The following is a 56,129-nucleotide window of genomic DNA, read 5'->3' as shown; positions in this document are numbered from 1 at the left end:
CTCCAGCCGGGGGGCCAGCTCGTCATCCGTCCAGCCGGAGAACCAGCGCCACTCAATCATCGGCGTCGTCTCCTCGCGCGAGGAAGGTGGGCCCGGACATCACGTCTCCACCTTGGGGCTCCTCGGCCAGCTCCTGCGTGTCCGCGTGGATGCCGCCCACCACGCCCTCGCCCGCGGAGAGGGCCACGCGCAGGACGAACTCCGTCCAGGTGTTGGTCTGCATCGCCTCGCCCCCGGTGACGAAGCCCCAGTGGTGCATGTGCGAGCCGGAGCGCGCGCGGCTGCGGATGTGGAAGAGCACGTCGCCGTACTCGTTGCGGTACGCGCCGAAGGTGATGCGCCCCGCCTCCGGATGGCCGGGGAGGGTGGCGAGCGTCAGGCTCTGCCGGTCCTTGTGGATGACGCGCACGCCGAACGTCCCCGCGCCGACGATGTGCACGGTGAGCACCTCACCCTCCTCCAGCGGCTGGTCCTGACGGGACGGGGACTCACGCGTGAAGACACACAGCTCGTCGGGCGCGAACTCGGAGAACCTCCGCGCCACCCAGTCCAGGATGACGGCGGGCCGGTAGCGACAGTGCCGGATGAGGGCCCAGTAGTCGCGTTGCAGGAGCGGGCCCGCGCCCGCCTCGGGAAGCTGGAGTCCTCCCGCTTCTCCGCCCGCCGTGTCCGGTGTGGTGTGGTGGTTCACCCTCTCGCCCTTCGCGTGGTTCGGTCCCACCATGATGGGGACCGCGACGCCGGGAGGCATGGGGCTTTCCCACGAGCGCGCGGGGCGAGCGGCCGAACCGCCTGGCTGCTCGGGGAGGAAGCACGATGAGCCTGGACGTCAACCCCGCGAGTGCCGCGTCGAAGCACGAATACGAGCTGCCCCCCGTGTTGCGCGCGGAGCACACGGACAGCTCGTTCACCCGCCTGCTGGAGCAGCAGGCGGCCAAGATTCCCTCTCACTGGTTCCTCTTCGTCAGCCTGTGCTCGATGGGCGTGTCGCTGAGCCTGGAGCTGATGGGCCGCCAGCAGCCGGCCCGCTTCATCGGCTCCTGGGTGTCGCCACTCCTGGTGATGGGCGTCTACAACAAGCTGGTGAAGCTGCTCGGGCCGCGCTGAGGCGGCCTCACTCCACCACGTCGACTTCGCCCAGCGGCAGGTCCACGCCATTCACCCGCGCCTCGAAGCGGTGCGGGCCCGGGTAGTGGCGGCGCGTGGTGAGCCGCGCCAGTGACACGCGCTTGCCCAGGGTCTCCTCCTGGCCGGGCGAAAGCGTCAGCGCGCGCACCTTGAAGACCTTGGGCTTGGGCGCCTCGCCGCGCGCCTTGAAGAAGTGCACGGCCAGGTCCACCACGAGCGACTGGGTGCGCTTGGAGCGATTGGCCACCACGAAGCGCACGTCCACCGCGCCGCCCAGCTTCGCGCGGCGGGGCAGCTCCGTGGCCCGGGCTTCGATTCCGGTGGGCTTTCCCGCGCCCAGCACCTCCAGCGCGGCGGGCTCGCCTCGCTTGACGGCGGAGCGCAGCGCGTGGCGCACCAGCCACTCCCGCTCTGGTGAGGCGTCCTTCAGCCACGCCTTCGCCACCTTCACCAGCACGGCCGGGTGGTCCTTGCCGATGTCGTTGAGGTTGTTGGCCACCGAGCGACGCACGTACAGGTCCACGTCGTCCTTGAGCAGCTCCAACAGCTCCAGCACCGGACGCGGGTCCTCCTGGAAGGCGCGCAGGCGCGAGGCCCACGGCAGGCGCGGACGCGTGCCCTCCGACACGAGCCTGCGCACATGGACGCTCTCGTCCTTCGTCCATTCGCGCAGGCGCTTCAGCGTCTTCTCCGGGTGCCGCTCCAGGAAGGGGCGGATGGAGAACTCCGCCGTGAAGCGCTGGGTGAGCGCGTGCTGGGCCCGCATGGACTCCTCGAAGTGCTCCAGGCCGTGCTCGGACACGAACATCGTGTGGGGGAGGTAGAAGAAGACCTCCATGCCCACCCGGTCCGTGTCCCGCAGCGGGCCCAGTGAGCGCACCACCACCTCCACCGCCTTCGGGTAGTCGGAGGGGAGGGCCCGGTGCATGGCCTGGGAGATGTGCCGCGCGCGGCCGATGAGCTCGTGCCCCTCCAATCCCTGACGTGCCTCCTCGAGGAAGGTGTCGAGGGGGAATGAGGACCGGGCCTTGTGCAGCGCGGTGCCCAGCCGCTCCACCAGCCGGGCGTCGAAGAAGGTCTTGAGTGGCTCCGCCATGGGCCGGACCAAAGCCTTTCGTGAAGGGGTCCACAAGCCATGTCCAACCCATGTCCTACCTTTCAGCGCTGCCAGTGAAGTCTGTCTTCTGCTACGCCTGCGGGTCGTGGCGACGCGCAAGGGCCAGGGCCCTCGGGGTGGGAAGTCAGACGTCGAGGCAGACCGAGGTTCCGGTGGGGGACGCGGCGCGCGCGCGTCCTCGGCCCAGGCCCTCCCGCTGCGCGAGCAATTGGCCTCCGTGACGACGGACCCGCTGGTGTTGCTGGAGGGGTTGTTCCTCCACTCGCCGGTGCCGTACGCCATCTTCGATGCGCGGGGGCACTGCCGGCTGTACAACCCGGCCTACGAGGCGATGTTCGGCTCCATGCCGCCGCCGGAGTACAGCCTCTTTCGCGACGAGCTGGTGGCGAAGATGGGGCTGGACGTGCTGCTGCGCCGGGCCTTCGCGGGCGAGACGGTGCAGACGCCGGTCATCTGGTACGACGTGAAGGAGCTGCGGCACGTCGAGGTGAAGGAGGCGCACCGCATCGCCATCGCCTGCACCTGCTTCCCGCTCGCGTCCTCCGAGGGCGAGGTGAGCCACATCGCCCTGGCCTACAAGGACGTGACGGCGGAGCTGGCCGCGCGCGAGGCGGAGCAACTGGAGCGGCGCAGGCTCTATCAACTGCTCACCCAGGCGCCGGTGGCCATCAACCTGCTGCGCGGTCCGGACCTGCGCTTCGAGTTCGCCAACCCGCTGCTGCTGACGCTGATGGGCGGCCGGGAGCTGGTGGGGCGCACGCTCGTGGAGGCGATTCCAGACATCTCTCCGGAGCTGGTGAGCCTGTACCGAGGGGTGCTGGAGACGGGCGAGCGGGTGGTGGCCCACGAGTATCCGATGGCGCTCGACTACGCGGGCCGGGGGCAGGTGGAGACGCGGTACTGGAACCTGCTCTACGAGCCGCTGCGCGACGAGCGGGGTCGGGTGGACGGGCTGGTGACGTTCGCCTTCGAGGTGACGGAGCAGGTGCTCGCGCGCCAGGCGGTGGAGAGCCAGCACCGGTGGTTGGAGGCGGTGCTGGACTTGATGCCCATGCCGGTGGTGATGGCGGACCCGGGCACCGGGGACCTCACGTTCTCCAACGCGGCGGCGGACCGGCTGCATGGACAGCACATCCCCATGCGGACCCCCGCGTCGGAGTACGGCGAGCTGTTCCACATCACGGACCTGGCGGGCCGGCGGCTGGGCGCGGAGGACATCCCCTCCTCCCGCGCGGCGCGGGGCGAGAAGCTGGAGGGCCTGGAGGTCGTCTGGCACACGCGCGGCGGCGAGTTCGTGCTCAGCATCTCCTCGGAGATGTTGCCCGCGATGCATGGGCATCCCGCGGTGACGGTGCTGCCCTTCCTGGACATCACCCGCCTGAAGACGGTGGAGCAGCGGCTGCAGGAGGCCATCCGCGTGCGCGATGAGTTCCTGTCCGTGGCGAGCCACGAGCTGAAGACACCGCTGACGGTGCTGGGGCTGAGGCTGCAGGCCTTCGCGCGCGCGACGCTGGCGGACCCGGACTCCGCCTGGGCGAAGCGCCATGGCCGCGAGGTGCAGGGGATGTTGCGGCAGGTGATGCGGCTGGCGGACCTGGTGAACGGGCTCTTGGACGTGTCGCGCATCGGCACGGGGCGGCTGCGGTTGGAGTACGAGCCGGTGGACCTGCGCGCGTTGGTGCAGGAGGTGGTGGCGCGCTTCCAGCCGGAGGCGGAGCGGGCGGAGTGCGAGGTGGACGTCTCCGGCGTGGAGTCCGCGATGGGCGCGTGGGACAGGATGCGGCTGGAGCAGGTGGTGACGAACCTGGTGTCCAACGCGCTCAAGTACGGCGCGGGTCGGCCCGTGCGGGTGTCCGTGGAGCTGGAGGCGGAGCGGGCGCTCCTGCGCGTGCGCGACGAGGGCATCGGCATCAGCCCCGAGGCCCAGGTGCGCATCTTCCACAAGTTCGAGCGCGCGGTGTCCGAGCGCAACTACGGAGGCCTGGGCCTGGGCCTGTATGTCGCGCGCACGCTCGTGGAGGCGATGGAGGGCGTCATCCGCGTGGACAGCAAGCCGGGCGAGGGGGCCATCTTCACCGTGGAGCTGCCGCTGCGGCCCTCGGAGCCCGCTGTCGCCGGGAAGAGCCTGGCGTCCTGAAGGACTCCTGCGCGAGCGTGTCTGTGTTTCGCCCGGCCCCTCGGTGAGTGGAGCGCGAGATAACCTCCCCGCACCGGCGCGGAGGCGGATATACGGTGGGGGCCGTGCGCCTCCTCGCACTCCACGTCCAAGACTTCCGCAATCTCGCGCAGGTGACGCTCACGCCCAGCGCCCATGCCACCATCGCCGTGGGGCAGAACGGGCAGGGCAAGACGAACCTGCTCGAGGGGCTCTACTTCCTCGCCACGCTCAAGCCGCTGCGCGCCGGGCGGCTGTCGGAGCTGGTGCGCTGGGGCACCCAGACGGCGCGCGTGTCCGGCCGCTTCCTCCTCAAGGGAGCCGAGCGCGAAATCGCCGTGGAAGTCGGCGGAGGCACCCGGCAGGCCTTCGTGGACGGAAAGAAGGCGGCCAGCCTGGAGGAGTACTTCGGCGGTGTCTCCGTCGTGGCCTTCACCCCGGATGACCTGGAGGTGGTGAAGGGCGGTCCGGACTCACGTCGCGGCTTCCTGGACCGGGCGGTGTTCAACCGCTTCCCCGCGTACCTCCGGGAGAGCCGCGAATACGCGCGCGCGCTGAAGAACCGCAACCGGCTCCTGCGCGAGGGTGGCGCCGCGGACCCGGCCTACCTGGCCGCCTACGACGAGACGCTGGCCAAGGCCGGAGCGCGCATCTACGCGCGGCGGCGGGCATTGATGGCGGAGCTGGCGCCGCGCGCCCAGGCGACCTTCGCCTCGATTGGTCGCACGGTGGATCCGGCCTCGTATGGCTACCACCCGGCGCACCTGGGCGGCGACTTCGCCACGACGGACGAGGCCTCGCTGGCCCTGGCGCTGCGCGAGTCGCTGGGCGAGCGTCTGCGCAGGGATTTGGACCGGGGCTTCACCTCGGTGGGGCCGCACTCGGACGACGTGACGGTGACGCTGGGCGGGCGCAGCGCGCGGGCCTATGCGAGCCAGGGGCAGCAGCGGGCGCTGGTGCTCGGCTGGAAGATCGCTGAAATCGAAAACCTGGAGACGAGCATGGGCTTCCTGCCGCTGCTCATGCTGGACGACGTGTCGAGCGAGCTGGACCCCGAGCGCAATGCCTACCTGATGGACTACCTGGCGAAGAGTGGCGCGCAGGTGTTCCTGTCCACCACGGATGGCTCGCTGGTGCGCGGGGCCGCGGCGGAGGACACGCTGTGGCTCTCCGTGCATGGCGGGCAGGTGACGACGCGGGACGCGGACGCCCCCGTCGCGGGCTGACGACTCACGGCGCCGAGCGGCGCCGGTGCCAGGGCCAGTGCACGTTCATCCGCCGGGCGTGGTGCTGGTGCTTGGGCGGCAGGTCTTCCTGTCGGACGTGCTCGAAGAAGGCGAAGCGGTACTCGGCCCAGAGCACTCCGAAGGCCACCGCGAACAAGAAGGTCCCCAGGCTCAGCCACCACACGGTGCCGGTGGCCACGGCGATGGTCGCCAGCGCCAGCAGCCCCAGGCTCAGGCCGAGGGAGATTTCGCGCAGCTTCTTCGACTCGCTGAAGGCCATACCCATGGACACGAGCGCCATGGCCAGCAGCCCTACCGCCACGCCATAGGCCGTGCGCGCGTACAGGCTGGCAATCGACAAGAGGAAGAGGCCGAAGCCGAACACCGCGAGTCCGCCATCCATGTGTCGCCTCCTCGTGTGGGGACTTCTCCCGGATGCGGGAGGAGGGGACGGGCAAGGTCGCCGTGTCCCGGTGGAGTGCTGGTTGGAACATGCGGACGCGAGGGGCGCCAAGGGACTCCCCCTGTGCGCCCGCCCGGTGAAATTGATTGTCGACGGGGCGGACGACCTGCCCTTTTCGTGGCGGGAATGCGCGGCGACAAGGCGATATCGGGTGGCTCGCTCGTGAAACCTGGAAGGTTCAGTGTCGAGCATCCGCCGTCCTGGGGTGGAGCGAGGGGTGGATAGTGGACGTTTTATCGCGCGGAATTTCTTGCGGCGCCGCCCCCGGTGTCGCATGACTCGCCCGCAGGGCCGGAAGTGCTGACGCGAAGAAACGGTGCCATGTCGAGGATGACGCTGCTGCTCGTGTTGCTTGCATCCCTGATGGGCTGCCGCCGCGTGAGCTTCGAGGACTCCGTGTTGTCCAAGCCGGAAGTGCGCTACCGCGTGGGCGAGCTGCCCAAGCACTGGCGCCGGGTCTGGCTGGAGGGCAATGACCTGGCCTTCTCCGAGGAGGGCACGGGCCGCGCGCTCTCCATCAACGCGACGTGCAAGGGGCACGACGACCCGCCGCTCCCGGTGCTCACGCGCCATTTGCTCATGGGCTTCACGGAGCGCCAGGAGCTGACCAGCTTCCTCATCGCGATGGACGGACGCGAAGCGCTGCGCAGCCGCTACCTGGCGAAGATGGACGGGGTGCCCGTGGAGCTGGAGCTGGTGGTGTTGAAGAAGGACAACTGCGTCTTCGACTTCTCCTACGTGGCGCCGCCGGGGCTCGCGGCCGAGCGCATGCCGGACTTCGACGCGCTGCTGGCGGGCTTCGAGTCGGAGCACATCGGATGAGTCCCTCGGCGGAAGTGGAGACGCCGGAGGTGGTGGATGTCGCGGCGCCGGAGCGCCCCGGGGTGGTGGAGCGCGCGAAACAGCGGCTGGAGTCGCTGGGCGCGATGACGCAGATGACGGGGCAGGTGCTCAGCCGCGCGGTGCGGCCGCCCTTCGACCTGGGCTCGCTCATCTTCCAGGTGGAGTCGCTGGGGGTGCGCTCGCTGCCGATTGCATTGCTCACGGCGACGTTCGCCGGGCTCGTCATCTCGTTGCAGTTCGGCTACTTCCTGGCGCGCTTCGGGGTGCAGTACACGGTGGGGCGCGTGGTCATCCTCACGCTGTTCCGGGAGCTGGCGCCAGTGCTGACGGCGCTCACGGTGGGCGCGCGCCTGGGCAGCGGCATGGCGGCGGAGCTGGGGGCGATGACGGTGACGGAGCAGGTGGACGCCATCCGCGCGCTGGGGGCGGATCCGCTGCGCAAGCTGGTGGTGCCGCGGGTGCTCGCGTGCCTGCTGGTGATGCCGGTGCTCACGGTGTTCGCGGACGTGGTGGGTCTGGTGGCGGGCGCGCTGGTGGTGAACGCGCAGTACGCCATCTCGTTGGACCTGTTCTTCAAGGGCGCGCTGGACGCGGTGTTCATGATGGACTTCGCGTCCGGCGTGTTCAAAGGCGCGGTGTTCGGCTTCATCATCGGGCTGGTGGGCTGCTTCAAGGGCCTGACGGTGGAGGGCGGCACCGAGGGCGTGGGGCGCGCGACGACGCAGACGGTGGCGATCACCTCCGTGGCGGTGTGCCTGGCGGACTTCTTCATCACCAAGGTGACGTTGTACCTGTGACGTGACATGCCCTTCGGCCACCACAAGGAAGCGCCCACCTTCGAGTTCCACCGGCCCACGCCGGGTGAGCAGCTCATCCACTTCGAGCACCTCCAGAAGTCGTTCGGCGCCAAGCGCGTCTATGACGACCTGGAGCTGGACGTGCGGGCGGGGGAGACGCTGGTGGTGCTGGGGGGCTCGGGGACGGGCAAGAGCGTGTTGCTCAAGTGCCTCATCGGGTTGCAGCGGCCGGACGCGGGACGCATCCTCTTCCAGGGCCACGAGGTGACGGGCTTCACGGAAGAGCAGTTCATTCCGGTGCGACGCAACGTGGCGATGGTGTTCCAGGGCGCGGCGTTGTTCGACTCGCTGAGCGTGGGGGAGAACGTGGCGTATCCGCTGCGGGAGCACTTCCCGGACATGCCGATGGACGAGGTGCGGCAGCGGGTGGCGGAGAAGCTGGCGTTGGTGAACCTGCCGGGGACGGAGCGGCTGATGCCGTCGGACCTGTCGGGTGGCATGAAGAAGCGCGTGGGGTTGGCCAGGGCCATCGCCACCAACCCGGAGGTCATCCTCTGGGACGAGCCCACGACGGGGTTGGACCCGGTGACGACGCAGTCCATCAACGCGATGATCAACTCGATGAAGAAGAAGCTCGGCAGCACCTCCATCGTCGTGACGCATGACCTGGTGAGCGCGTTCGCGGTGGGGGACCGGATGGCGATGCTGGCCAACCGGCGCATCGTCCAGGTGGGGACGCCGGGCGAGTTCCGGCGCTCCAAGGTTCCGGAGGTGCGGGCGTTCCTGGATGCGCGCCGGGTCGAGCTGGAGCCCGGAGGCATGTCATGAGCCTGTTCACGTCCGCGGCGGGCGAGAAGCGGCTGGCGTTGCGCGCGGGGCTGTTCGTGGCCATCGGCCTGGCGGTGGCCGGCGTGGTGGTGTTCTTCATCGGCCAGGAGTCGAGGCTGTTCCAGCGCCATCACTTGTACCGGGCGTACTTCGTCAACGTGCAGGGGTTGAGTGACCAGTCCCCGGTGTGGCTGGGGGGCCTGGAGGTGGGGAAGGTGACGGGCATCTACTTCTCCGAGGACCCGAAGGACCCCAAGCTGGAGGTGCGGCTGCAGGTGTCGGCGAAGTACGCGGACCGCGTGAAGGAGGACTCGCTGGCGCAGCTCACGAGCATGGGCGTGCTGGGGGACAAGGCGGTGGACATCTCGCTGGGCAGTCCCGCGTCGCCGCCGGTGGAGCCGGGCGGGGTGTTGTCGTCCTCCACGAGCGGGGATTTGACCAACCTGCTCAAGAGCGCCAGCGAGGTGATGGACAACTCGGTGGCCATCAGCAAGTCGTTGCTCAAGACGGTGGACGCATACGGAGACCCTCAGCTCGCCACTGACGTGCAGCGGAGCATGGCGGCGCTGCGGGGGGTGTTGGAGCAGGTGCAGAGCGGGGACGGGGTGCTGCATGCGCTCATCTACGACAAGGAGGCGGGGCGCGAGGTGCGCACGCTGATGGCGAGCGCGTCGAGCGCGGCGCAGCGGGTGGACGGCGCGGTGGGGCACGTGGAGGCGCTGTTGCGCGAGGTGCGCACGGGTGACGGCACGGCGCACGCGCTCATCTACGGAGACGAGGGTGCGATTGCGCTGCGCGAGCTGGGCTCGGCGGCGGGGCAATTGGCGGGGTTGATTGAGGACGCGAAGAAGAGCCCGAACGGGGCGGTGCACCAGTTGGTGTACGGCGATGCGAGCGGGATGTTCGCGGACCTGGGCGCCGCGGCGGCGGACCTGAAGAAAATCACGGCGACGGTGGCGAAGGGTGACGGCACGGTGGGCGGGCTCATCAGCGACCCCACCGTCTACGAGGACCTGCGCGAGGTGCTGGGCAACGTGAAGCGCAACCGCATCCTTCGCGCGCTGGTGCGCTTCTCGTTGGACAACAGGAAGGACCTGGACCAGATGGGCAAGGTGCAGCGCGTGGAGCCCAAGGCCGAGGCGCCGAAGCCGGCGGAGCCCATGCAGCCCGTGGTGGCTCCCGTGCCCGTGGATGCCGCGCCCGCCGTGGTGCCCGCGGCGGAGTAGGGCGAATCCCGCGGCGGCAACGGAGACCACGGACGCGTCAGTCCGGGTTCCTAGTCTTCATGGCCCGAGAGGTCATGAATGCGAAAATGGTCGTTCTTGCTGTGTGGGTGGTTGTTCGCGGCCTGTGCCTCGACGAGCGTCGCATCGCGGCGCTGGGAGGCAGCGGAAGCTCCAGGAGCGGAGTGCGAGGACCCCAGCGCGGACCGGTGCACGACCCTCATCTGTGGCGTAGGGGCCTGCGCCCTCTACTTCTGCGAAGAGGTCCATCCTGGGCGCATCGTGCCGGCGCAGGCAGTGATGCCTGTCCGTCCGCCGGTACGGCCGCCCCCATTGCCACGGACGGGTCGCGGGGCTCCGACGACCTCCCATCCCCAGCGCTACTGGGGAAGCATGCAGGGACTCCCCGAAGGCGCGGAGCCCATCTTCATCATTCCCTGGAATGAGACGAGCGCCGAGTACGCGGCCCGGCTCAGGAAGGAGAACGAAGACGAGCCGACGCGCACGTGGGTCAAGCACCACGTCTTTCCCCAGGCGTTCAAGGAGTGGTTCATCTCCAGGGGAGTCAATATCCATGAATGGACGCTGGTGCTCGACAAGCAGGTTCATCAGAACATCCACCGTGGAGAGCTTGGTGGGCCCTGGAATGCGGAGTGGCGGTACTCCATCCGGAACAATCCGCTGGCGAACCGACAGGCCATCCATCTCTTCGCGGTGCAGATGATCTTCCGATTTGACCTGTCGGGCCCCGTGGTCCCGTACTACAGCAGGAAGTCCATCCCCCTGTTCCCTGTCATAGAAGAGGACATCTACTGACCATGCGGTGGTTCCAGCTCGGTGACGCTCGTCCTTCGCGCTACGCCTGGGAGATTCAGGCGCGGCACCCGTGGCTCCTGCCTGGCATCCACTGCCCCGACTGCGATGAAGTCTGGAGCGGAATCGGCGAGTCGTATCCGAGCGTGGACCTGTCTGATGTGTCGGACCCGGCGCGATTCAGGGCCCGTGTCGAGGAGCGTTTCGAGGAGTTCACGAGACTGCGGGAGTCTGTGCGGCCCCTGGTTCCCGACGGCGCGACACTGACCCCTGGAACGACCTTTGGCACCCTGGTGGGAGGTGGGCGCGGCTCGTTTCCACAGCTCGTGCTGCTGTACCCATGGACGCTGCTCGTGCGTGCCGAGGCGCTAGAGAGGTTGCGTTCCGAAGGCGTACAGGGGCTCCATGGCTGTCGCACGGAGTTGAGGCTCCAGGGCAAGAATCCTCCGGAGTTGTTGGAGCTTCAGGTGGAGCCTCGTGGACTGCTCCATCCGAGCTGTTTTCCCAAGGGGTTGGCTCCTCCGTGTCGGACGTGCGGCAGACTCGCGTTCAGCTTTCCCTCGCGGCCTGTCCTGGATGAAGCCTCGCTGCCGCGGGACCGGGATGTCTTCAGGCTCGCGAACTTCCAGACCATCATCGTGGCGACGGAGCGCTTCATGTCCACGGTGAGCCAGCTTGGCTTGGAGGAAGTGGCGTTCACCGAGGTGCCTACGCGCTGAGCCTTGCGTCCCTGTCTGGACTGCTTGCGTCGTGCCAGGCGGTGACTGGTTGCTCGCCACGCTCCGTGATAGCGATTCCGGTGTGCCTCGCTCCCGGCTCGCCGTCGCCCTGGAACGGTATCCCCTGCGCCACCAGCTCGAGGAGGCCGACTGTGGCCCCGCGTGTCTGGAGATGGTCTCCGCGTACCACGGCGCCACGCACTCGCTCGCCGCGCTCAAGGAACTCGCGCACGTGCAGGTGGTGGGCACCTCGCTGCCGGACCTCGCCAGCGCCGCCGAGCAGGTGGGCTTCAAGGTCCGCGCCTTCCACGTCGAGGACCCTTCCGAGCTGGAGGATGAGGAGGGCCAGGCGCTCCTCCCCGGCATCGCCCATTGGGAGGACAACCACTTCGTCGTCCTCTACTCCGTCACTCCCAAGGAGGCCGTCATCGGAGACCCTGCCCAGGGCCTCCGACGCATCCCTCGCGCGAAGCTCGGTGGGCACTGGGATGGAATCCTCCTCTCGCTGGCGCCCACCGACGCGCTCTTCCGTCCCGTCGCGCTTCCCGTCGCCTCCGTTCCCGCGCGTCGTCTCGGCGCGCTGAGCCGCTTCGGTCGGGGGCTGCTGCGCTACCGCCTGCTGCTGTTCCAGGTGTTCGTCACCACCGTACTCCTCCAGGCACTGGCGCTCGCCCAGCCCCTGCTCATCCAGGGGCTCGTCGACAAGGCGGTGGGCGGCAAGAACGTGTCTTTGCTCACCGCCATCGGTGTGGGCCTCGGCGTGCTCGTCGTCGCTCAAATCGCAGTGGCCATCGCGCGCGGCGCGGGACTCTTCGTGTTGTCCCGAGGCTTCTCCGCCCTCCTGCTCGCACGGTTCTGGAAGCGCCTGCTGTCCCTGCCGGTGACGTTCTTCGCGCGGCGCCACCGCGGTGATTTGCTCAAGCGCATCGAGGACCACCAGCGCATCCGCCGCGTCCTCCAGGGCGCGTCGGTGTCCGTGCTGCTCGATTTGGTGATGCTGGTGGGCTACGGCGTCGTGCTCTTCCTCTACGACGCCACCGTGTTCGGCATCTTCGCCGCCTGCGCGACGCTGTACTCGCTGTGGACGCTGGTGCTGATGCCTCGGCGCACCGTGCTGGACCACCAGCGCTTCCGGGTCGCCGCCGAGGCGAGTCGGCTGGAGCTGCAGATGCTCGGCGGCATCCAGACGCTCAAGGCCTGCGGCGCCGAGCGCCAGGTCCGCACCCGCTGGGAGAAGCTCCAGGCTCGCGAGGCCGAGGCCGCGCGCCGCATCTGGCTGCACGACACCGTCCACACCTCTGGCGCGCAGCTCGTCAACCAGGCCATGTACGTGGGCATCCTCGTCTACGAGGCGCACCTCGTGCTCCAGGGGCAGCTCACGCTGGGGCAGATGGTCGCCACGCTCGCCATCCTCGGGCTCGCGCTCGCGCCGATGCAGAACCTGGTGATGTTCATCCATCAGCTCCAGGACGTCGTCATCTCCCTGCGCCGCGTGGACATCGTCTACGAGTCCCAGCCCGAGCTGCGCGACGACACCGCCCCTGTCACCGGCGCGCTCACCCAGGCCCCCGAGCTCCGACTGGACGGCGTCACCTTCCGCTACGGCTCGCCCAACGAGCGGCCCGTGCTGGACAACGTGAGCTTCACCGTGCCGGCGGGGAAGATGACGGCGATTGTCGGCCGCTCGGGCGCGGGCAAGACGACGCTCACCCAGGTCCTCTATGGCCTCTATCGCCCCGAGCAGGGCCGAGTCCTCTACGACGGCCAGCCCCTGGAGACGTTCGAACCGACGGCGCTGCGCCGCTCGGTGGCCTTCGTCTTCCAAAAGACGGACATCTTTGACGGCACGTTGGCGGAGAACATCGCGCTGGGGGACGAGGCCCCGGACCCGGAGCGCCTGCTGCATGCCGCGCGCACCGCGTGCCTGGACGAGCTGCTCGCGCTGCCCAACGGCCTGAAGACGCGGATTGGCGAGGCGGGCGTGCGCCTGTCCGGAGGCGAGGAGCAGCGGCTCCAGCTCGCGCGCGCCATCTACAGACAGCCGCGCGTGATGTTCCTCGACGAGGCCACCAGCCACCTGGACGCGGCGCTGGAGCGCGCGATTACCGAGGCCCTCCAGCGAGAGGCGGCGGGGCGCACGCTCGTCGTCGTGGCCCACCGGCTGTCCACCGTGCGTCGCGCGGACAAGATTGTCGTGCTCGACAAGGGCCGTGTCGTCGAGGAGGGCACCCATGACGAGCTGGTGGTGCTGCCGAACGGCCGCTACCGCGCGCTCGTCGAGAACCAGATGGAGCAGCGATGACGCCCGAGCCCAGCCATGACGTGGACGACGTCGACGAGGACCCCGTGATGACGGAGGAGCTGCGCGCGGTGATGCACCCGCGTCCCCACCGGGTGCTGCTGTTCACCGCCGTGCTCGTCGTGGTGCTCGGCGCGCTGGCGTGGATGGCGTCCCGCACGGTGCTCGCATCACTGTGGCGATGAAGCGCGACGCGCGTGCCGGACCAGCGTCCGCGTGAGGTGTCCCGCCACGTCCGTCCCCGCGCCGGCGTCGAACCCCAGGAACATGGGTGAGCCGTTCAGCTCCAGGAACTTGAGCTCCCCATCCATTCCGCGCTTCAGGTCCAGCCCCGTCCACCTCAGGCCCAACACCTCGCACGCCTTCACGCACTGTCGAGCCACCTCCGCCGGCAGCACCACCTGCTCCATCCGCTCCTCGTTCTGACGGAAGTCGAGCGCCGCCGTGACGATGCGCAGGGCCGCGATGACCTCGCCGTCCAGCACGTACACCCGCAAATCCTCTCCGGGCAGCAGCTCCTGGAACGTCACCGGCGCGGCGCCCAGCGTGGCGAGCCGCTCCTCCGTGAGGTCCTCCGGCAGCAGCTCCCGCGTGGCGGCGCCCCCCAGGATGGGCTTGTAGGCCACGCGTCCGCTCGCGGCGAAGCGGCGCACCGCCTCCGCGTCATTCGTCCACAGCGTCCGAGGCACCGGCAACCCCGCGGCCCTCAGCGCGGCGAGCTGCGCCGGCTTGTGCAGCACCCAATCCGCGGAGGGCGGGTTGTACATCGGCACGCCGAGCCGCTCCCACCGACCGATGAGCCCCAGGAGCAGCGCGGCCTTCTCACGGAACGCGGTGAGCGTGGTGCGCCAGTCCTCCGTCATGGCCTCCTCCGCGTCCACCATGAAGGCCAGCGGGTGCGAGTGCAGGCCGCGCAGGTACACGGCGGCGGGCCGTCCCACGGCGCGCCCGTCCACGAGGATTCCGTCCAACTCCTCCGTGAGCGATATCCGCGTCTCGTCGGGGAAGGCCAGCGTGTCGACGATGGCGCTGTCCACGCCCTCCGCGCCCAGGCGCCGCGCCACCTCCCGCACGTGCGCGTCCTCGCGAGAGCCCACCAACACCACCACGCCTGTCCCCGCCGCTTGCGTCATGGTTTGAGAGCGAACCAGATGCCCCGCGAGGCCGCCAGCACCGTGCACCGCGTCAGTCGCGCGTGCCCGAGTCCCCGTCCTTCGTCTCCTCACCCACCATCATCGTCGTCACCTGTCCGGGCCTTGGCTTCTTCGGGCCCTCCTCGGCCTGCTCCCGCGCGGGCACCAGGCCCCTCACGAACAGCCCGTGTGAAGCTTTCGCCCTACGCCTCGATGTTTCACTTTGTTTCACGTCGACCTCCTGCGTCGAAGAGTGTGTCGCCACGCGGCAAGACGCCACTGCAACCCCAGACATTGCCCGTTTGACGGGGAGGGGTCCTCTTGACCCGTTTGACGTAAGGGGAATCATTCATAAATATCCCGGTTCCCCCGCATTTTCCGAGGAGTCGGGAATGTCTCGTATCGTTGCTCGTCGTGGCGGCCGTTTCGCGGTTCTCGTCGGCACCATCGCCGCGCTGTCCGGCTGTTCCAGCGCTCCCCCGGAGGCTCAGGGCGAGCCCACGCCTCCCGCGGCGGAGGAGCAGCCCACGCAGCAGGTGCTCAACGCCCGTGGCTGTGGCGTGAACCCGTCCGCCGAGGAGATGGCGGAGATGGAAGGCCGCTTCGCCATGGAGCGCGCCGTGTCTGACTTCGCGCGTGCGAACGGCTCGGTGACCATCCCCACCTACTTCCATGTCATCAACAAGGGCACGGGCGTGGCGAACGGCGACATCACCGCCGCCATGATTACGAACCAGATGAACGTGCTGAACGCCGCGTACGCGAACACGCCGTTCAAGTTCACGCTGACGGCGACGACCCGCACCACCAACACCACCTGGTACAACCTGGCCTCCGGCTCGTCGGCCGAGCGCGCCATGAAGACGGCGCTGCGCACGGGCGGCAAGAACGCGCTCAACATCTACAGCGCGAACCTGAGCGGCGGCCTGCTCGGCTGGGCGACGTTCCCCTCCAGCTACGCCAGCAACCCGTCGATGGACGGCGTCGTGATTCTGTTCTCCAGCGTCCCCGGTGGCAGCGCGTCGCCGTACAACCTGGGCGACACGGGCACTCACGAGGTCGGCCACTGGCTGGGCCTGTACCACACGTTCCAGGGCGGCTGCTCCGGCTCGGGTGACTCGGTCAGCGACACGCCGGCGGAGGCCTCTCCCGCCTACGGCTGCCCCACGGGCCGCAACACCTGCTCCGCCGCGGGCAACGACCCCATCACCAACTTCATGGACTACTCCGACGACTCCTGCATGAACTCGTTCACCGCCGGCCAGTCGGCCCGCATGGACTCGCAGGCCCTCACCTACCGCTGAGGCGGGGTGTTGGACAGTCGTTGACGAAGTCGCGACGCCGGGGCGCTCATCACGCTCCGGCGTCGTCGTTTTCAGTGACTTCCTCAGGAGACCTGGGCTCCAATCCGCGCCCATGCAAGCGCTCGCCCTCCGTGAGGCCCGTTTCCTGGATGTGCTCCGGCGTCTCATCGCCCTGACGCCCAAGCTGCAGAACAACCCGAGCGCGGGGCTGGTGCCGGAAGAACGGCTCGCCGCGCGGGTGGTGCTGGACACGCTGGCGCCGCACATCGCCAGCGGCTTCATCCAGGCCGAGTCCCTGGCCTCCGCCGGCAACGAGTCCCGCCCCAGCCTGGTGCTCACCGTGAAGGGCACGGGCGAGGGCGCGGTGGGCTTCGTGGGCGCGCACTTCGACGTCGTCCCCGCGGACCAGCAGGCCGAGGGCTGGGAGCACAGCCCCTTCCAACTGCACGAGGGGCCGGACGGGCTGCTCTACGGACGCGGCGTCACGGACTGCCTGGGCCACGTCGCGGTGGCGACGGACCTGCTCGCGCAACTGGCGGAGTCGGGCGTGCGTCCGCGCCGCACGTTGAAGGTGGTGCTCATCGCCAACGAGGAGTCGTCGGATTTGCCGGGCCTGGGCCTGGGCTACGTCGCGGAGCAGGGGCGCCTCAAGGACCTGGCCGGGCAGCCGGTGTACTGGCTGGACAGCGCGAACTTCGGCCCCACGCTGGGCACCGCGGGCATCAGCCTGTGGTCGCTGAAAGTCACCGGCGTGGGTGGCCACTCGGGCATGCCGCAGAACTGCGTCAACGCGCTGGAGTTGGCCATGGCGGCGTCGCTGGAGCTGTCGCGCTGGTTCCATGAGCGCTACCCGCCTTCGGACGACGAGAAGCGCTGGGGTTTCCTGGCCACCTCCAGCCTCAAGTCCACCGTGGTGGAGGCCACCAACGCCAAGGAGACGAAGATTCCCTCGGACGTCACCGTGCGCGGCGATATCCGCCTCACGCCGTTCCACGATTTGGCGGAGGTGCGTCGGGCCACCGAGGACTTCATGAAGGACTTGGACGCGCGGCTGGAGCGCGACGACGTGCCGCCGGGTTTCCCGCGCACGCGCACCGCGGATGGCCGGCGCGGCACGCTGTCGCTGCGCTTCGACGGAGGAGGCACCGAGGGCATCGCCTGCAAGCTGGACTCGCCGGGCCTCCAGGCACTGAAGGACGCGATGAAGCAGGTGCGGGGCGTGGACGCGCAGCCCTTCTCGCTCACCGGTTCGCTGCCGCTGGTGAGGGACCTGCAACGTCAGGGCTGCGACGTGCAAATCACGGGCTTTGGAGAGATGAAGTACTACCACGCGCCCAACGAGCAGGCGCACCTCCAGGACTTCCGCCAGGGCTTCTCCATCCTCCGCGAGCTGCTCGAGCGGCTGTGAGTGGAGCGGGCCGGGGTTACAGTGAGACATCCACAGCTTCAGCCCGCGTCGGGCCGGAGCGCTGCCGAGGAGCGGTGACGCCGTGAGAGATTTGCTGATGATTCCGGGGCCGGTGGAGTTCGAGCAGGAGGTGCTTCAGGCGCTCGGCGCCCCCTCCTACGGCCACACGGACCCGGCCTTCATCGCCATCTTCGGCCGCGCGCTGAAGCGGCTCCGTGAGGTGAGCCTCGCCCCCGGCGCGCAGCCCTTCGTCGTCTCCGGCTCCGGCACGCTCGCCATGGAGCTGGCGGTGGCCAACCTGGTGGAGCCGGGTGACGCGGCCCTCGTGGTGAATACTGGTTACTTCAGTGACCGGATGGCGAAAATCCTGGAGCGGCATGGCGCGACGGTGACGCACGTGCGCGCGGCGCCCGGTGACGCGCCGACGGTGGAGGAGGTGGAGGCGCACCTGAAGCGCGGCGGCTTCAAGGTCATGACTGTCACCCACGTGGACACGTCCACCGGCGTGCTGACGCCCGTGGAGGGCCTGTCGCGGGTGGCGCGCGAATTGGGCGTGCTGTCGGTGGTGGACGGCGTGTGCGCCACGGCGGGCGAGGCGTTCCACCAGGACGCGTGGGGCGCGGACGTGTACCTCACCGCGAGCCAGAAGGCGGTGGGTGTGCCGCCGGGGCTGGCGCTGCTCACCGTGGGGCCTCGCGCGCTGGAGGCGTGGCGCAAGCGCCGCGTGCCGGTGGCCAGCGTGTACTCCGACTGGGCGGAGTGGCTGCCCATCATGGAGGCGTACGAGGCGGGCAAGCCGGCCTACTTCGCCACGCCGCCCGTCAACCTCGTGTGCGCGCTGGACGTGAGCCTGGGGCAGATTCTCGCCGAGGGATTGGAGGCCCGCTTCGCCCGACACCAGCGCCTGGCGCGCGCCTTCCGTGCCGCGTGGCGGGGGCTGGGCCTGCGCATGCTGCCGGTGTCCGACGCGGTGACGGCGAACACGCTGAGCGCCGTGTACTACCCGGAGGGCGTGGACGCGTCGCTGGTGGGCCGCGTGAAGGCGGAGGGCGTGGTGGTGGCCGGTGGACTGCACCCCGACCTCAAGACGCGCTACTTCCGCGTGGGCCATATGAACCGCGTCGGCCCCGCGGACCTGCTGACCACCGTGGGAGCCGTGGAGCGCGCCCTGCTCGCGGCCGGACACCGCTGTGAGCCCGGTGCGGGCCTCGCCGCCGCCGAGGCCTCTCTCATCCTTCGATAAGCCCGCACCTCCTGGGTCCCCCGCACCCTGGACGGGGCGTGTCTTCGTGCGTCCTGGGAGGGAAATGTGCCCGAAATACAATGGGTTCGTGTGATGGGTGAACCCTTCCATGGACCCTGGGGTGTGCTGGAACCATTCGACAGGGGTAGAAAAGTATGAGAGGGTTGGCACCTAGGAAGTGGGGGGAAGCCGGCGAAATCTGAAAATCCATCGGAAACGCCGGACGTGTCCCCTGAGTCGAGGCAGCAGTGAGTCCCCTCGGGGAGACGACCATGTACGTGGGTACGGAAGCGAGCAGTGGCGGTGGGGCGGCGTGGGAGCTGGAGCAGCGGCGTCTGTCCGCGACGGACGAGGACCAGGCTCGGGGCATGTTCTTCCAGGGCTCCCTGCACGTCATCGCGTACCTGGGCGGTGACGGCGCGGTGGCGCGGTGCAAGGGCGTGGCGGGGGTGTGGGAAATCAACCCGTTCCACCTGTACTCGGTGTCGCGCTACCTGCGGATGGTCTCCACGGCGGCGCGGCTGTTGGGCCCGCAGCTCAACGGCTTCGAGGGCGTGCTGGGCCGGATGGGCTCGCAGGCCACGAACGACTTCCTGGCGTCGCTGTTCGGCCGGCAGTTGCTGGCGGAAGCGGCGGGCAGTCCGCGCATGTTGCTCGACTCGTTGGGTGACGCGTACCGCATGGCGGTGAGCTACGGCGAGCGGTACCCCTTGTGGACGGGTGAGCGCAGCGCGCGCTTCATCATGCGCCGCGACTTCATGCCGGCGGCGTACCACGAGGGCGTGCTGCGCGGCGCGCTGGAGGCGGTGGGCGCGCGCGACGTGCGGGTGAGCGGGCGGCAGGTGGCGTTGCTGGACAGTGAGTACGAGCTGTCCTGGCGGTAGCAGGGGCTTGCCGCGGCGGCCCGAGACACGGGCGCGCCGCGTGGGAGAGGCCGAGGGCGTCAGTTCGCGTCGTTGACGGCGAGGAGGGGCTGGGCTTCCAGTCCGCTGCCGCCGCCGAGGCTCTCGGTGGAGGAGACGAAGGGCTGGGGCACCACCCGCGCCGTGTCCAGGGCCGGGGTGACGTCGACCAGGGCTTCGATGAGCGCCTTGAGCACCATGAAGTGCTGCGTGTCCACGCCTTCGATGGAGGCGAGGATGAAGCGGTGGTCGGGTGTCTGGAGGCCCTTGAGGACGCGGTTGAAGGCAATCGCGGCGCGGCGCTCCTCGTTGGCGGCGAGCTTGAGGACGTTGCCGACGGAGGGACGGAAGCCGCGTGGCGGGGTGAACCGCGCTTCATCCTCGCGCACGGCGTTGCCGCCCAGGTTCGTCACGGTGGTCATGAGCAGGGCGGCGTGGGCTTCGTGGTCCTGCTGGAACTCGGTGACGAGCGCGAGCGCGAGCGCGGCGAAGTCCCGTTCCTCCTGGGGGCGCGAGGGAGTGTCGCGCGCGTCGGTGAGGATGACGGCGCTTTGGGCGTAGGCGTCGAGGAGGATGTACTCGGCGGCGAGCAGGGTGTTGAGGGCGCTGGCCTCGCGGGCGCGGTCGACGGGGCTGAGCTGGTGTTGGGAGTTGTCGCGCTCCAGGGTCTCGCAAGCGGGGAGCGTGGAGGCGGCCGTCGCGGCGGCGAGGCCCTGGAGGAACCGGCGGCGGGCGAGGACGGAGTCGGGGTGGGTCTGGGTCTTCATGGGGGTGGGGCTCCTCACCGCGTCACGTCGTAGAAGGGCAGGTCCGTCTCGTCGTCGAGGCCGGGGGCGCCGTCGACGGTGACGGCGAAGGACCTGGGGACGAACCGGGCCGCCACGGCGGTGAGCGCGTCGGCGGGCTGGTTGACGGTGGAGGCGGGGGGCGTGACGAAGCCGCTCGCGGCCAGGTTGAGGACGACGAAGTGCTGGGACTCCACCGCGCCGATGGTGGCGGCCAGCTCCGCGTTGTCCGCGAGCACGAGGGACTTCTGGGCGTCGGTGTAGCTGATGGCGGCGGCCTTCTCCGCGTTGGTGGCCAGGTCGATGACGTTCTTGATGCCGGGCACGAAGTCCGCGGGGACTTGCGCTGCGCCCTCGCCCACGTCGTCGATGCCGGCCAGGCGGGTGATGTAGCGCGCGAGTCGTTCGGCGTGCTCGATGTGTTGCTGGCGGAAGTGCAGGGCGATGGCCTTGACGATGCCCTGGAAGGGGAAGAGCGGGTCGGCGGGGGTGGCGGCGTCGAGCACGCTGACCGCGGCGTCGTAGGTCTTGATGGCGTTGCGTTCAGCGGTGAGCAGGGCCTTGAGGGGCGCGAGGTCATCCTGGGGTGACAGGGCCAGGGCCGGGGAGGCGCGGGTGAGCAGGCCCGTCGCGAGGCCAAGGCTCGCGGCGGCCGTGGCGCGTCTCAGGGCGGCGCGGCGAGAGAGTTCTTCGGTCATGGGTCCATCCGAGGAGGCGGTCGGAAGTGGTGGATGCCGGGCGCCCCCTGAAGCCCGGCATGGGCGCATACGCCGAAGGTGTGGCGGGGGATTTTCCGGCGCGCGAGGGATTCGCGGACGGCGGCGCCCGCGTGACAGACGGCGCGAGGCCCTTAGGTCTCTGGGGCGGGTCCTCGTTCGTCGGTGGACCGTGTCAACGGATTGGAGTCGGCTCCAGGATGATGGAGTGGGGCGGGGTGGCACCTGGACACTGTCGCGTCACGGGCGGCCGGGGGTGACTCCAGGGCATGTGGGGGCGGCGGGGGCTGGAGCCTCTCCACGGTGACGCGAGCACCAGCAAGAGCGCTCGCCTCCTCCGTCGCTCCGCTCGAAATCACCGAGCCTGAGACATTACGAGTCTCAATCCACCCGGCGCTCCCCGGAATCCGGAGATGCAATCCGGCGCCGAGCCTCATATTGGCCAATGCTCAACACCCCGCGGCCGGGGGCGCACGGACGTGGGACGGAGCGGCCGTTTCACGAGAGAGGAATGACGCCAGCGTCGGGAGCGCGCGCTAGTCTCCGCGCCAGCGGGAAGTCCGGGTGTGGCATGTCGCACGGGGCCTTCTGGGTGTGGACCGTCAGCTCGCGGCTGGCGTGTGTCGGGGTCGAGACAAGGAGGCGAGTGAGTGACTGGGCCGTTGCTGGTGGTGGATGACGACGCGGACCTGCGCGAGGCGCTGGAGGAAGTCCTGCGCGACGCGGGCTACGAGGTGATGGGCGCCAGCAACGGAAAGCACGCGCTGGACGTGCTCGGCACCACCCGCGAGCTCCCCATCCTGGTGCTGCTCGACATGATGATGCCCGTGCTGGATGGCGCCGGCTTCGCGCGCGCCATGCGCCAGGTGCCCGCGTGGCGTGACATCCCCGTGCTCGTCTTCTCCGCGTCCGCCAACGCCCGCCAGGTCGCGGAGGAAATCGGCGCGTGCGGACACCTGCGCAAGCCCGTGGACGTGGACACCCTGCTGGACGCCGTGCGCAAGCACCAGGCCGCTTGAAGCGCTCGCGGCGTCTGCCCGCTCTCCGACACGCCGGGGTGCCCAGGGCAGCCGAGCGCAATGCCCGTTTGACGCTCCGCGAGGGGGGCTGGTAAGTGCCCACTTAACACGCAAGCTTCGACGGAGGTAGGATGCACACCAACGCGCTCACGCTGCTCATGATGCAGCTCATCGTCATCATCGGCGTGTCGAGGCTGATTGGGCGTGGAACGCGCTGGTTGGGTCAGCCGCTGGTCATCGCGGAGGTGGTGGCGGGCATCGTCCTGGGCCCCTCGCTGCTCGGGTGGCTGGCGCCGGATTTGATGAACGCGCTGTTCCCCACCGACTCGCTGCCCGTGTTGAAGATGCTCAGCCAGGTGGGCCTGGTGCTGTTCATGTTCCTGATTGGCCTGGAGCTGGACCCCAAGCTCCTCAAGGGCCGAGGCCACGCGTCGGTGGCCATCAGTCACACCAGCATCGTCGTGCCCTTCGCGCTGGGCGCGGTGGCGGCGGCGCTGTGGCTGTACAAGGACTTCTCGGACCCGAGCGTGCCCTTCTCGTCGTTCGTGCTCTTCATGGGCGTGGCGATGAGCATCACCGCCTTCCCGGTGCTCGCGCGCATCCTCACCGAGCGCGGGCTCTTGCAATCGCGCATCGGCGCCATCGCGATTACCTGCGCGGCGGTGGACGACGTCACGGCGTGGTGCCTGCTGGCCTTCGTGGTGTCCATCGTCCGCGCCTCGAACCTGGCGCAGGCGGGGCTCACCACGGCGTTCGCCGTGGGCTACATCGCCTTCATGCTGCTGGCGGTGCGGCCCTTCCTCGCGCGCCTGGGCGCCCGGGTGGCCAGCCGCGAGGGCCTGACGCAGAACGTGGTGGCGGGCACGCTGCTCCTGCTGCTGGCGTCCGCGTGGGCCACGGAGCTCATCGGCATCCACGCCCTCTTCGGGGCCTTCCTCTTCGGCGCCGTCATCCCCAAGGAGGGCGGGCTGGCGGAGGCGCTCTCGGAGAAGCTGGAGGACGTGGCGGTGGTGCTGCTGTTGCCCATCTTCTTCGCCTTCAGCGGCCTGCGCACCCAGATTGGCCTGCTCAACACCCCCGAGGCGTGGCTGGCGTGTGGCGCCATCATCCTGCTGGCCTGCCTGGGCAAGTTTGGCGGCAGCGCGGTGGCGGCGCGGCTGACGGGCATGCGGTGGCGCGAGGCGGGTGCCATCGGCATCCTGATGAACACGCGCGGCCTGATGGAGCTCATCGTCCTCAACCTGGGCCTGGACCTGGGCGTCATCTCGCCCACGCTCTTCACGATGATGGTGCTGATGGCGCTGGTGACGACGTTCATGACCACGCCGCTCTTGCAGTTGTTCTATCCGACGGAGGAGCTGGCCCGGGACAGGCTGGAGGTGGAGCCCCCCGCCGCTCCCGGCTCGACGCCCTACACGGTGTTGATGTGCGTCTCCCACCAGCAGGCGGGCCCCGGCATGGCCAGCCTCGCCAAGGCCCTGTCCGGGGGAGAGGGCGCGCAGTTGCACGCGCTGCACCTGGTGCATCCGGAGCGCGTGTCGCTGCGCACGGAGTCGGAGTCGCGCGCCTTGGAGCACGAGACGGAGGGGGAGGGCGCGCTCGCGCCGCTGCTGGGCCGGGCGAAGAGCCTGGGGCTGGCGGTGAGGCCCCTGTCCTTCGTGTCGACGGAGCCCGCGCAGGACATCTGCCGCACGGCGGAGGCGAAGCACGCGGACCTGGTGCTGTTGGGCTGGCACAAGCCGCTGTTCAGCCAGACGGTGCTGGGCGGCACGGTGCACGAGGTGATGCAGGCCGCGTCCGGCACGGTGGCGGTGCTGGTGGACCGGGGCCTGTCGGACATCAAGCGCGTGCTGGTGCCCTTCATCGGCAGCCGACATGACCGCGCGGCGCTGAAGCTGGCGCGGCGGCTGATGCGGCAGTCCGGCGCGGAAATCACGGTGCTGCACGTGACGTCGAGTGAGAGCAACGGCGCGCGCGCGCAGGTGGACGAGCTGTTCCCGGCGGCGGAGGGCTCGGGCGTGCGGCTGAAGGTGGTCCAGCACGCGTCGCCGGAGGAGGCCGCGCTGGAGGAGGCCCGCAACGGGGGCCACGACCTGGTGGTGGTGGGCGTGGGCGCGCCGTGGGGCCTGGAGGACCGGGTGTTCGGTCTGCAGCGAGAGCGCATCGTCCGCGACGCGCCGGGCTCGCTGCTGGTGGTGCACGAGTCGGAGCCCGTGGTGGAGGCCGCCGTCGAGTCCCAGGCCGCCGCTCCCGCGGTGGCTTCGAGGAGCTGAGCCCCATGCACCTGGGCGCGACGCTGCGACTGCTTCGAGTGGACGCGGGCCTGTCCTTGAGGGACATGGCCCGCCGCATCGGCGTTTCGAGCGCGTACCTCAGTCGGGTGGAGCACGGCGTGGACGCGCCGCCCACGGCGGAGCGACTGACGGCGATTGCTCGCGAGCTGGACGTGCCGCCCGCGCTGCTGATGGACGTGGCGAACCGGATGAGCCCGTACGTGTCCGAGTACCTGGAGGACGTGCCGGGCGCCGGGACGCTCTTCCTGGAGCTGGCGCGGCGGCGCCTGTCGGGGACGCAACTGGCCCGGGTGCGCGACTTCCTGGACGCGGAGTTCCCCGTGAGGGGCGGCCTGTCCGACGCGGCGGTGCCGGCGCTGGCGCCGCTGCTGACGCCGGAGCGGGTGGTGCTCCAGCTCTCCTGTGGCGGCTGGGAGGATGTGCTGGACGTGGTGGCGGGGAGGCTGGCCGCGACGCTGCCCGGCTGGGACGCGGCACGACTGGCGGAGCGACTGCGCCAGCGGGATGAAGAGTCCTCGTGCGCGGTGGGCGGCGAGGTGGCCGTGCCCCACGTCTTCCTCCAGGGCGCGGCGCCGGTGGCCGCGCTGGTGACGCTGGCGAAGGGCCTCCACGTGGACACCCCGGACGGCCGGCCGCTGCGCCTGGTGGTGGCGGCGGTGGACGGCGAGCGCGGCCGTGTGAGGCTGACGCGCATGGCCCACGTGGCCCGGCTGGCGGCGCGCGGGCTGTCGGAGCGGCTCATCGAGGCCCGGCAGCCCGGACAGGTGCTCGCCGTGCTGGAGGAATTGGAAGCGCTGCGCTGACCCGGGGGCCTTCGTCAGTCGGCGCGCCGCATCCAGTTCACCCAGTCCCCCAGCTCGCGGTAGCCCAGCTTGCGGTACACGCTCCGGCCCTGCTCGGTGGCCTGGAGCACGGACGCCGCGAGGCCCCGCTCCCGGGCGCCCGTGAGCAGCCCGCGCATCACCTCCGCGGCCAGCCCGCGTCCCCGCGCCTCCGGCAGCGTGACGACCATGTACACGCCCGCGGTGTCCCCCACGTCCAGCGAGAAGCCGCACGCCAGGGCCTTGCCCTCCTCGCGCGCCACCAGCGTGCGCACGGGCAAGAGGGGCGGCTGTTTCCACACCGTGAGGATGTCGTCCCACTTCCCCCAGACGCGGATGTTGAGGTCCACCATCTCGTCCTGCTCCGGCGTCTCCACCAGGGGGAACGTGGGGGGCTGGTCGGGCGCGTCCGCCAGGGCCATGCCCATGGCCGGGAGTCGCGAGTCGGGGCGATACCCGGCGGCGCCCAGCACCCGGGAGCCCTCGTCGTCCCCGGGCAGCACCGCCACGCGCCAGGAGGGGATGCCCAGGTCCCGGTAGAAGGCCTCCAGGGCCGGGAGTCCCTCGGCGAGCGCCTGGGGGGTCGTGAAGTACGCCTGCTGGAAGTGGACCTCGCCGGGGTAACCGGGCAGGGCGAAGGCGTCCACCCCCGGAGCGCCCCCATGGCGCAGCAGGCCACGCTCGCGCTGGAGGTGCTTGAAGGCGATGACGTTGGCGCGCAATCGGTCGTTCAGTTCGGCATCGGTCATGGGGCGGGTAGAGCGTAGGCGGCCCACGCCGGACGGCGAACAACCGCGTGCTCAAAACCGCGCGCGAGCCCGCCAGGACGGCTAGGGTGCGCGGGCACTCATGACGAGCCCGCGCTTCTACGCCTTCGACCCTCGCGCCACTCGAATCAGCCTCTTCCTGGGCGCCTGTGTCCTGGCGGTGCTGACCGCCTGGGCCCTGGCCAGCGCCCGGGACGGCGGGGGCATCCAGGAGATGGCCCGCGCGGGTGTGACGGCGGGCCTGATGTTCGCCTTCCTCGTGGCCATCCACCGGCTGCGACCTCGCGCCGGCTGGGGCATCTCATTGGACACGCGGGGTGTCCGCGTGGCCCGCCCCTTCAGCTCCCGGGAGCTGGAGCTGCACTGGGGACAGATTGATTCCGTGCGCCGGCTCGGCAAGAGGGGGAACGTGCTCGGTTTGTTCTTGAAGGAGGAGGGAAGGGTGCTCGTCACCCGGCATCTCTTCGCCCGCAAGGCTGTTTTCGAAGAGCTGATCTCGGCGCTGGAGGACCGCCTCCCACCGTCGCGATTCGACGCCTGACCCCCCGGTTTCCGGAGGCCGCCTCCCCGAGGGGCTGCCAAGCGATTTTCACGAATATTTACGCAGCTTTGCGCGGGCTCGTTACTCTTGTTCAGTGTGCCTCGAGATGGTAGGCACAGCCCTGTTGCAAGGCTCCTTTTTCCAAGGACAGCATCACATGGAAAAGACCCCCGCTACCGGTGCCTCGGTCGCTCCCCTGCCCATGGAGTATGGGACCGATAGCATCACCAAGCTCGAGGGCCTGGAAGCAGTCCGCAAGCGCCCCGGCATGTACATCGGCGACACGATGACCTACGGGCTCCACAAGCTCGTCTACGAGGTCGTCGACAACGCCGTGGACGAGGCGCTCGCGGGCCACTGCACGGACATCGAGGTCATCATCCACGTGGACGGCTCGCTGAGCGTCTATGACAACGGGCGTGGCATCCCCGTCGGTCCGCACCCGGACCCCAAGTTCAAGGGCAAGGACACGCTCGAGGTCGTCCTCACGGAGCTGCACGCCGGCAGCAAGTTCGGCAACGGGGCCTACAAGGTCTCCGGCGGCTTGCACGGCGTGGGCGTCACCTGCGTGAACTTCCTGTCGGAGTGGTTCAAGGTCCGCGTCCAGCGCGCCGGCAAGGTGTACGAGCAGTCCTACGCCCGGGGCGTCCCCAACTCGCACCCGCAGGAGGTCGGCACCACCGACAAGCGCGGGACGACGGTGGCGTTCAAGCCGGACAACACCGTGATGGAGACGGTGGACTTCAACTTCGACACGCTCAGCCAGCGCCTGCGCGAGCTGGCGTTCCTCAACGCGGGGCTGCACATCACCATCCGCGACGAGCGCACGAACAAGGAGCACGACTTCAAGTTCGACGGAGGCATCTCCTCGTTCGTGGAGTACCTCAACAAGTCGAAGCAGGTGCTCCACGACAAGCCCATCTCCTTCTCGGGAGAGAAGGACGGCGTGGCGCTCGACCTGGCCCTGCAGTGGAACGACGGCTACGACGAGCGCGTCTTCACCTTCGCCAACAACATCAACACCCAGGACGGCGGCAGCCACCTGTCCGGCTTCAAGGCGGGCCTGACGCGCACGCTCAACAGCTACGCGGAGAAGAGCGGCATCTGGAAGGACCTCAAGGAGACGCCCACGGGCGAGGACGCTCGCGAGGGCCTGTCCGCCGTCATCTCCGTGAAGGTGTCCAACCCCCAGTTCGAGGGCCAGACGAAGACGAAGCTGGGCAACAGCGAGGTGAAGGGGCTGGTCGAGCAGATGGTGAACGAGATGCTCGGCACCTTCCTCGAGGAGACGCCGCTCATCGGCAAGAAGATCGTCGCGAAGATTGGCGACGCCTGTCGGGCCCGACTCGCCGCGCGCAAGGCGCGTGAGACGGTGCGCCGCAAGGGCGTGCTGGACGGTGGTGGGCTTCCTGGAAAGCTGGCGGACTGCCAGAGCCGGGACCCGCACGAGAGCGAGCTGTACATCGTCGAGGGTGACTCCGCAGGCGGCTCCGCGAAGCAGGGACGGGACAGGCGCAACCAGGCCATCCTCCCCTTGCGCGGCAAGATCCTGAACGTGGAGAAGGCGCGCTTCGAGAAGATGCTGACGAGCGCCGAAATCGTCACGCTCATCACCGCGCTGGGCACGGGCATCGGTCCGGAGGACTACAACCCGGAGAAGGCGCGCTACCACCGCATCATCCTGATGACGGACGCAGACGTGGACGGCAGCCACATCCGCACGCTGCTGCTCACGTTCTTCTTCCGGCAGATGCCGGAGCTCTTGCAGAAGGGCTACCTCTACATCGCGCAGCCGCCGCTCTACAAAGTCACGCGCAACAAGAAGGACAAGTACGTCAAGGACCAGCGCGCGCTGGACGAGTACCTGCTGAACATCGCCACGGAGCACGGTCGCGTGCTGACGCCCGCGGGCGAGGTGGGTGGCGCGGACTTGAAGGCCCTCCTGGAGAAGGTGATTACCTACGAGGAGCGGCTGGAGAAGCAGGCGAAGCGGCGCGACGCGCGGGTGGTGGACGCGGTGGTGCAGGGCGCGCGGTTGACGGCGGAGATGCTGGCGGACGACGCGGCGCTGGCGGAGGCGGTGAAGGGCGCGCTCTCCGAATTCGAGCGGCGCATGCCGGACGTGCTGGGCCGGGTGAAGCACGAGGTGGAGACGGACTCCGAGCACCAGACGAAGCGGCTGGTGTTCCGCACGGACGTGAATGGCGCGATGCGGGCGACGGTGTTCGACCACACCTTCCTGTCGTCTCCGGAGTACCAGGAGCTGGTGTCGCTGCGGGATTCCTTCAAGGCGCTGGGTGACGCGCCCTACCGGGTGAAGGTGGACGCAGGGCACGTGACGGCGTTCTCCGTGCAGGAGGTCCACGCGGCGCTGCGCAAGGACGCGCAGAAGGGCCTGGGGATGCAGCGCTACAAGGGTCTGGGCGAGATGAACCCGGAGCAGCTCTGGGACACGACGATGAATCCGCTCACGCGCACGCTGCTCCAGGTGCGGGTGGAGGACGCGGTGGAGAGCGACGAAATCTTCTCGCTGCTGATGGGCGAGGCGGTGGAGCCGCGCCGCGAGTTCATCGAGCGCAACGCGCTGGACGTGCAGAACCTGGACATCTGAGTCAGTGAGTCCACCGGGCCCACGGGCTCGGTGGCCGATGACGTCGACGGGGCGCGGCGCCAATCCAGGCACCGCGCCCCGTGTCGTTTCAGGGATTGTGATTCAGCTCGTCAGCGACCGCCGCCACCACCCCCCGGGCCGCCACGCGGCGGAGGGCCACCACCGGGGCGCTTGCCGCCGAAGCCTCCGCCACCGGGGCCCATCGGCCGCGAGGGCAGGGCGAGGGCCTCACCGTCGAGCGTGGCCTGTCCGCACTCCGGGCCGAAGACCAGCGTGTGCGTGGTGCCATCCGCCAGCGTGCGCTGTTGCGAGCCGGCGATGGGCCACGCGCACACGGAGGGCGGCACCCGCACGATGCCGAACTGGGTGACGGTGGAGACACTGCCATCCGCGAGTGTCGCGGTGAGCGTGCCGTGGCTCGTCCTCGTGGGCTCGGCGGCCTCCGGGTCGAACGTCTCCTCCAGCGTGCCCGTGAGGTGGACGCTGTCCACCACCGTGCCCTGGGCATCCAGGTTCGTGCGCGTCGTGTCGAAGTCGACGGTGCGGCTGAGCGTCTGGGCTCCGGGCACGCGCACGGAGACAGAGGCGATGCTGCCCGTCATCTTCGCGCTCTGGCCATCCGTCGCCGTGTGGGTGATGTCATGCGTGGACTGCTGCTCGAAGCGCAGCGGCGCGTTCTCCGCGCACTCCTCCACGGGGGCGATGGCCGTCACCACGTCCACCGAGCCGGACGACACCACGTCGGCGCGTTCCCCGCGCGGGCCCTCTCCCTCAGTGGGCTGCGACGTCGGCGTCCCGCTGTCGGGAGGAGGCGGCTGGGGACGGTCCCAACCGCAGCCCCCGCGGCCCCGGGTGCGCGCCTGGCAGTCCGTCCAGGACAGGTGCAGCTCCGAGGGGAGGCTCTGACCGCAGACCTCCACCTTCGCGGTCTCCGGCTCGGCGTCGCACTGGTAGCCCTCGTGCTCCCAGCGCCGGACCTCAATCAGGAGTCCCTCCAGGAAGCGCGCGCCGAGCGGAACGTCCACGGACTGCGCCTCTCCCACGGCCGATGCCACCGCGAGCTGGGACTGCTGCTCGGTGATGCCCGCGTCCTTCTCCGCGCCACAGCCCACTCCAAACAGCGCCGTTGCCAGCAAACCTGCCTTGAGCTTCATGGATGTGTACTCCCCGAGAGTCACTTCGGAGCGCGTGGCCGGCCCTGTCCCGCGCCCAGCCTTCAAGCTAGGGGGCAAACCTTGCGGAGTTCTTAAGCACCCCGTTGACCCGTGCGGGCGACCCGAGGGACGCAGGGGATATGTACATCCCTCGCCACTTCGAGGAACGGGACGCGCGGCGCCTGCTGGAGTTGATGACGCGCCATGCCTTCGCCACGCTGGTGACGGTGGGCGAGGACGGCGCCCCCTTCGCCACGCACCTGCCCTTCCTCGTGGAACAGGACGCGTCGGGAGCGCTCCGGCTGCTCGCGCACATGGCGCTGCCCAATCCCCAGTGGCGCGCCTTCTCCGCGGAGCGGGATGTGCTGGTCATCTTCCAGGGGCCGCACGCCTATGTGTCACCCACCTGGTACGCGACGGCGCCCCAGGTCCCCACGTGGAACTACGCCACGGTGCATGTGTATGGCCGGCCCCAGGTCATCGACGCGGGGGACGAGGTGCTGCGCATCCTGCGCGACACCGCCGCGCGCTACGAGGCGGGCAACGAGCGGCCGTGGACCCTGGAGCAGTCCCAGGAGTATGTGGATCGGCTGGTGGGCGGCATCGTCGCCTTCGAGCTGCGGGTGACGCGGTTGGAGGGCAAGTTCAAGCTCAGCCAGAACAAGGGCGAGGCGGACCGCGAGGCCGTCATGGCGGCCCTGGAGCGCAGCCCCTTCGCGGGGGACACCGAGCTGGCGGCGCTGATGCGTGCGCGAGAGGACGCTGGATAGACTCGTGGGCCCGGTGCCCTCCTCGGCTCCGCGCCCACGTGCCTTTCCCGTCTTGTCGAGCCGGGCCAACGCGTTCGCGGCCCCCGATAGCCCTTACGGCGGGAAGCTCTCATCACCTCGCGCCTTCGACTCCCTGTGATGAAGGTAGCCACCGCGAGGGCCTGATGAAGCGCGCGGGGCCGGGCGTTCCAGGCATGGCTCCCGCGCAGGCTCGTGAAGCGGGAGGAGGACGGAGGGCCTGTCCGCCAGGCTGCTCGCGGCGCGAGTCCCTCAGCGCTCCGAGCGGCGAGAGCCCCGCATGGCCGCGGCCCGGTCCTTCCGCGACAGGGAGGTGGCATCCACGACGTCCACCTCGAGCGCGCCCTGGTTGTCGCTCCGCTTCGAGTCCGGGAAGAAGCAGCGCAGGTCCTCGGTGTCGGTGACCTGGTAGCGCTTGCCCGTCTCCAGCACGCGGTGCGTGGCGCGGACGGAGGACGGCGACGTGCCGCGCTCGATGCAGAGCACCTGCCGCACGCGGCCGTTGGCGCCGGAGCGCAGCTCCGCGAAGTCGTCGCGCACGGTGAACAGGTACGTCGAACGCGGGTTGAGGCCGCGCAGCACCACCTGGTGCTCGGGCTTGAGCTGCACCGAGTGCTCCTTCGCCTCGAAGGTGAGCGCGCGCGGCGGCACGTAGGCGGACTGCCGGACGACGACGCGGATGCTGCCGCTGTTGTCCTCCGGCCCGTTGTCGTCCACCGCGAACACGTACAGCTTCCGCGCGTTCTTGATGGTGCGCGTGGACGCGCTCAGGAGTCCGAAGCTGCCATCCACGGGACCGTCACCTTCGGCGAAGTAGACCAGTGTCCCGGAGGCGGTGCCCCGGCCCTCGGCCAGGGACGCGGAGCCCTGCGTCCACACCGAATAGGACACGGCCGGATTCAGGTCGATGGTGGCCGTCGCGTACTCGGGGATGGGCGCGGCGTTGAACATGGGCCGCAGCACCAGCAGTCGCGTGGGGTAGTCCACCTCGTTCAGCTCGCGCTCGGCCTGGCTCTTCTCCCCTTTGGCCACGAGCGGCTGCGGAGCGTCATCGTCGTCGATGGCCTTCGTGCCCGCCACCATCGCCACACCCGAGTCGGCCGTCGCCGGAGTGCCGCCGTCGTCCAGCGGCGCCGCCATGGCGACGGGCTGAAGCGCTGCCTCCACGGGCTTCTCGGCGACGGGATTCTCGGCGGGTTTCTCGACGACGGGCGGAGGCTCCGGGGTCGTGACGAGGGGCTGAAGCTCCGCGTTCATCGGCTCCATCATCATGGACGTGGGAGTGAAGCGCCGCGTCCAGGCGAGGTGGCCCGGCAGGGTGAGCACCAGGGTGTTGGCCTCGCCCACGAGCACGCCCTCCACCATGAGGGGTGTCTTGCCGGGGACGTCGCGGCCGTTGAGCTTCACCTTGGCGCCCGAGGGCTTGGAGGCGAGCCACAGCGTGCCGGCGTTCGACGCCGATTCGGGCGAGTCCGACTTGATGACGAAGTTGTAGAAGAGCGCGATGAACAGCATGACGATGGCCGCGCCGAAGACGTAGATGGTCATCGTCTTCATGGCCTTCTGCTGCTTCGCGATGCGCTCGGCTTCTTCCTTCGCCAACAGCTCCCGTGCTTCGTCCGCCGCGGTGCGGTAGCCCGTGCCGGTGTACGTCCGGCCCGCGCTGGAGACGCCCGCGGGCTGCGTGGCCATGGACTGGCCGGTGACGGCGGGAGTCTCCACGGGCGTGTCCAGCGGCGCGGCCAGGGTGGCCAGCGCGGCGGGCACGACGGTGGGAATGAAGGTCTTGAGGATGTCCGCCGAGTCCGTGTCCGGCTCGTCCGGCAGCTCCGGCACCGGCGGCCCCGGGCGCTCGCTCGTCACGGGTCTGCGGACGGCGCCACCCTCCGAACGCGGGATGCCGGTGTTCGTCGCGCGGCGGATGCTGCCCGAACTCGTCACCTTGCGCATCCCCGGACTGCTGCCGGGGGACTTTCGCGCGCCGTCGCTCGGGGGCCTGGCGCCGCTGTCGCTGCCCGGCTTGGAGCGCATGCCCGGACTGGAGGCGCGCGGGTTGCTGCTGACCGAGCCGCTGCTGGAGGACAGGGGCCTCGCGCGGCCCGCCGAGGGCTCCACCGTGCCCAGCTGCCACAGCGAAATCTGCTCCTTGAACGCGGGCGACACCTCCGCCTTGCGGCCCTCCGCCATCAGCTCCTCGGCGAAGAGGTAGGCCATCAACTGCGACAGCAGCGCGGGCGTGAAGCGCGGGTTGTCGCGGTAGAGCAACTCCACCAGCGACTCGCTCAGCTCCTTCGCCGTCTGGTAGCGCGACTCGCGCTCCATGGCCATCGCATGGGAGATGACCGTCTCGAGGTCCGGGCTCACCGCCGGGTTGTGCGCCGACGGTGGCAGGCAGTCGCCGGTGAGGATGCGCGGCAACACGGTGACGAACTCGCCCTCATAGGGACGCTTGCCGCACACCATCTCGTAGAGGACCACGCCCGCCGCGTACACGTCCGTGCGGGAGTCCAGGTCCTGTCGGCCCCGCGCCTGCTCCGGGGAGAAGTACGGGTACTTGCCCTTGAGCGTGCCCGGCGACGTCTTCGCCTCCACCGCGCTGGTGGCCTTGGCGATGCCGAAGTCGATGACCTTGATTTCGCCTTCGTACGAGATGAGGACGTTGTCCGGAGAGACGTCCCGGTGCACCAGGCCCATCTCCACGCCGTCCTCGCCCACGTGCCGGTGCGCGTAGTCCAGGCCGTCACACAGCTTGCTCGCCACGTGCAGCGCCAGGGCCTCGGGGAAGCACGCCATGCCCGCGCGCGCCGCCCGGCGAAGCACCTTGGAGAGCGGCTGGCCCTGCACCAGCTCCATGGCGATGAAGTACTGGCCGTCCACCTCGCCGAAGTCGAAGACCTGGGCGATGTTGCTGTGGCTCATGCTGGCCACCAGCCGCGCCTCGCCGATGAACATCTCGACGAAGTCCGCCTCGTCCACGAAGTGGGGGAGGATCTGCTTGATGACGCAGGGCTTCGTGACGCCCGCGGCCCCGGTCATCCGGGCGCGGTAGGTGACGGCCATGCCTCCCGCGGCAATCTTCGAAAGAAGGACGTATTTGCCGAAGTGCTGGGGAGTCGGATCCGCCACGATTACAAGGCCAGGTCAGGACGTTGTGAAAGATTGAGCATACTCCTGTTCTTCTGAAAGTCCCGGAACGGGCTCGCGTCGCACGCGAAGTTTTCGGTGACGGTGGTGAGATCCGCCGCTCCGAGCGGGCTCCGGCACTCCTCGGCTGGGTGATCCACGCGCCAGGACCCGCTTTCGTCCCGGACTCCCGGCGGGTGGGTCGTTCTCGGACTGAGGGCCACGGCTTCTCAGAATGATTCGTCGAGGGGCTGGATAATCCGGGGTCCGGGGCAATGTCGTGGAGTTGCCCAGTGATTCCAGTGGGTTGGATTGAAACAGGGGTGTGACTGTCAGCTCACTTCACATTTCTTCACGGAGGACCACGCTGCGGGAGGCCGGAGCGCGGTTATGTAGGCCGGCACGGCCCCGGGCCGGCGGATGAGGGCGGCGTGGCCCTCTCCGGAGAAACGAGGCGAAGCCGATGCTGTCCGCGCAATCCCCCCGCTCGAGGCCTCTCGCCCTGGCGCTGGTGGGAGCGTTCCTCGTCCTTCCTGGCCGGGCCCTGGCCCAGGACCCGGAGCCGTTGTCCGCCTTCGAGCTGCTGGCGAGGAGCCCTCAGTTGGGTGGCTCGGATATCCCGAGGGACCTGCCAGGTCGCGCCACGGTGGGAGCGCCCCGGCGACCCCGGGCGCCGGATGACTCCCTGCCGATGCCCGACCTGGGAATGCAGTCGCCGCTTCCCGCGCCGGAGCTGCGCGCCATGTCGTCGGGTCCGTTCAGGTCCGAGGGCGAGCCGGTGGGCGCCGAGGCCGCGTCGCCGGAGGTCACCGCCGAGGGAAGCGCGGCCGACGTGCCCATGGGCATGCCTTCGCCCCTGTCGCCGCACGGCGTCCCCAGCAGCCCGCTGTCTCCGGTGCCCGCGTCGACGACGGCGCTCCTGGACTCGTCGCGCTCGTTCCAGGTGGTGCCCGCGGCGGTGGCGGTGGTGCCGGGGTTGTTGTTCCACGGGCTCGCGCCGGCGCTGGCGGGAGACGGGCACACCGCGAAGCGGCTGTTCGCGTTGGAGGGCACGGGGCTGGGCCTCATCGCGCTGGGCGGGGTTCCCATCGCGCTCACGGGAGCCTCGCGACGCACCATCGCGCCGCTGTACGCGGTGACGCTGGCGGGCTTCAGCGTGTTCGGCATCTCCGCCATCGCCAACCTCTACTCGGTGGTGTCACCGACGTTCGACCCGGGCGTGCCCGCGTCCTCGCTGCCGCCGGTCGAGTTCGAGATGGGCTACCAGTACGTCAGCGACACCTCGTTCGCGTATGACCACTTCGTGTCGCTGGGCGCGCTGGCCCGCTTCGACGAGGTGAAGCTGGAGGCGATTGCGCGGCTGGCCCCGGACGAGGGCAACACGCAGGTGCGGCTGGGCGGCGCGTACCGGTTGCTGGGTGAGCCGGAGCGCAATCGCGCGGGCTCGGATGGCTCGTCGCTGGACGCGGAGCTGTACGGCCTGTTCCATCGCTTCCCCACGGAGGGCTTCACCGTCGTCGGCGGCGACGTGGGCTTCCGGGGCCGCTACGCCATGTCTCGGGTGAGTCCGTCGCTGGCCGGCTCCTTCGCGGAGGCGAGCATCGGCATGGCGCTGCAGGGCTACAGCTACCCGGGCCCGGTGAGCGACGGGAATCTGCACTCGCAGCTGCTCTTCAGCTTCGGCTACGGCGTGTGGCTGGGGCGCGGCGGCGGGCCGTTCAAGGGCGAGGCGATGCTCTTCTATGACCACCGCAAGGACGGCTTCGCGGGCGGAATCCGAGGGCTGGGCGGAGGCGTGGTGGGCAACTTCGGGCTCCGGACGCGCGCGCTGCTGACGGAGACGTGGGGCGTCGCCGCGGAGTTCCAGGCGGGTGGCGCGCTCGTCGGGCGGCTGTCCCTCGTCTATGCGCTGGGAGGTGAGTCGTGAGTCGCATCGGTGCGATGGGCATGCTGTCGGCGCTGCTGATGACGGGATGCCTGCGTCCCGCGGAGAACCGGGCGGTGCGCGACTCGAAGGTGGGCCGCGCCGAGGGTGGCGGGCTGTCGCTGGAGGTGGAGGACGGCCTCGCGGCGGTGCGGAGTGTCGGCTCGGGCGAGGTGATGCTGTGGGGCAACGCCCCGGTGTTCACGGCGCGCGCGACGCTGAGCGCGGACGCGACGTCGAACTGGGTCCTCACGGTGCGCAACGCGATGCCGGGCGCGGAGCTGCTCGCGGAGCTGGAGGATGGCGAGGTGCTGGCGGTGGAGCCGGTGCCGCAGGTGCTCCCCACCGTGAAGGCGTGGCGCGTGGGACTGCGTCCCGGCGCGGTGGCCAGGCTGCGCGTGGCACCTCCGGGGTGGGACTCCACGGCGCCCTTCCGCTTCGCGGCGCTGGCGGACGTGCAGGAGGCGCTGCCTCGCGTGGGCGACATCTACGCGCGGCTGTCGAAGGATGACTCGCTGCGCTTCATCCTCTTCTCTGGAGACCTGACGGAGAACGGCACGCGCGAGCAGCTGCTGGAGTTCCAGGAGCGCCTGGAGGCGGGCTCGCCCATTCCGCTGTATGCGACGCTGGGCAACCACGAGACCTTCTCCAAGGACGCGGAGGAGTACACGACGCTGGTGGGGCGCGGCAGCCAGAGCTTCGTGTTCCAGGGCGTGCGCTTCACGGTGGTGGACTCCAGCAACGGCACGCTGGACCCCATCGTCGAGGAGCAGTTGGAGGGGTGGCTGGCGGCGTCGCGGCAGGGCACGCACATCGTGGCGATGCACGTGCCGCCGCAGGACCCGGTGGGCCTGCGCGGTGGCGGCTTCGCGAACCGGGGCGAGTCGGCGGGGCTGGTGGGCAAGTTCGCGCGCGAGGGCGTGGACCTCACGCTCTACGGCCACATCCACTCGTACTACTCCTTCACCAACGCGGGCATCCCCGCGTTCATCTCCGGCGGTGGTGGCGCGATTCCGGAGACGTTCGACGGCGTGGGGCGGCACTACCTCGCGGTGGACATCGGCGCGAACGAGGGGCTGCGCGAAGCGTCCCTGGTCCGCGTGGATTGAACCCGAGTCACCGGCACTGAACGAAGCGTCAGCCGGCGATGTGTGGGAGAAAACGCGGACGGGGCCGACTTTCCGGCCCGGCAGCGTACCCTCTTGATCTGACACTGAACACGTGAGCAGATGGTCTCCCCATCGCGAGGAGCCAGGAGGCCCGCCATGTTCGATTCGAACGACAACGACCCTATTTCCCCGGCGCTGCGTGCGCTGCTCGAGCTGTTCACCACGGAGCTGGCGGAGGTGCGCTTCCCGGACATGAGCGGGGAGGTGCTGGAGGACGCGGCGGCGCAGGTGAAGGCGAAGGCGGACGCGGTGGCGAAGGCGCAGGCGGCGCTGGAGGCCGCGCGTCAGTCGCTGCACGAGAGCCAGGACGCGTTGCTGCAGAAGGGCCAGCGCGCGCTGGCGTACGCGCGGGTGTTCTCCGAGGAGAACCCGGAGCTGAACACCAAGCTGGAGGCCATCCACCTGCCGCGTCCGGTGCGCAAGGGCGCGAAGACGGAGGGTGTCGCCGCGGAGCCGGTGGCCGCGCAGCAGGGCCACGAGGACAACGCGCCGAAGCGCCGGGGTCGTCCGCCCAAGGTGCGTCCGTCCTCGGGTGCGTCCCTGTTCGCGGAGGGCGCCACGGCGGAGGCCCTGGCCGTCGCGCACGAGGGCAACGGCGTGCTGCCCTCCGCCTGAGTGTCATGAAGCCGCGGGCCCGCCCGTGCGGCGACTCATCACGGGCGGGGTTGGAAAGCCCTTCGAGGCAGAGGCTTCAGTCGTCCTCGGACGGGTCGAAGCGGTCCACGCGGAAGACCTGATTCGCGCTGCCATCGCAGGGCTGCTGGACGAGCAGCTCGCCATCCGCGGTGGTGCCATTGCGGACGGTCATGCACATGCCGGTGTGCCGCACGACGATGCGGAAGAAGCCCGGGGAGTCCTGCTCGAAGCGCCAGCGCTGGCTGTCATACGGGCCATAGGGATACTGGGCGATGGTGGTGCCCGCGAGGATGCTGCCGCCCGTCACTTCCAGCGTGGAGGCATTGCTGCTCACCACGGTGCGGAGGGTGTAGTCGACGCCCGCCTCGGTGACGAAGCCGAAGCGCTGCTCGACCACGTCCTGACAGGGGACCTGGATGGCCAGGGAGCCGGCGCCCGCTCCGCCGAAGGTGGAGATGGCGATGCACTTGGCGCTGTGGCCCGCGATGATTTCATTCCGGATGAAGGGGAAGGGGAGGTGGTACAGCAGCAGGTTGGGCGAGCCTGGACCGACGTTGCTGGCGTCCGCCCGGGCGTGGCCCTTCAGCGCCGCCGCGACGACCGCGGGCGTGACGGTGGGGCTGCGGTTCCACCCGAGGAAGATGGCGGCCATGCCGGCCACGGCGGGCGAGGCCATGGACGTGCCATCGAGCGTGCAGGTGGGCGCGCCCGCTGTCCCCGGATTGGGGCAGCGCACCGTGTCCAGCGTGTTCCAGGTGGAGAGCACGCCGACGCCCGGCGCGAAGAGGTCCACGCAGCCGCCCGTGTTGGCGAAGTATGGCCGGCTCTTGGCGGAGTTGACCGAGCTGACGGTGATGGCCGCGGGGACTTTCGCGGGGTCGACGCCGCACGCATCAATCGGGCCCAGGTCCTCGATTCCATTGCCCGCCGCGATGACGAAGGTGACGCCCGTGGCGATGGCGCTCGCGACCGCCTCCGAGAGCAGGGGAGACAATCCCCCGAGGCTCACGTTGGCCACGGCCGGGTTGATGCGGTTGGCGGCCACCCAGTCCACGCCCTGGGTGACTCCAATGGTGGAGCCGTTACCGTTGCAACCCAGGACGCGCACGGCGTGCAAGGTGACGCCCTTGGCCACTCCATACGTCGCTCCGCCGAGGATTCCGGCCACATGGGTGCCGTGCCCGCTGCAGTCGTTGTTGTCCGGCAGCGTGTCCCCGTTGTCGTCGATGTTGGAATAGGCATACGACGCACGCCCTCCGAAGTCGGGATGGGTGGTGAGGATGCCGCTGTCGATGATGTACGCGTGAACCCCGGCGCCCGTATGCGTGTATTGGTAGGTGGTGTTGTAGTCGCCCAGGACCGCGCCACGGTCCAAGAGGTCCAGGTGCCATGGGGCGCTGCCCTGGGTGAACTGACCGCTGGAGAGCCGCACCTGGCTGTCCTGCTCGATGCGCTTCACGCGAGGGTCCGCGGCCAGCTTCTCCATCTGGGCTTCCGTCAGCCGCACGGCGAAGCCATCGAGCACGTGTGTGTAGACGTGGAGGACCTCCGCGCCACCGAGGTGGGAGGTCAGCTCCCGAGCCAGCGTGGAGGCTCTCGCCGCGCGGCCCCCCGCCAGACGCTGGTCGGCCTCATCCGCTTCCAACTGGACGATGTAGCGGTCCGGGATGGCGCGAGGGGGGCGGAGAATCTTCGCCTGGATGGAAGGGGGAAGGGGCGGCGGGGTGATGTCCCGCTCCGCCGCATTGCTCTTGCCAGGGGAACCAATGAGAAGCAGGGCGCCTAAGAGACACCACTGCCTGGGGCCGTGTTGCGACATGTTCGAACAACCTCGTCCTCCGTGGGAGTGCGGCCCCTCCACTTCACGGAAGGCGGCCAATCTCCAACATCTCGCGACGGGTGTTTGTCAAAACCGGGTAAAAACCCACCGGCTCCTGAAAAAGCCGCGGCCCGGACGCGAGGCCTCTCCGGAGCCCCCCTCCGGTAGAGACCCGCGGCCGGGCCACGGTGCCGGCCCGCTCCGGGGACTTCCACGGAGCGGCCCGGGTTCAGTCGATGAGGCCTAGTTCTCCGGGAACGACGTCCAACCGGCCAGCCAGTTGGTGGGGCCCACCGCGCCGACGAAGCGCGCGCTGGTGTCGAAGCCCGCGCCCGGCGTGGCCGCGTTGTCCGGGTTCAGCAGGGGCGAGCCCGCGGCCGGCGAGAAGTTGGGCGCCGTCAGGTTCGTCGCCGCGGTGAGCAGCGGGTCCTGCAGCTTGACGCCGTTGGCCGCGACCAGAATCTTCTCCGCCTCGTTGAACCGGCTGACGTCCGGGTCCACCGTCACGCCACCCTCCACCTTCGGGTTCGGCGCGAAGGGGATGGTGTCGTTCATGTTGGCGTTGTCCCAGAAGAAGGTGTTGCGGATGGACAGCCGCGAGTCACCCGGCTCGTTGAAGAGCGCCGCGGAGGCCGTGCCGTCCACGTCGACCGCCTGGTCCTTGAAGTGGGCGACGACGGCGTTGCGCAGCTTGATGCCGGCGCCGGTGTTGAACACCAGGCCCTCCTGCGAGGGGTTGCCACCCGGGTCCGCGTTGGAGCCGATGAAGCTGGCGTTCCAGATTTCCGGGATGCTGATGGGCTCCTGCGTCGGCGTCGTCTTGTGGCTGGACGCCTCGATGGCGCGGTCGCCCACGCGGGGGCTCTGCTGCACGATGAGGAACTGGACCTTGCCGCTGTAGCCCAGGTCGTAGTCCAGGCCGTCGTCGTCCGCCTGCGTGATGACGATGTGCTTCAGGGGCGCGGTGCCGCCGAACATCTCGATGCCGTCGTCCAGGCCCTTGTGGACCTGCACGTAGTCGATGTCCGTCGCCGAGCCGCAGCCGCCCGTGGTGAGGCCGTTGAGCTCGTTGTTCGGCGCCAGCTCGAAGCCGGCGAACTCGATGCGCGCGTACTTCAGCGTGCCGCAGTTGTGCGCGTCATCCGTGCCGCCGTACTTCGTCTGGTCATTGCCGCTGGTGGCGAAGAACCCCTCGATGGTCGTCTCCCCGCCGGACACGTTCAGCTTCGCGCGGCCGAGCAGCACCACGCCGCCCCAGTTGCCCGCCTCGCGCTGCCCGACGGCCTTGGAGGACGTGAAGACGATGGGCTTCTCCGCGGTGCCCACCGCGTTGATGCGCGCGTTGCGGGTGATGATGAGCGCGCTGCCCTGCTCACCCTTGATGGTGGCGCCCGCCTCGATGTTCAGCGTGCCGCTGTTGACGAAGATGTACTTCTTCAGCACGTAGGTGTTGCCCGTCTTCCAGGTCGTGTCCGCGGTGATGTCCTGGGCCACATCCACCGTCTCGGGGGTGGGCGTGGGGGGCGGGTCCACCACCGGGTCCTTCTTGTCGTCGTCGCCGCAGCCAGGGCCAATGACAAGGCTGGACAGGATGAAGAGGGAGGCAAACAAGCGCTTCATGGCGAGACTTCCTTTCGGGAGGGAAACTACAGGGAGAGGCCGAGCGACGCGGAGAACGCGAGGCCCGGGCGGTACTGGACCAGGGCGATGTCGCCCTGCTGGAGGGTGATGCGGGAGTTGAGGAGGTTGGACGCGGTCAGCTTCAGCTGCGTGGACTCGGTGAGCTTCTGGGTGAGGGCCAGGTCCATGCGGTGGAACGGCTGCTCGTAGACGTCGGGCAGGTTGTCGGTGCCCACTTCGCTGATGCGGCGGCCGTAGACGTTGTAGAGCAGCGCGACTTCGGTGCCGCTCTGGGGTCGCTCGTAGCCGAGGTTGACGTTGACGACGTAGGGCGACTGGCCCTGCTGCGGACGCTTGGCGTTGGTCTGCAGGCCCTGCAGCGAACCCAGGTCGATTTGCGACTGGATGAGCGTGAGGTTGGCGCCCACCTTGAACGGCTGGAGCGCCGGGGTGACGCGGCCCAGCGAGGTGCGCGCCTCCAGCTCCAGGCCGTAGGTGTCCGCCGCCGGCGTGTTCTCGAAGTTCATGTCGCCGGAGCCCACGGAGTTGATGACGCGCTCGATGGGATTCAGGAAGCGCTTGTAGAAGACGCTCGCGGCGAGCACCTCGTTGTCCCCGGTGAACCACTCGACGCGGGCGTCCACGTTGTGGATGCGCGTCTGCACCAGGGAGGGGTTGCCGGAGATGTTGCGGCGGCGCACGAAGTCGTAGAACGAGAAGGGCGCCAGCTCGCGGAAGGTGGGCCGCGCCAGCGTGTAGCTGTAGCCCGCGCGCAGGTTCACCGTGGGGGTGAGCGCGTAGATGGCGTTGAGCGTGGGCAGCCAGTCCAGGTAGTTGACGTCGTTCTTGGACGCCTCCACGCCGGTGAACTGGTTGAGCGCCGTCAGCGTCTGCTGGGAACTCTCCAGGCGCACGCCACCGACGAGGCGCAGCGACTCCGTGGCCTTGAAGTCGGCGTTGACGTAGCCGGCGAAGACGCCGAGCGACGCGTCATAGGCGTCCGAGTCCGGGCGGGTGCTCTCCTGGATGCGCATGCCGTTGCCCAGGTACTCCGCGCTGAACAGCGTCTCGGGCGGCAGGAAGCGGTCCACGTCCGAGTTGGGGGAGATGCCGTAGCGGAAGCGGCGGGCGCGGAAGTCGCGGAAGGACAGCTGCGTCAGGCCGCCGAACTTCAAGCGCAGGTCCGAGAGGGGCACGGTGAGGTTGACGCTGCCGCCGAAGGACGTCTCGCCCAGGTCGGCGAAGAAGCGCTCGCCGCTGTTGGCTTGATTGGGGAAGGACATGCCGCCGGACGGGTTGCCCAGGTTGTCGCTGTAGAGCGAGTCGCGCGTGTCCGGCTCGTCGCGGTCCACGCGGGACAGGTTGGCCTGCCAGTCCACCTCCGAGTCGCCGAAGAGGCCGATGCGGTGGAAGCCGCGCAGCTGGTTGAAGGAGAGCTGGCGGACGATGAACTGGAGGCGGCTGCCCTCGTAGCGGTCACCCTTGAGCGTGTCCACTCCGACGCTGGTGGTGGTGCGCGTCTCGGTGCCTCGGGTGAAGAGGCTGAAGAGGGTCAGCTCGTTGTCGCGGTCCAACTGGTAGCCGACGCTGGCCAGGCCACTCAGGTTGGCGACCTCCGTGCCCAGTTGCGTCTGCGCGTCGTCGTAGCTGACGAAGTCGCCTTCCAGGTCATAGGAGGCCTTGCTGTACTGCGTGAACTGGGTGTTCTCGCGGTGGCCGTAGTTGACGGTGGCCAGGTAGCCCAGGCGCTGGTTGTCGAAGCGCAGCGTGTCGCCGAGCGACGCGCTCAGGCCCATGTTGGGCAGCGCCGTCTTGCTGCGCGCGTTCCACACGTTGTTGAAGCTCTCCCACTGCTGCTCCTGCTCGGCGGCCGACTCGTTGCCGTTGCCGAGCGCGTGGTCCGTGGGGATGGCGTCAGGCAGCTTGCGGCTGCCGCCGGGGAAGCCGAGGAACTCCATGCTCCCGCCGCCAGTCTGTGTATTGCGGGCCTGGCCGGTGGTCTCGGTGTCGCCGCCGAAGGTGATGCGCGGCTTGAACTCGAACTGGCTGGGATAGGTGTTGGTCTCGATGAGGAGCGCGCCGCCGCCGAAGGAGCCGGGCAGGTCGGCGGTGTAGCTCTTCACCACGTTGAGGTTGGCGAGCAGGGACGTGGGGAAGAGGTCCAGCGGGACGCTGGGCTCATCGGGCTCCGGGCTGGGCAGCAGCGCGCCATTGAGCAGGGTGGTGATGTAGCGGCCGCCCAGGCCGCGCAGGTAGACGTAGCGGCCGTCGACGACGGTGGCGCTGACGACGCGTTTGACGGCATCGGAGGCGCTGGAGTCGGGGGTGCGGGCGATTTCCTGGGCGCTGATGGAGTCGGAGACGGCGGCGGCCTTCTTGCGCTCCTGGAGGAGGGCGCCCTCGGCGCGGCGGTCCGAGCGAGCCTCGACGACGACCTCCTGCACCGCGCCCACGTCCGCGCCGAGCGCGACGTCCAGCTTGGTGGCCTTGCCCTGCGTCACGATGACGCCGGTGATGCGGCGGCCCTGGTACACGTCGTAGAAGACGCGCAGGTCGTACTTGCCGGGCGGCAGCGCGAGCCGGTAGTTGCCATCCAGGTCCGTGAGCGACTGTTTCTGCGCGCCCGTGACGACCTTCACGGTGGCCTCGATGAGGCCCTCCTGGTTGGCCTCGTCGACGACCTTGCCGTAGATGCCCGTGAAGCCCGGGGGCGGCGTGGAGGACTCGGCCAGCACGGCCTCGTCATCGGTGGCCGCGGCGTCGGCGGGCTGCGCGGTGGCGGGCTCGCCGTCAACGGGCTGTGCGTCGGGCGACTGCACCGTGGCGGGAGCGCCATCGACAGGCCGCGCGTTCGGCTGAGCGGTGGCGGGAGTCTGCGTGGCGGCGGGCTGCTGCGGATTCGGCGAGGGCGGAGGTGGTTGTGATTGCGTCGTTCCGTCGGCGGCCGGAGCCATGCCGGGAGCGGCGGGGCGCAGCTCCTCGGACGGAGGGGCCTTGTCGTCCGTCACGGGGGGGACGACCTGCGTCTGCGTGCCGGACGGAGTGCTCTCCGAGCCAGGAAGGGAAGGGGTTTGACCGAGGGCGAGCCCGGGCGAGGTGATGAGGATGAGCGCTGCCACGAGGGCGCGCTGAAGGCTTGCGCGAGACAACACGGCTCTCCTTGCCAACGGTCGCGGCATAAACAACGCGACTCGCATGGCATTGGAATGGATGGCTTGTGACGATTCAGGCGGCGGATCGAAAACTCGAGGTCACGACCCGCCGCCAGGCGGACACATCAGTCCGCGAGCTTGTCCGGCAGCACGCCCACGGTGAGATTTCCTCCCCGGGCGAGGTCCAGCACTTCCATGGCGGCGCCGTAGGGCACGTCGTCGCCCGCGTCGAAAAACACAATCTTGTCCGGGCGCGCGTTGAGCATGCGCTGCAGTCGCGCGACGACCTGCTCGCGCGGGACTTCCTCCCGGTTGATGCGCAGCACGCCAACGCGGTCCACCGTGAGCACCACCGGTGGCAACGCGTCAGGCGGGGGGGGAGGTGGCTCCTCCTGCTTGTCGCTCTTCGCGGGCACCGTCATCCACATCTGCTTGGTGAGCAGCGGGGTGACGACCATGAAGATGATGAGCAGCACGAGCACCACGTCCACCAGTGGCGTCACGTTCATCGTCGGGCGGAGTCCGCCCGCTTTGCCGCCTCCGAGGTCGAATGCCATGGCGCGCTCCTACTTCTTCCTGTCGATGACCTGCAGGTTGATGCCCGGGAAGCCCAGGTCCTGCATGCTCTTGAAGACGCCGCGCACCTCGGAGTAGCGCACGCCCCGGTCCGCCTTCAGCACCACGGGCGAGTCCGGCTTCTTCTCGCGCAGCGACTTCAGCTCCACGAGCAGCGCCTCCTTCTTCAACTCCTTGCGGTCCATGAAGATGGCGCCGTTGGCGGCCAGGCTCACCGTCGTCGGCTCCAGCTCCTTGTTCTCCTTGTCCGGGTTCGTCGCGGCGGGCAGCTCCACGGACGCGCCCGACTCGATTTGCGGCGTGACGACCATGAAGATGATGAGGAGGACGAGCACCACGTCGACCAGCGGCGTGACGTTCATCTCCGGGGTGATGCTGCTACGCCGGGCGGACATCGAGCCCCTCCCGGCGCGCCACCGTCTCCGGCCCGGTGGCCACCGCGCCGTTGTTCACGCCCCCGCGCTTGTCGGAGGGCATGTCCTCCAGGTGGTCCATCAGCTCGCTGCGCGCCGCGTCCAGCGAGAGCTGGAGCGCGTCCGCGCGAGTGGAGAGGAAGTTGAACATCAGCACCGCGGGGATGGCGACGAGCAGGCCCAGCGCGGTGACGACGAGCGCCTCGGCGATACCGGCGGACACCGCGCCCAGGCCACCGGAGCCCTCCTTGGCGATGCCGGCGAAGGCCTCGATGATGCCGACCACGGTGCCGAGCAGTCCGACGAACGGCGCCACCGAGCCCACCGTGGCGAGCAGCGACATGCCGCGCCGCACATCCGCGCTGACGCGGTCGTTGATGCGCACCAGCTCGCGGCGGGTGAGCTCCACCGGGCCCAGCTTGCCCGCGGGCAGCTTCGACTTGGCGAGGAACGCCTTCATGCCGCCGCCGAGCAACACGGCCAGGTGGCTGCCCTTGGTGCCCTCGGCCTCCTTCACCAGCGCCTCGTGCTGGTGCTGCATGAGGAGTTGACCCGCGCGAGCGGCGAAGGCGCGCGAGGTGGCGCGGGAGCGGAAGAAGACGAACAGCCGCTCGAAGAACACCGCGAGGGACGCGACGGCGAAGAGCATCAGCGTCCAGGCGATGCCCAGGGCGAACACGCCCATGTGGTTGTAGATGTCGCGAAGATTGAAGTTCATGACGATGTGCTCCTGGGGGGCAGGTGCGGGTGAGTCAGACGGCCTACGACTTGAGACGGAACGGAACCTTGAAGATGCGGAAGACGGCGGTGGGGCGGCCCTCGACGACGGCGGGCTTGAAGCGCCACGTGCGCACGGCGGAGAGCGCCGCGCTGGCGAACGGCTCGTCACCGCGCATGACCTTGAGCTGGGTGACACGGCCATCCGCCTCGACGACGCCCTTGAGGATGACCATGCCCTCCTGACCCTTGGAGCGGGCCTCGGAGGGGTATTCCGGAATGAGGTTGGACTCGAGCGGCTCCGGCGGCGTGGCCGACTCCGGCAGGTTGATGGGCGCCGCGCGTCCCCCCCCGGCCGAAAGGGCCTCGCCGCTACCGGTGCCACCCACGCGGCCACCCGGCACGAGCGCGCCGGTGCCGCCCACGGCGATGGGCGCGGCGGCCACCGTCTCCGTGGCGGCCTCGGGAGGCTTGTCCAAGGGCACCACCGTTGGCGCGACGATGGGCGCGGGCGCGACGAGCGGGGCCGCGGGAGGCGGCGCCTTGGCGAGCGCGGGAGGCGCGGCCTTGGGGGGCAGCTTCGGCTTGGGAGGCGCGGGCGGCGGCGGAGGCGGGGGCTTCACCTCGACGACGGGAGGCGGGGGCCGGAAGACGACGTCCGTGCCCTTCTTCTCCTGGATGACGTCGCGCACCTTGCCGGCGAAGGAGACGACCGCGACTCCGATGAGCACGAAGACCGCGACGGACGCCGTGGTGGAGAGCGCGAACCTTCGTGCCGAGGCGACATCAGAGGCGCTGTCGAACGTTTCGAACATGGCTGACGCGCATATAGCGACGCCATGTTTCAGGGGTGTCCGGACCCCGTGACACTTTCAGGCCAGGAAGATGACGGACATGTCACGGCGCCCGCATGCCACGCAGGGTGCGAGGCAAACGGGCGAGAGTGTCACCAGGGGTCATGGCCCGAGGCGCGCCTTGCTGGCGGATCTGCCACAGCAGGGCGATGAACAACGCGCAGTAGATGAGCGCGAACGGGCGCATCAGCATCACCTCGCGCGACCACTCGATACCCAATCCCTTGTCGGAGAACACGGTGCCGATGAAGGCGATCATCCCTACGAGGGTGAGGTTGGTGCGGAAGCGGCCCTCGGTGGCGGCGCGCAGCAGGGGCCAGGCGAGCACGAAGTTGGCGCGCCAGGCCAACGGTGACAGGAGCGTCACACCCAGGCAGCACAGGGCCAGCAGATCCGCTGGGCCGGGCCGCGCCCACAGCACGCCCGCGAGGAACAGCGCGATGGCGACGGCCTGCGCCAGGGTGATGGCGAAGGAGGGCGGTGTGGTGACGGTGCCCGGAAGGACCAGCGTCATGAGCAGGCTGGGGAGGCCCTGCGCGTTGCCACTGAGCACCCAGGGCGGCGTGGTGCGGGCGAGCGTCTCGCTCCACATCTGGAACTGGGTGAGGGTGCCGTCCCAGCCGTAGCGCGCGAGCGTGGGCAGCGAGAGCACGACGCCGAACACGGCGGTGGCGCCGATGACGCGCCAGTGGCGGCGCCAGAGGAAGAACAGGCCGATGAGCGCGGCGGGGGGCTTGAGGAGGAAGGCCACCGCGAAGGCCGCGCCCGGACGCCACACCTGGCCGCGCTCGGCGCCGTGCGCGGAGACGACCACGAGCAGCAGCATGACGACGTCGACCTGGCCATAGAACAGCTCGAAGGTGAACGCGGGCAGCAGGGCGATGGTGGTGAGCGCGGGCGCCCAGGCCCATGGCGTGGCCTCACCGGGGCCGTGCGGCGATCGGCGGGTGAGGCGGGCCACGGCCACGAGTGCGAGGATGGAGCCGACATTCCACAGGGCGACGGCCAGGCGCGGGGGCAGGAGGCTGAAGGGGATGAAGAGGGGCGCGGTGATGGGCGCGTACTTGAACGGCATGGTGCCGTCGGAGACGCGGTAGAGGTCCGTGCCCTCGATGAAGCGCTCGGCGGCGGTGAGATAGACGCGGAAGTCCACGCCACGGCGCGGGTGCTGTCCCACGGCCACGGCGGCCACCAGCAGCACGGCCAGCACCAGCCACCAGAGCCAGCGGGCCCACTTGGTGGAGGTGAGCTTCGAGGGGCTCGCGGTGTCGCTCAGCGCGCTCGCGGATTGAGATGAGGTCGTCACGGGGCCGGGCTCCCGGGCTCGAGGACAAGGGAGTGGACGGGCCCGTTCACTCGGGGTGCGGGCGAAGGGCGGGGAAGGCCGTGGTGTCGGCACGGCCCCGGAGCGTCGACGGTCATCGAGGAGGCTGCGAGTGCGGGGAGGTGTTCACCATTTCACGCCGGAGCCCTGCCCGGCAACGGCCTCCGTGTGGAGGCGCGAGGTGGATCTCCCGCCCGCGGGTCCGCCCGCCTGCCCTGACGTGGCGCGAAGGTTGTCACACCGGGTGTGCCCGGATGTGCGGTGTCGTCGCGGAGGAAGGTGTTTCACTGACCTGGCGGCACATGCGCAGGGCCGCGTTGTCACGAGCGGGGAGCGGTGTCCCGCGATGGGCACCCGGGCGCCCGGGTGGATGAGACTTCCCAGGTCTGTATGGGATTGAGCCCCGCATGCAAAGGCTGTCATGCGGGGCGGGACTTGGGAAAAGGCTTCCCCACGTGCCTCGCGCTACAGGCCGTACTCCTCCAGCAAGCGCAGCCACACCTCGCTCATCGTGGGGAATGACGGCACCGCGTGCCAGAGCGTGTCGAGCGACACTTCACCCGCGACGGCGATGGTGGCCGCGTGCAGCATCTCGCCCACCTCGGGCCCGGTGAAGGTGGCGCCCAGGATGACCCGGCGCTTCTCGTCCACCACCAGCTTCGCCGTGCCACCGAGCTCCTCGCCGAACAGCGCGGTGCCCGACACCTTGCCCAGGTCGTACTGCACGACGCGCACGGGCAGCTTGGCTTCACGGGCCTTCGCTTCCGTGAGGCCCACGCTCGCCACCTGCGGATGCGTGAAGATGACTTGCGGCGTCGCCTTCGTGTCCGCCCACGCGCTCGCCTTCTTGCCCGCGATGACGTCGCCCACCAGTCGCGCCTGGTACTTGCCCATGTGCGTCAGCAAGTTGCGTCCATTCACATCGCCACACGCATAGAGCCAGCCACCCTCCACGCCCTTCGCGCGGAGCTGGTCATCCACCTGCACCGACTCGCCGGCCTTCAGCCCCACCGTCTCCACGCCGAGCGAGTCCGTGCGAGGCACGCGCCCCATGCCCACCAGCAGTTCGTCTCCCTTCAGCTCCTCACCCGACGCGAGCTTCACCGTCACTTCGCCCTTGCCTCCAGGGCGACTCACGCTGGCGATGGACGTGCTCAGCATCACCTTCACGCCTTCATCGCGGAGGGCCTGGGCGACCTGCTCACCCACGAAGGGCTCGAAGCGCGACAGCAGCGCCTTGCCGCGCTCCACCAGCGTCACCTCGGAGCCCAGCGAGCGCCACGCCTGCGCCAGCTCCACGGCCACCACGCCGCCGCCGAGCACCAGCAGTCGCTTGGGCACCTGCTTCGCGCCCGTGCCTTCGCGGTTGTCCCACGGCTTTGCTTCCTTCAGCCCCGCGATGTCCGGGATGCGCGGCCGGCTGCCCGTCGCGAGCACCACCGCGCGCTTTGCCTCCAGCTCGCGCACGGTGCCGTCCTTGCCCTCGACGCGCACCTTGCGAGGGCCGGTGAGCTTGCCGTGGCCCCGCACCACCGTGAGCTTCGCGCCCTCGGCCCACTTCACCTGGGAGTCGTCCTTGTAGTGGTTGACCATCGAATCGCGGTGCTCCAACACCGCGCTGGCGACCAGCGGTCCCTTGATGGTCTCCCGCACACCGGGCGAGTGCTTCGCCAACCAGAGGGCGTCCCCTGGACGCAGCAGCGCCTTGCTCGGAACGCAGGCCCAGTAGGAGCACTCGCCGCCGAGCAGCTCGTGTTCGACCAGGGCCACGGACAGCCCGGCCGCGGCGGCTCGAGCTCCCGCGTTCTCTCCCGTGGGCCCACCACCAATCACCACCACATCGAAGACATCCGCCATGTGTTCGCCCTCGCGCCCTGCTGCGTAGGCAGGGAGGCGCGAAGGGGCCAATCCCATTCGAGGCTTCTCGTCGGATGGTGGAAAGAAGGGGTGGCGACCACCGGACATCCGCCCCTCTCCAGGCAGGTCGACGGCGCACGCTGTCCTCCAGGTGACGCCGGCCTTGTCCCGAGAGGCGGGGCCGAATCGACGCGTGTCAGGAGTCCCCGGGCCTTTTCGTCCGCGTCCGCCGGGGAACGCGAGCCGGCGTTGATGGCCGTGCGTTCTCCCCGTCTGAAACCCACGAGTGTTCGTGCCGGAGACTCCGAGCGCGGGCGGGAGGTGTGCCATGGGGACTGCGATGAACGGTGTCTCGGGTCGCTTCGCGTCGTGCACGTCTCTCCGAAGCTGAGTCGCTCCCTCACCTGCCTTCAGGGCTGAGTGGGTAGGAGCGAGTCGCCTCCAGAACGAGCCAGCACGGCGCGCAAGCCGTTGTCACCGTGCACTCCGGTCGACGTGCCGCGCGTGTCCTCGTGAGCTGGGTCACGAGGACACGCGTCGCATGCGCGGCCTGCTGGGAACTCTTCGTCCACTCATGTCTTCTTCCAGGAATCGTCGTCCCCGCGCGTCCCGTCGGCGCGAGGGTGCTGTCCCGTCGTTCTCGCCGTCGTCGTCCGAGCCTCCCTCCGCGCGTCACCTGCGCGTGCAGTCCACCCTGTTCCAGGAGGTCTCCCTCCTCTTCCGGAGCGAGCTGTCCGACCCACGACTCGAAGGCGTCTCTCCGACGTCCTTCGAGCTGACGCCGGATGGCCGGCTCATCCGCATTGGCTACACCCTCACTCCCGCCGCGGCCTCGGGTGTGCGCGAAGTCCAGGAGGCGCTGGTTCGAGCCAGCGGCTATCTGCGCTCGCAGCTCGCTCAGCACCTGGACCTCAAGCGGGTGCCGCAGCTGCGCTTCATCTACATCGGCGTGGCGGAGCGCTCGCTGGAAGCCCCGCCGCTCGTCGCGTCACAAGACGCCACTGTCACCGAGGACGAAGAGCCCACGTTCCTCGGCGACGATGGCGACGAAGAAGGAGGTGAGCGATGAGTCCCCGCGTCCTCCCGGCAGTGCCCGGCGCCGTGCCCATCCTCGTCTGGGCCCGAAGCCTGCCTCCGGGCGCGGAGCAACAGCTCCGACACCTCGCCTCTCAGCCCTACGTCGTCGAGCACGTGGCCGCGATGCCGGACGTCCATGTCGCCAACGGCGTCGCGGTGGGCTCCGTCTTCGCCACCGCGCACCACGTCGTCCCCGGCGCCCTCGGCGGCGACCTGGGCTGCGGCGTGAGCGCGTACCGCTTCGAGTATCCCGCCGCGTCACTCGGACGTGACACGCTGGAGCTGCTGCTCACCCGCCTGGCCCAGGCCATCCCGGTGGGAGACGCGACGCACCGAGGTCGCGGCCTCCCACTGCCCGCCGCGCTGGAGGCGCCGCCGCTGTCCACCCGGAAGCTGAGCCACGTCTGGGAGCGGCTGGCGCCGCGACACCTGGGCACACTCGGCGGTGGCAACCACTTCGTCGAACTGGACAGGGACGCCGGAGGAGACCTCTGGCTGCTCCTGCACTCGGGCTCTCGCGGTGTGGGGGCGGCCATCGGCGAGCACCACCAGCGCGTCGCGGTGGCGCTCGGCGAAGGCAGCCTGCCCGGCCTGGACCTGCACACGCAGGAGGGCGCCGCCTGCCTCGCGGACCTGGACCTCGCCTGTCGCTTCGCCCGAGCGAACCGCGACACGCTGGCCGCGCGAGCCCTCGACGTGGTGTCGCGGACGCTGGGCATCGAGGTCGACCCCCGGTCCACGGTCGACCTCCACCACAACCATGTCGCCCGTGAAACCCACTTCGGACGCGAGCTGTGGGTGCACCGCAAGGGCGCGGTGGGACTGGAGGCGGAGCAGCCAGGGCTCATCCCCGGCTCCATGGGCACCGCCTCATATGTCGTGGAAGGCCGGGCCGAGCCCCGTGCGTTCCGCTCCTGCTCCCATGGCGCCGGTCGCGTCCTCACCCGGCGCGAGGCCCGCGCCCGCATCCGCCCCTCCGCCCTGGCCCATGCACTGAGACGCGTGGTGCATGACGCCGGACGGGCCGAGTCGCTCGTGGAGGAGGCACCCGCCGCCTACCGCGACCTCGTCGAGGTCCTGGAGGACGAGGCGGACCTGGTCACCCCCGTCCGGCGGCTGACTCCCATCGCCGTCCTCAAGGGCTGAGCCCCTCCGCGCGGGGGCCCGGACTCGGGATTGCCGGGCCTCCGCCGATACACGCGGAGTCGTCAATTCACTCCTGGTGGAATTCAGCGCCCCAGGAGCGGTTCTTTCCTGGGTTGATCCGCGTGGAAGTGGGGTGGGAGGGGGGCTCGTCGCATCCTGACGTCAGAGTGGGTTCCCGAGCCCGTCCAGATGCCGTAGAATCGGCCGCCAGAAGTACACGTGCGAACCTGCTGGGGCGTCGTCTAATGGCAGGACATCAGACTTTGACTCTGAGTATCAAGGTTCGAATCCTTGCGCCCCAGTCATTCCGCTCCGGGGGGACGCGGTAGCCAGCGCGTCCGTCCGTGTGCATGAAGGACGGTGGCCCGATGCCGCAGAAGACGCTCCTGCTGGTCTCCGTGGGAAGCCCAACGGCAACCCTGTTGAAAGACCTGCAGGACCCACTGACCACACAGATGGGCACCGCTTCGGTGGTGGCGAAGACGGCGCTCCCGACGCCGGCCTATGCCCACAACAAGGACCGTGCCCAGTACCACTGCAACGCCATCATGCGTCGGCTCACGCCGATGATGGAGCCCGGGCAGCAGCTGGTGCTCGGCGTGACGGACGTGGACCTCTTCGTCCCGGACTCGCCCTTCGTCTTCGGCGAGGCGGACCGCGAGTCACACACGGCGGTGGTGAGCGTGTTCCGGCTTCGCCAGGGCGCTGACGGTGAGCACCTGCGGCGGCGCATCCAGGTGGAGGTCATCCACCAGGCGGGCCATCTGCTCGGGCTGTCCTACTGTGAGGACCCCCGGTGCGTGATGTTCTTCGCGCAGTCTCCGCAGGACTGTGACCGCAAGCAGCTCTCGCTCTGCAACCAGTGCCGCAACGAGCTGGTCAAGCTCAACCGCTGAAGTCGCCGCGCGGGTGTGCCCGTGAATGCCGTCACTCGCGTTGACGTCCGACCCGGCGCGCCCTGTAGTGCGGGGCTCTCAACCGGGCCGGTGACGTGGAGCGACTGCGATGACGGGGAAGCGGTTTTTCGTCGGTGGGTTGTTGGCGGTGGGGCTGCTGGGCGGGTGCGAGCCGTTCGAGGATGACGGCGGCGGCGGCGGCGCGGGCGACGTCCGGTTCAGCAAGGGCTTCGCCTTCGTGCGCGAGGACGACCGCAACGTCTTCGTGGTGGATGACGCGGGAGACCCCAACAGCCCGCAGCGGCTCACCAGCACCGGCGGCGCCTACTGGCCCTCGGTGTCGAGAGATGGCCGCAGCATCGTCTTCGTCCAGCGCGGCGGCGGCACGTCCCTGCTGACGGTGCCCACCACTGGCGGCACCGTGGCCACGCTGTTCACCGAGAACGACGCGGCCTGCGCGCGCGGCTGCACCAACTTCCGCACGCCCACCTTCAGCCCGGACGGCCGCAGCGTCGTCTTCGTCTTCTCTCCCGGCAACAGCTCCCTCACCTCGCTGGGGCGGGTGAACACCGACGGCAGCGGCTTCCAGGAGCTCACCCCGAACCTCCCCGTCGGCTTTGGGGCGCCGTCCTTCGTCCCCAATGGGACGGCCGTCGTCGCGCCCTCCGGCAGCGGGCTCCAGCAGCTCAACCAGGTGGCGTACGTGCCGGTCTCCGGAGGCGCCATCATCTACTCGTCGCTGGGCAATGACGTCGTGGCCGTGGCCAACCGTGTCGCGGTGTCGCCGGACGGCTCGCAGGTGGTGCTGGACGGACGTGGCTCCTCGAGCAGCGTGCGCACCTATGTGGGAACCCTGAGCGGACGAGGGAACCTGGGGACCTTGCGACGCGTCACCAGCTACGGCGGCGCGAGCGCGCAGGAGACCTGGCCGGTGTGGACGGGAGCGAGCCAGGTCGGCTTCCTCTTCGTCGACTCGGCGGGTGGGGACCCGGGCATCTACCGCTCCACCGTGAGCGCGGCGCCGTCGAACTCCGTCACGCTCGCGGTGCCCAGCGCGGCCGAGCCCTCGTACGGCCCGCTGTAGTCCTGTCTCCAGGCGCTCAGGCCCCCTGGCATCCGCGTCCCCGAGGCGCGATGCTGTCCGCCGCCAGGAGGCTGCCATGTCCCTCTTCGATGCCGTGCTCGCGGGTGACCGCGAGTCCTTGAAGTCCCAGCTCGACGCGGGCGAGCACCCCGACCCGTTCGATGACGAGGGACTCACGCCGCTGATGGTGGCGGCGCGGGAGGGACACACCGGCCTGGTGGAGCTGCTGCTGAAGGCGGGCGCGGACGCGACGATTACGAACCGCATCGGCGAGTCCGCGGTCATCATCGCCGCCGCCCATGGCAGCTCGAACTGCGTGTCGGCGCTGTGGGAGTGCGCGACGGAGGACGAGCGCTCCATGGTGCCCCTGTTGCTGCGCTCGGATGCCATCACCGGCCCGGGCACGGCCTCTCCGCCCACCACCCCGCCGAAGGACGACTTCCGCCGGAAGCTCGCGTCCGCGGGCGCATACGTGACGGGCAAGCTCGGGGATGCCGGGCCCACGAAGCGGCTGGAGCGGGCGCTGCGTTCGGAAAAACAACGCAAGCCCTGAGCGCGCGTCCGTGTCCGGACACTCGCGGCGTTCACCAGCCTCCACGCCCGAGTGGCCCCGCACCGTGAGGGAGAGGTCGCGCGTACGGTCCGCCCTCGCTTCGAAGTGAGACCTCGCGCCGGTGGAAGTGCGGTGCCTTCCGGGGAGGCGCGCGTGCCGGCCTGATGTCGAGCCCCCGGAGGAGTCACCGCATGGCGACGTCCGAGCCGAAGATCGTCCTGAGCGGGACGGTGCAGGGCCTCTTCCAGATTGCGCTGAAGGACCGCCTGTCCGAGGACGCGTGGCGCCTGCTGCGCGAGGCGGGGTTGGATTTGTCCGTCCCGCTGCTGCCGACGTATCCGTTGGCCTCGTGGCTGCGCTGGCAGCACATCGTGCTGCGCGACTTGTGGCCGGACAAACCGCTCGAGGAGGCCTGGCGCCTGTTGGGCCACGCGGTGATGGAGGGCCTGCTGGCCACGGTGCTCGGCCGGATGCTGGGCGTGGGCGCTCGCGCGCTGGGGCCGCAGTTCATGCTGTTCCAGCTCAACCGGGGCTTTCGCGGCACGGACAACTACGTGGAGACGCAGGTGAAGGCCATCTCTCCCGGGCGCGCGGAGTTGTGGCTCAGCGAAATCAACGACAGGCCCCACTACTACGTCGGCGTCCTGGAGTTCCTGCTCACCCTCTCCGGCGCGAAGGAGCCTCGTGTCTCCATCGTCGCGCGCGAGGGCTCCGCCTGCACGTTCCTCCTGGAGTGGGTGAAGTGAGCGCCTGAAACGACGAAGGGCCCTTCGGCTTCGCGGTGGAAGCCAAAGGGCCCTGTGTCTGCTTCGCGCGTGCGCTACTCCGGCTTGGCGCTCAGCGTCGCACCGGGAGCCACTCCACTGGCCGCGCCGCCGCGGACCTCCAGCGCGTCGGCGACCAGCTCGGTGATGTCCTTGACCTTGATGTTCTCCTCGCGGCCGGTGTCGTTGACCGCGTCGCCGAGCATCGTCGAGCAGAAGGGACACGCGACGGCGACGATGCCCGTGCCGCCCTTCTCCTTGTAGTCGCCCACCATGCCCGGCTTCTTCTTGTCCGAGGCGTTGGGGAACGGCGTGGTCGGGTCCTCGG

General features: G+C 69.5%; 51 protein-coding genes and 1 tRNA gene (2 of these 52 cut by a window edge). 31 read left to right on the top strand and 21 right to left on the bottom strand.

Annotated elements, in window-relative coordinates; translation table 11 throughout:
- Both G4D83_RS26855 and G4D83_RS26850 read right to left on the bottom strand, forming a co-directional pair.
- Positions 1–60, bottom strand: the 5' end (the start) of a protein-coding gene (locus G4D83_RS26855; protein WP_163867693.1) for a DUF1990 family protein. Its footprint begins 1,203 nt before the window's first position; the window shows 60 of its 1,263 coding nt (coding positions 1–60); its start codon is at positions 58–60; its stop codon lies off the left edge, out of view.
- Positions 53–751 carry a DUF1990 family protein gene (locus G4D83_RS26850; protein ID WP_240356618.1) on the bottom strand — a complete coding sequence of 233 codons (699 nt, stop codon included), beginning with the start codon at positions 749–751 and terminating at the stop codon, positions 53–55. The genes G4D83_RS26855 and G4D83_RS26850 overlap by 8 nt, the downstream gene beginning before the upstream one ends.
- Positions 752–816: 65 nt before the next feature.
- On the opposite strand from G4D83_RS26850, the gene G4D83_RS26845 reads away from it, so the two are divergent.
- Positions 817–1,107 carry a hypothetical protein gene (locus G4D83_RS26845; RefSeq protein ID WP_163867692.1) on the top strand — a complete coding sequence of 97 codons (291 nt, stop codon included), beginning with the start codon at positions 817–819 and terminating at the stop codon, positions 1,105–1,107.
- 7 nt (positions 1,108–1,114) lie between these two features.
- Here the strand turns inward: G4D83_RS26845 and G4D83_RS26840 are convergent, their stop codons facing one another.
- Complete coding sequence (locus tag G4D83_RS26840; RefSeq protein ID WP_163867691.1) at positions 1,115–2,224, bottom strand: DNA alkylation repair protein; 1,110 nt, start codon at positions 2,222–2,224, stop codon at positions 1,115–1,117.
- A 106-nt stretch (positions 2,225–2,330) separates the two neighbouring features.
- Between G4D83_RS26840 and G4D83_RS26835 the strand changes: the two genes are divergently transcribed.
- Both G4D83_RS26835 and recF read left to right on the top strand, forming a co-directional pair.
- On the top strand, positions 2,331–4,382 hold the full coding sequence (locus tag G4D83_RS26835; RefSeq protein ID WP_240356616.1) for a sensor histidine kinase: 2,052 nt from the start codon (positions 2,331–2,333) through the stop codon (positions 4,380–4,382).
- A 104-nt stretch (positions 4,383–4,486) separates the two neighbouring features.
- The gene (gene recF, locus G4D83_RS26830) at positions 4,487–5,626 is read left to right on the top strand and encodes a DNA replication/repair protein RecF (protein ID WP_163867690.1); all 1,140 of its coding nucleotides are present in this window, start codon (positions 4,487–4,489) and stop codon (positions 5,624–5,626) included.
- Positions 5,627–5,630: 4 nt separating this feature from the next.
- On the opposite strand, the gene G4D83_RS26825 is transcribed toward recF, so the two are convergent.
- Positions 5,631–6,029, bottom strand: a complete 399-nt coding sequence (locus G4D83_RS26825) for a hypothetical protein (protein WP_163867689.1) — start codon at positions 6,027–6,029, stop codon at positions 5,631–5,633.
- Between the two features lie 381 nt (positions 6,030–6,410).
- Between G4D83_RS26825 and G4D83_RS26820 the strand changes: the two genes are divergently transcribed.
- The 8 genes from G4D83_RS26820 (at position 6,411) to G4D83_RS26785 (ending at position 13,796) form a co-directional block, all read left to right on the top strand.
- Positions 6,411–6,911: a hypothetical protein gene (locus G4D83_RS26820; protein ID WP_163867688.1), complete on the top strand. Its 501-nt coding sequence runs from the start codon at positions 6,411–6,413 to the stop codon at positions 6,909–6,911.
- 104 nt (positions 6,912–7,015) lie between these two features.
- Positions 7,016–7,729, top strand: a complete 714-nt coding sequence (locus tag G4D83_RS26815) for an MlaE family ABC transporter permease (protein WP_240356644.1) — start codon at positions 7,016–7,018, stop codon at positions 7,727–7,729.
- A 6-nt stretch (positions 7,730–7,735) separates the two neighbouring features.
- A complete protein-coding gene (locus G4D83_RS26810; protein ID WP_163867686.1) occupies positions 7,736–8,557 on the top strand; it encodes an ABC transporter ATP-binding protein in 822 nt (273 codons plus the stop codon).
- Positions 8,554–9,783, top strand: a complete 1,230-nt coding sequence (locus G4D83_RS26805) for an MlaD family protein (protein ID WP_163867685.1) — start codon at positions 8,554–8,556, stop codon at positions 9,781–9,783. Before G4D83_RS26810 ends, G4D83_RS26805 begins: the two co-directional genes overlap by 4 nt.
- A gap of 78 nt (positions 9,784–9,861) precedes the next feature.
- A complete protein-coding gene (sitA6, locus tag G4D83_RS26800) occupies positions 9,862–10,596 on the top strand; it encodes a SitA6 family polymorphic toxin lipoprotein (protein ID WP_163867684.1) in 735 nt (244 codons plus the stop codon).
- Between the two features lie 2 nt (positions 10,597–10,598).
- Positions 10,599–11,312, top strand: a complete 714-nt coding sequence (sitI6, locus tag G4D83_RS26795) for a SitI6 family double-CXXCG motif immunity protein (RefSeq protein ID WP_163867683.1) — start codon at positions 10,599–10,601, stop codon at positions 11,310–11,312.
- An 82-nt stretch (positions 11,313–11,394) separates the two neighbouring features.
- Complete coding sequence (locus G4D83_RS26790) at positions 11,395–13,614, top strand: peptidase domain-containing ABC transporter (RefSeq protein WP_163867682.1); 2,220 nt, start codon at positions 11,395–11,397, stop codon at positions 13,612–13,614.
- Entirely contained in the window at positions 13,611–13,796 is a 186-nt protein-coding gene (locus tag G4D83_RS26785) for a hypothetical protein (RefSeq protein WP_163867681.1), read from the top strand. The genes G4D83_RS26790 and G4D83_RS26785 overlap by 4 nt, the downstream gene beginning before the upstream one ends.
- Here G4D83_RS26785 and G4D83_RS26780 read toward each other — a convergent pair.
- Complete coding sequence (locus G4D83_RS26780; RefSeq protein WP_163867680.1) at positions 13,782–14,744, bottom strand: ATP-grasp domain-containing protein; 963 nt, start codon at positions 14,742–14,744, stop codon at positions 13,782–13,784. The two genes, G4D83_RS26785 and G4D83_RS26780, sit on opposite strands and share 15 nt — an antisense overlap.
- A 52-nt stretch (positions 14,745–14,796) precedes the next feature.
- Positions 14,797–14,922, bottom strand: coding sequence for a hypothetical protein (locus G4D83_RS46955; RefSeq protein ID WP_255203711.1), 126 nt, complete (start codon positions 14,920–14,922; stop codon positions 14,797–14,799).
- A 214-nt stretch (positions 14,923–15,136) separates the two neighbouring features.
- Here G4D83_RS46955 and G4D83_RS26775 point away from each other — a divergent pair, with 214 nt between their 5' ends.
- From G4D83_RS26775 to G4D83_RS26760, 4 genes are all read left to right on the top strand, one after another.
- Positions 15,137–16,048, top strand: coding sequence for a zinc metalloprotease (locus tag G4D83_RS26775; protein WP_163867679.1), 912 nt, complete (start codon positions 15,137–15,139; stop codon positions 16,046–16,048).
- A gap of 112 nt (positions 16,049–16,160) precedes the next feature.
- Positions 16,161–17,456: a M20/M25/M40 family metallo-hydrolase gene (locus tag G4D83_RS26770; RefSeq protein ID WP_163867678.1), complete on the top strand. Its 1,296-nt coding sequence runs from the start codon at positions 16,161–16,163 to the stop codon at positions 17,454–17,456.
- Positions 17,457–17,538: 82 nt separating this feature from the next.
- Positions 17,539–18,699, top strand: a complete 1,161-nt coding sequence (locus tag G4D83_RS26765; protein WP_163867677.1) for a pyridoxal-phosphate-dependent aminotransferase family protein — start codon at positions 17,539–17,541, stop codon at positions 18,697–18,699.
- 272 nt (positions 18,700–18,971) lie between these two features.
- Complete coding sequence (locus tag G4D83_RS26760; protein WP_163867676.1) at positions 18,972–19,583, top strand: TIGR02265 family protein; 612 nt, start codon at positions 18,972–18,974, stop codon at positions 19,581–19,583.
- A 59-nt stretch (positions 19,584–19,642) separates the two neighbouring features.
- On the opposite strand, the gene G4D83_RS26755 is transcribed toward G4D83_RS26760, so the two are convergent.
- Positions 19,643–20,368, bottom strand: a complete 726-nt coding sequence (locus tag G4D83_RS26755; RefSeq protein ID WP_163867675.1) for a ferritin-like domain-containing protein — start codon at positions 20,366–20,368, stop codon at positions 19,643–19,645.
- Between the two features lie 14 nt (positions 20,369–20,382).
- Complete coding sequence (locus tag G4D83_RS26750) at positions 20,383–21,084, bottom strand: ferritin-like domain-containing protein (RefSeq protein ID WP_163867674.1); 702 nt, start codon at positions 21,082–21,084, stop codon at positions 20,383–20,385.
- Between the two features lie 668 nt (positions 21,085–21,752).
- Here G4D83_RS26750 and G4D83_RS26745 point away from each other — a divergent pair.
- From G4D83_RS26745 to G4D83_RS26735, 3 genes are all read left to right on the top strand, one after another.
- The gene (locus G4D83_RS26745) at positions 21,753–22,121 is read left to right on the top strand and encodes a response regulator (protein WP_163867673.1); all 369 of its coding nucleotides are present in this window, start codon (positions 21,753–21,755) and stop codon (positions 22,119–22,121) included.
- 131 nt (positions 22,122–22,252) lie between these two features.
- Complete coding sequence (locus tag G4D83_RS26740) at positions 22,253–24,394, top strand: cation:proton antiporter domain-containing protein (protein ID WP_163867672.1); 2,142 nt, start codon at positions 22,253–22,255, stop codon at positions 24,392–24,394.
- A gap of 5 nt (positions 24,395–24,399) precedes the next feature.
- Positions 24,400–25,218 (top strand): helix-turn-helix domain-containing protein, encoded by an 819-nt coding sequence (locus tag G4D83_RS26735; RefSeq protein WP_163867671.1) that lies wholly within the window; start codon positions 24,400–24,402, stop codon positions 25,216–25,218.
- Between the two features lie 14 nt (positions 25,219–25,232).
- Here G4D83_RS26735 and G4D83_RS46950 read toward each other — a convergent pair whose 3' ends face one another.
- Positions 25,233–25,985: a GNAT family N-acetyltransferase gene (locus tag G4D83_RS46950; RefSeq protein WP_205522718.1), complete on the bottom strand. Its 753-nt coding sequence runs from the start codon at positions 25,983–25,985 to the stop codon at positions 25,233–25,235.
- A gap of 100 nt (positions 25,986–26,085) precedes the next feature.
- Here G4D83_RS46950 and G4D83_RS26725 point away from each other — a divergent pair, with 100 nt between their 5' ends.
- Together G4D83_RS26725 and gyrB are read left to right on the top strand one after the other, a co-directional pair.
- Entirely contained in the window at positions 26,086–26,544 is a 459-nt protein-coding gene (locus G4D83_RS26725; RefSeq protein WP_163867670.1) for a hypothetical protein, read from the top strand.
- Between the two features lie 157 nt (positions 26,545–26,701).
- Positions 26,702–29,155 carry a DNA topoisomerase (ATP-hydrolyzing) subunit B gene (gene gyrB / locus G4D83_RS26720; protein ID WP_163867669.1) on the top strand — a complete coding sequence of 818 codons (2,454 nt, stop codon included), beginning with the start codon at positions 26,702–26,704 and terminating at the stop codon, positions 29,153–29,155.
- Positions 29,156–29,265: 110 nt separating this feature from the next.
- Here the strand turns inward: gyrB and G4D83_RS26715 are convergent, their stop codons facing one another.
- The gene (locus G4D83_RS26715; protein WP_163867605.1) at positions 29,266–30,309 is read right to left on the bottom strand and encodes a hypothetical protein; all 1,044 of its coding nucleotides are present in this window, start codon (positions 30,307–30,309) and stop codon (positions 29,266–29,268) included.
- 140 nt (positions 30,310–30,449) lie between these two features.
- Between G4D83_RS26715 and G4D83_RS26710 the strand changes: the two genes are divergently transcribed.
- Complete coding sequence (locus tag G4D83_RS26710) at positions 30,450–31,079, top strand: FMN-binding negative transcriptional regulator (protein WP_163867668.1); 630 nt, start codon at positions 30,450–30,452, stop codon at positions 31,077–31,079.
- 270 nt (positions 31,080–31,349) lie between these two features.
- On the opposite strand, the gene G4D83_RS26705 is transcribed toward G4D83_RS26710, so the two are convergent.
- On the bottom strand, positions 31,350–34,223 hold the full coding sequence (locus G4D83_RS26705; RefSeq protein ID WP_163867667.1) for a serine/threonine-protein kinase: 2,874 nt from the start codon (positions 34,221–34,223) through the stop codon (positions 31,350–31,352).
- Positions 34,224–34,683: 460 nt separating this feature from the next.
- On the opposite strand from G4D83_RS26705, the gene G4D83_RS26700 reads away from it, so the two are divergent.
- The 3 genes from G4D83_RS26700 (at position 34,684) to G4D83_RS26690 (ending at position 37,928) form a co-directional block, all read left to right on the top strand.
- Positions 34,684–36,147, top strand: a complete 1,464-nt coding sequence (locus tag G4D83_RS26700; protein ID WP_163867666.1) for a hypothetical protein — start codon at positions 34,684–34,686, stop codon at positions 36,145–36,147.
- Between the two features lie 5 nt (positions 36,148–36,152).
- On the top strand, positions 36,153–37,253 hold the full coding sequence (locus tag G4D83_RS26695; RefSeq protein WP_163867825.1) for a metallophosphoesterase family protein: 1,101 nt from the start codon (positions 36,153–36,155) through the stop codon (positions 37,251–37,253).
- A 156-nt stretch (positions 37,254–37,409) separates the two neighbouring features.
- Positions 37,410–37,928 carry a hypothetical protein gene (locus tag G4D83_RS26690; RefSeq protein WP_163867665.1) on the top strand — a complete coding sequence of 173 codons (519 nt, stop codon included), beginning with the start codon at positions 37,410–37,412 and terminating at the stop codon, positions 37,926–37,928.
- Positions 37,929–38,004: 76 nt separating this feature from the next.
- On the opposite strand, the gene G4D83_RS26685 is transcribed toward G4D83_RS26690, so the two are convergent.
- The 9 genes from G4D83_RS26685 to G4D83_RS26645 all read right to left on the bottom strand — a co-directional run bounded on the left by G4D83_RS26685 (position 38,005) and on the right by G4D83_RS26645 (position 50,281).
- A complete protein-coding gene (locus G4D83_RS26685) occupies positions 38,005–39,768 on the bottom strand; it encodes a S8 family serine peptidase (RefSeq protein WP_163867664.1) in 1,764 nt (587 codons plus the stop codon).
- A gap of 243 nt (positions 39,769–40,011) precedes the next feature.
- Entirely contained in the window at positions 40,012–41,388 is a 1,377-nt protein-coding gene (locus G4D83_RS26680; protein ID WP_163867663.1) for a hypothetical protein, read from the bottom strand.
- A gap of 26 nt (positions 41,389–41,414) precedes the next feature.
- Complete coding sequence (locus tag G4D83_RS26675) at positions 41,415–44,585, bottom strand: TonB-dependent receptor domain-containing protein (RefSeq protein WP_163867662.1); 3,171 nt, start codon at positions 44,583–44,585, stop codon at positions 41,415–41,417.
- A gap of 80 nt (positions 44,586–44,665) precedes the next feature.
- Entirely contained in the window at positions 44,666–45,097 is a 432-nt protein-coding gene (locus G4D83_RS26670; protein ID WP_163867661.1) for an ExbD/TolR family protein, read from the bottom strand.
- Positions 45,098–45,106: 9 nt separating this feature from the next.
- Positions 45,107–45,511 (bottom strand): ExbD/TolR family protein, encoded by a 405-nt coding sequence (locus G4D83_RS26665; RefSeq protein WP_163867660.1) that lies wholly within the window; start codon positions 45,509–45,511, stop codon positions 45,107–45,109.
- Entirely contained in the window at positions 45,495–46,247 is a 753-nt protein-coding gene (locus G4D83_RS26660) for a MotA/TolQ/ExbB proton channel family protein (protein ID WP_163867659.1), read from the bottom strand. The genes G4D83_RS26665 and G4D83_RS26660 overlap by 17 nt, the downstream gene beginning before the upstream one ends.
- Positions 46,248–46,290: 43 nt before the next feature.
- Positions 46,291–47,061 carry an energy transducer TonB gene (locus G4D83_RS26655; protein ID WP_163867658.1) on the bottom strand — a complete coding sequence of 257 codons (771 nt, stop codon included), beginning with the start codon at positions 47,059–47,061 and terminating at the stop codon, positions 46,291–46,293.
- 82 nt (positions 47,062–47,143) lie between these two features.
- Complete coding sequence (locus G4D83_RS26650; RefSeq protein ID WP_163867657.1) at positions 47,144–48,406, bottom strand: glycosyltransferase family 87 protein; 1,263 nt, start codon at positions 48,404–48,406, stop codon at positions 47,144–47,146.
- A 483-nt stretch (positions 48,407–48,889) separates the two neighbouring features.
- Positions 48,890–50,281 carry a dihydrolipoyl dehydrogenase family protein gene (locus G4D83_RS26645; protein ID WP_163867656.1) on the bottom strand — a complete coding sequence of 464 codons (1,392 nt, stop codon included), beginning with the start codon at positions 50,279–50,281 and terminating at the stop codon, positions 48,890–48,892.
- Positions 50,282–50,855: 574 nt separating this feature from the next.
- Here G4D83_RS26645 and G4D83_RS26640 point away from each other — a divergent pair.
- From G4D83_RS26640 to G4D83_RS26610, 7 genes are all read left to right on the top strand, one after another.
- Entirely contained in the window at positions 50,856–51,350 is a 495-nt protein-coding gene (locus tag G4D83_RS26640; protein ID WP_163867655.1) for a ribosome-binding factor A, read from the top strand.
- Positions 51,347–52,504, top strand: a complete 1,158-nt coding sequence (locus G4D83_RS26635; protein WP_163867654.1) for an RtcB family protein — start codon at positions 51,347–51,349, stop codon at positions 52,502–52,504. Before G4D83_RS26640 ends, G4D83_RS26635 begins: the two co-directional genes overlap by 4 nt.
- Before the next feature lie 231 nt (positions 52,505–52,735).
- Positions 52,736–52,806 (top strand) — tRNA-Gln (locus tag G4D83_RS26630).
- Positions 52,807–52,872: 66 nt separating this feature from the next.
- On the top strand, positions 52,873–53,400 hold the full coding sequence (locus G4D83_RS26625) for a non-proteolytic archaemetzincin-like protein (protein ID WP_163867653.1): 528 nt from the start codon (positions 52,873–52,875) through the stop codon (positions 53,398–53,400).
- Between the two features lie 109 nt (positions 53,401–53,509).
- Positions 53,510–54,484 carry a TolB family protein gene (locus G4D83_RS26620; RefSeq protein WP_163867652.1) on the top strand — a complete coding sequence of 325 codons (975 nt, stop codon included), beginning with the start codon at positions 53,510–53,512 and terminating at the stop codon, positions 54,482–54,484.
- 76 nt (positions 54,485–54,560) lie between these two features.
- On the top strand, positions 54,561–55,037 hold the full coding sequence (locus G4D83_RS26615; protein WP_163867651.1) for an ankyrin repeat domain-containing protein: 477 nt from the start codon (positions 54,561–54,563) through the stop codon (positions 55,035–55,037).
- Between the two features lie 191 nt (positions 55,038–55,228).
- Complete coding sequence (locus tag G4D83_RS26610) at positions 55,229–55,783, top strand: DUF2378 family protein (RefSeq protein WP_163867650.1); 555 nt, start codon at positions 55,229–55,231, stop codon at positions 55,781–55,783.
- A 74-nt stretch (positions 55,784–55,857) separates the two neighbouring features.
- Here the strand turns inward: G4D83_RS26610 and G4D83_RS26605 are convergent, their stop codons facing one another.
- Positions 55,858–56,129: the end of a (Fe-S)-binding protein gene (locus tag G4D83_RS26605; RefSeq protein WP_163867649.1), read on the bottom strand. It continues 1,945 nt past the right edge of the window; only the last 272 of its 2,217 coding nucleotides appear in the window; its start codon lies beyond the right edge, outside the window — the gene reads right to left on this strand; it ends in the stop codon at positions 55,858–55,860.

Origin of the sequence: Myxococcus eversor (assembly GCF_010894455.1) — a bacterium.
GTDB lineage: Bacteria > Myxococcota > Myxococcia > Myxococcales > Myxococcaceae > Myxococcus > Myxococcus eversor.
The sequence above is the reverse complement of the archived record's forward strand: the minus strand, read 5'-3'. Positions and strand labels throughout refer to the sequence as shown.

Bases quoted from the DNA above. Each gene is read 5' to 3' on its own strand.
- G4D83_RS26850 (WP_240356618.1), bottom strand. From the start codon at position 751: ATGCCTCCCGGCGTCGCGGTCCCCATCATGGTGGGACCGAACCACGCG.
- G4D83_RS26845 (WP_163867692.1), top strand. From the start codon at position 817: ATGAGCCTGGACGTCAACCCCGCGAGTGCCGCGTCGAAGCACGAATAC.
- G4D83_RS26840 (WP_163867691.1), bottom strand. From the start codon at position 2,224: ATGGCGGAGCCACTCAAGACCTTCTTCGACGCCCGGCTGGTGGAGCGG.
- G4D83_RS26825 (WP_163867689.1), bottom strand. From the start codon at position 6,029: ATGGATGGCGGACTCGCGGTGTTCGGCTTCGGCCTCTTCCTCTTGTCG.
- G4D83_RS26820 (WP_163867688.1), top strand. From the start codon at position 6,411: ATGTCGAGGATGACGCTGCTGCTCGTGTTGCTTGCATCCCTGATGGGC.
- G4D83_RS26815 (WP_240356644.1), top strand. From the start codon at position 7,016: ATGACGCAGATGACGGGGCAGGTGCTCAGCCGCGCGGTGCGGCCGCCC.
- G4D83_RS26810 (WP_163867686.1), top strand. From the start codon at position 7,736: ATGCCCTTCGGCCACCACAAGGAAGCGCCCACCTTCGAGTTCCACCGG.
- G4D83_RS26805 (WP_163867685.1), top strand. From the start codon at position 8,554: ATGAGCCTGTTCACGTCCGCGGCGGGCGAGAAGCGGCTGGCGTTGCGC.
- sitA6 (WP_163867684.1), top strand. From the start codon at position 9,862: ATGCGAAAATGGTCGTTCTTGCTGTGTGGGTGGTTGTTCGCGGCCTGT.
- sitI6 (WP_163867683.1), top strand. From the start codon at position 10,599: ATGCGGTGGTTCCAGCTCGGTGACGCTCGTCCTTCGCGCTACGCCTGG.
- G4D83_RS26785 (WP_163867681.1), top strand. From the start codon at position 13,611: ATGACGCCCGAGCCCAGCCATGACGTGGACGACGTCGACGAGGACCCC.
- G4D83_RS26780 (WP_163867680.1), bottom strand. From the start codon at position 14,744: ATGACGCAAGCGGCGGGGACAGGCGTGGTGGTGTTGGTGGGCTCTCGC.
- G4D83_RS26775 (WP_163867679.1), top strand. From the start codon at position 15,137: ATGTCTCGTATCGTTGCTCGTCGTGGCGGCCGTTTCGCGGTTCTCGTC.
- G4D83_RS26770 (WP_163867678.1), top strand. From the start codon at position 16,161: ATGCAAGCGCTCGCCCTCCGTGAGGCCCGTTTCCTGGATGTGCTCCGG.
- G4D83_RS26760 (WP_163867676.1), top strand. From the start codon at position 18,972: ATGTACGTGGGTACGGAAGCGAGCAGTGGCGGTGGGGCGGCGTGGGAG.
- G4D83_RS26755 (WP_163867675.1), bottom strand. From the start codon at position 20,368: ATGAAGACCCAGACCCACCCCGACTCCGTCCTCGCCCGCCGCCGGTTC.
- G4D83_RS26750 (WP_163867674.1), bottom strand. From the start codon at position 21,084: ATGACCGAAGAACTCTCTCGCCGCGCCGCCCTGAGACGCGCCACGGCC.
- G4D83_RS26740 (WP_163867672.1), top strand. From the start codon at position 22,253: ATGCACACCAACGCGCTCACGCTGCTCATGATGCAGCTCATCGTCATC.
- G4D83_RS26735 (WP_163867671.1), top strand. From the start codon at position 24,400: ATGCACCTGGGCGCGACGCTGCGACTGCTTCGAGTGGACGCGGGCCTG.
- G4D83_RS46950 (WP_205522718.1), bottom strand. From the start codon at position 25,985: ATGACCGATGCCGAACTGAACGACCGATTGCGCGCCAACGTCATCGCC.
- G4D83_RS26725 (WP_163867670.1), top strand. From the start codon at position 26,086: ATGACGAGCCCGCGCTTCTACGCCTTCGACCCTCGCGCCACTCGAATC.
- gyrB (WP_163867669.1), top strand. From the start codon at position 26,702: ATGGAAAAGACCCCCGCTACCGGTGCCTCGGTCGCTCCCCTGCCCATG.
- G4D83_RS26715 (WP_163867605.1), bottom strand. From the start codon at position 30,309: ATGAAGCTCAAGGCAGGTTTGCTGGCAACGGCGCTGTTTGGAGTGGGC.
- G4D83_RS26710 (WP_163867668.1), top strand. From the start codon at position 30,450: ATGTACATCCCTCGCCACTTCGAGGAACGGGACGCGCGGCGCCTGCTG.
- G4D83_RS26700 (WP_163867666.1), top strand. From the start codon at position 34,684: ATGCTGTCCGCGCAATCCCCCCGCTCGAGGCCTCTCGCCCTGGCGCTG.
- G4D83_RS26690 (WP_163867665.1), top strand. From the start codon at position 37,410: ATGTTCGATTCGAACGACAACGACCCTATTTCCCCGGCGCTGCGTGCG.
- G4D83_RS26685 (WP_163867664.1), bottom strand. From the start codon at position 39,768: ATGTCGCAACACGGCCCCAGGCAGTGGTGTCTCTTAGGCGCCCTGCTT.
- G4D83_RS26680 (WP_163867663.1), bottom strand. From the start codon at position 41,388: ATGAAGCGCTTGTTTGCCTCCCTCTTCATCCTGTCCAGCCTTGTCATT.
- G4D83_RS26675 (WP_163867662.1), bottom strand. From the start codon at position 44,585: ATGCGAGTCGCGTTGTTTATGCCGCGACCGTTGGCAAGGAGAGCCGTG.
- G4D83_RS26670 (WP_163867661.1), bottom strand. From the start codon at position 45,097: ATGGCATTCGACCTCGGAGGCGGCAAAGCGGGCGGACTCCGCCCGACG.
- G4D83_RS26665 (WP_163867660.1), bottom strand. From the start codon at position 45,511: ATGTCCGCCCGGCGTAGCAGCATCACCCCGGAGATGAACGTCACGCCG.
- G4D83_RS26660 (WP_163867659.1), bottom strand. From the start codon at position 46,247: ATGAACTTCAATCTTCGCGACATCTACAACCACATGGGCGTGTTCGCC.
- G4D83_RS26655 (WP_163867658.1), bottom strand. From the start codon at position 47,061: ATGTTCGAAACGTTCGACAGCGCCTCTGATGTCGCCTCGGCACGAAGG.
- G4D83_RS26645 (WP_163867656.1), bottom strand. From the start codon at position 50,281: ATGGCGGATGTCTTCGATGTGGTGGTGATTGGTGGTGGGCCCACGGGA.
- G4D83_RS26640 (WP_163867655.1), top strand. From the start codon at position 50,856: ATGTCTTCTTCCAGGAATCGTCGTCCCCGCGCGTCCCGTCGGCGCGAG.
- G4D83_RS26635 (WP_163867654.1), top strand. From the start codon at position 51,347: ATGAGTCCCCGCGTCCTCCCGGCAGTGCCCGGCGCCGTGCCCATCCTC.
- G4D83_RS26625 (WP_163867653.1), top strand. From the start codon at position 52,873: ATGCCGCAGAAGACGCTCCTGCTGGTCTCCGTGGGAAGCCCAACGGCA.
- G4D83_RS26620 (WP_163867652.1), top strand. From the start codon at position 53,510: ATGACGGGGAAGCGGTTTTTCGTCGGTGGGTTGTTGGCGGTGGGGCTG.
- G4D83_RS26615 (WP_163867651.1), top strand. From the start codon at position 54,561: ATGTCCCTCTTCGATGCCGTGCTCGCGGGTGACCGCGAGTCCTTGAAG.
- G4D83_RS26610 (WP_163867650.1), top strand. From the start codon at position 55,229: ATGGCGACGTCCGAGCCGAAGATCGTCCTGAGCGGGACGGTGCAGGGC.